Raw genomic sequence first — 55,900 nt, forward strand, 5'->3', positions numbered from 1 at the left:
CCAACTTCCCGTTTGGCCTTGGCGAACAGAATCACGCCTGGTGCGTAAAGCAGGGCGGAGAGCAGCAGGTACTTCACACCACCGGCGTACAGCAGCCAGACGGCGTAGATCAGGGCGATGGCCGCGATGACCAGGTCCTTGTTCCGGTCCGAAGCGTCCTGTTCATAGCCTTCGCCACGCAGGGGCAGCAGAAACGCGTAGGCGGCGGACCAGAGGTAGGGCACCAGGATCATGGAGGTGGCCAGGTAGATCAGCGACAGGTAGGTGCTGGCGCTGAACAGCGTGATGATCAGGAAGATCTGCACCATGGCGTTGGTCAGCCACAGGGCGTTGGCCGGAACCTGGTTGGCGTTCTCCTTGCGGATGAAGGCCGGCATGGTGTGGTCCTTGGCCGCGGCGAAGAGGATCTCGGCGCAGAGCAGCACCCAGGAAAGCAGGGCACCGACCAGGGAGATGACCAGGCCGACGCTGATCAGCACTGCGCCCCAGTGGCCGACCACATGCTCGAGCACGGCCGCCATGGAGGGGTTCTGCAGCTTGGCCAGTTCGGGCTGGGTCATGATGCCGAGGGACAGCACGTTCACCAGTACCAGCAGCAACAGCACGATGATGAAGCCCAGTACGGTGGCCTTGCCCACATCACTGCGCTTCTCGGCGCGGGCGGAGAAGATGCTCGCGCCCTCGATGCCGATGAACACCCAGACGGTGACCAGCATCATGTTGCGCACCTGGTTCATCACGCTGCCCAGCTCGATGTTCTTCGAACCCCAGATGTCAGCGGTGAAGATGTCCAGCTTGAAGGCGAACAGGCAGATGAGGATGAACAGGAACAGCGGCACCACCTTGGCGATGGTGGTCACCAGGTTGATGAAGGCCGCTTCCTTGATCCCGCGCAGCACCAGGAAATGCACGGCCCAGAGGACGATAGAGGCGCCGATGATGGCCGCCAGCGTGTTGCCCTCGCCGAAGATCGGGAAGAAGTACCCAAGGGTACTGAACAACAGCACGAAGTAACCGACGTTGCCCAGCCAGGCACTGATCCAGTAGCCCCAGGCCGAGGAGAAACCCATGTAGTCGCCGAAGCCCGCCTTGGCGTAGGCGTACACGCCGCCGTCGAGGTTCGGTTTGCGGTTGGCCAGGGTCTGGAAGACGAATGCCAAGGTGAGCATGCCCACCGCGGTAATGCCCCAGCCGATAAGGATGGCGCCGACATCGGCACTGGCCGCCATGTTCTGCGGCAGCGAGAAAATACCGCCGCCCACCATAGAGCCGACAACCAGGGCCACTAAGGCGCCTAGTTTAAGTTTGTCGGACGATTCTGACATTTTGCACCTCCATCCGGAGTAGGAACTGTGCTTATTGAGCTCGCAGTCTTTTGACTGCGTTCTGATCCAGATCAATAGCTGGCTAATGTTTCATTTTGACAACTTCCTTTCCGTCGTGGGGGGGGGAGGGGGATCACTGCAGATTTCGGCTCAGGACTAGCGATCTAGAGGGTTTTGCAAGCCATCCAAGGCGGCGCCTAATACAAACTAGTCGGTTTTCAGGAGCCTTCAAGTTGCAACTTGCATGGCATTGATTTCTGCGGAAAAACACCATTTTTCTTGTAGGAAAATGGCGAATTCAATCCGTCTATTTCGCTATAAGCTGGAGTTTTTTAATTAGGAAAGCCGTGAAATTTCGGCAAGGGAAATCATGCTTGCGCGTAGGCGCATTGACATCGGACGATCGTCTTTTGGACGAGGTCCGACTTCTGAAATGACGTTGAATTACGAACTTGAGAAACGCGAGAAACGCCAGTTCGTGAACTTCGAATCGCACGGGTAAGTTGCCGGGAAACCGATGCGCGAGCGGGCGTGGGCTGTGGCTAAGTATCGGCGGCCGCTCGTTCGGAGTGTTCTGCTCTGGTTCATTGCCCGGCGTCATGCGCGCATGAAAAAGCCCGGCGCTGGGCCGGGCTCGTTCGGACACTCGGCGGGTAGCCAGGTGTTGCTGCGGGCCAGTACCCGACGGCGATCATGTGAGGACCCCGTGGCTGGCTTGTGGCCAGGTCGGGGAGAGGTCTGGCACTTGCGGGCCCAGCCTCCTGACCCTGCACCAGGCAGGGATTGTTTCTCGAATGGCAAACCTTGTGCCATTGCGGCGAAACCGCTCTGTCTCGGGTATCCGCACCAGCGTGGATACGCCGGTTGAGCGGATTATTGCCGATCAATCCTGCTCATCGGCGGGATTTCCGCCGCTGAAGATGAGGTTGTGCTTGCGCAGCTTGTCCGAGAGGGTCTTGCGCGGCAGGCCAAGGGCTTCGGCCACGCTGCGCAGCGAGCCATGGGGGCGGGTCAGCTCGGCGGCGATCAGTGCGCGCTCGAAGGCTTCCACCTGTTCGCTGAGGCCACCTTCCACTTTCGGCAGGTCCACCGGCGTGTTGTCCAGGGCCAGGTCCAGGCCGAGGGCAAAGCGTTCCGCGGCGTTCTGCAGCTCGCGCACGTTGCCCGGCCAGGCGTGGGTCAGGAGCAGGGCGCGCTGGCTGCTGTCGAGGCTGCGCGGGGCCATCCCATGGCGGCCGCACGCTGCGTCGGCGAAATGCTGGAACAACGTCAAGGCATCTTCACCGCGTTCGCGCAGTGGCGGAATGCGCAGGCTGGCGACGTTCAGGCGGTAATAAAGGTCGGCGCGGAAGCGGCCCTGGTCGGCGGCCTGGCGCAGATCTTCCTTGGTGGCGGCGATCACGCGGATATCCAGGGGGATCAGCTGGTTGGCACCCAGGCGCTCCACCACTCGCTCCTGCAGCATGCGCAGCAGTTTGACCTGGACGTCCAGGCTCATGCTCTCGATTTCGTCGAGGAATACGGTGCCGCCGTTGGCGAACTCAAACTTGCCGATGCGGCGTTTCTGCGCACCGGTGAACGCCCCCTGCTCGTGGCCGAACAGCTCGCTCTCCACCACAGACTCAGCCAGGGCGCCGGCGTTTATGGCGACGAAGGGGCCATCACGGCGTGCCGACAAGTCGTGCAGGGCGCGCGCCACGACTTCCTTGCCGGCGCCGGTTTCGCCGAGGATGAGCACGTCCGCGTTGGTGGCGGCGAGGGCACCGATTTGCTCGCGCAGGCGATGCATGGCCGGTGACTGACCTACGAGACGGCCGCTGAGCTGTTGGCGATCGGACAGGGCCAGGCGCAGGCTGCGGTTTTCCAGTACCAGGCGGCGCAGATCCAGCGCGCGGCGCACGCTGTCCAGCAACTGGTCGCTGGGGAAGGGCTTTTCCAGGAAGTCGTAGGCGCCCGCACGCATGGCTTGCACCGCCAACGGCACGTCGCCGTGGCCGGTGATCAGCAGGACCGGCAGGTCAGGGTCGCGCTCGCGCAGCTGGCGCAGCAACTCCAGGCCATCGATGCCGGGCATGCGGATATCGGTGACCACCACGCCGGGCCAGTCCTTTTCGATCTTCTCCGCCACACCCTGGGCGTCGCCCAGGGCCTGCACCTTGAGGCCGGCCAGGTCGAGGGTCTGGCTGAGGGCCTGGCGCAGGTGCGGGTCGTCATCGATCAGCAACACCTGGGTACGGGCGTCTAGGGCGTTGGTCATGCAGAGAGGTCCTCGGGGGGCTGTGGGATGACGCCCGGAGCGGCGTTGCGCAGGCGCAGGGTCAGCAGGGCGCCGCCGTCGGGGTGGTTGGCGAGCAGCAACTCGCCGCCGAGGGCGCGCATCAGGCTATCGCAGATGGCCAGGCCCAGGCCCAGTCCCTGGGCGCTGGTCTTGGTCGTGAAGAAGGGCTCGCGGGCATGGCGCAGGGCGTCTTCGGAGAACCCGGGGCCATTGTCGCGCAGGTGCAGCTCGACGCCTTCTGTCGTGGTTTCGGCGCTGAGCCAGATGCGCCGCGGCTGGGGCTTTTCCTTCAAGGCGTCGAGGGCATTGGCGAGCAGGTTGCCGAGCACCTGGCGCAGGCGGGTTTCGCCGGCCTGGACCCAGAGGGGTGCGTCTGGCAGGTCGCGGATCAGTTCCACGTCCATGGCTCGCCGGCGTTTTGCCAGCAGGGCCAGGGCGTCGTCCAGGGCAGGTTGTAGCGCGACACTCTCCGGCGCGTGCCGGTCGCGACGGGCGAAGGCGCGGAGGTGGGCGATGATCGAGGCCATCCGGCCGGTCAGCTCGCTGATCTGGCGCAGGTTGCCGCGGGCGTCGTCGAAGCGTTCGTGGTCCAGCAGCACGCCGGCGTTGTCGGCGTAGCTGCGGATGGCCGCCAGAGGCTGGTTCAGCTCGTGGCTGATACTCGCCGACATGGTGCCGAGCGCGGAGAGCTTGCTGGCCTGCACCAGCTCGTCCTGGGCGCGCACCAGCTCTTGCTGGGCCTGTTCGCGTTCCAGCACTTCGTCCTTAAGCCGACTGTTCAAGGCTTCGAGGTCCTGGGTGCGTTCCTGCACGCGCATCTCCAGTTCGTGGCGGGCGCGGGCGTCGAGGGCGATTCGGTCGAGGTAGTGGCGGCGGCGTTGCATCATCAGGCCGAGCAGCAACAGCAGGGTCAGCAGGGTGGCGCCGCCGATGGCGACGGTGGTCGTCACCTGGCGATCCACCAGTTGGCGCGGGGCGAGGATGCTGGCGGTCAAGCCGGTTTCCTGCAGTTCCCGGCTCTGGGTCATCCAGGCGTTGTCATCGAGCTTGAGCGGCGGCGGTGATTGTGTCGGATAGGGCTGGTTGGCGGCGATGGCAGCCCGCTCGGCATTGTCCAGCGATCGCGTGGCGTGGAAGCGCCAGTCGCTTCGCGAGGAGATGATCACCACGCCGTTGGCGTCAGTCACCATGAGCTGCTCCGGGGTATTGCCCCACAGCGTCTCGGCATCGTCCAGGTCCACCTTCACCACCAGGATGCCGATGATCCGTGCCCCATCGCGCACCGGGCTGGCGAAGAAGTAGCCGCGCTTGCGCGAGGTGGTGCCCAGGCCGAAGAAGCGACCCTGCTTGCCGGACAAGGCTTCGCGGAAGTAGGGGCGGAAGGTGAAGTTTCGGCCGACGAAGCTGTCAGGCTGGTCCCAATTCGAAGATGTCAGCGTGAGGCCGGTGGGGCTCATCAGGTAGATGACGTCGGCCCCAGTATCCTGGCGGACTTCGGCCAGCACGCGATTGGCTTCGGCCTGCAGGGCCGCGCTGTCCGGTGCCGCCAGCAGATCGCGCAGCGGCGGCAGGTCGGCCAGGATGGGCGGCAGTACCTCGTAGCGGTGCAGAGTGCCCAGCAGGTTCGCGACGTAGAGATCCAGGGTCTGGCGATTCTGCTCAGCCAGGGACTCGCTGTAGTAGCGCTCGCTGAAGTGCTGCAGCGGCCACAACAGTGGCGCCAACAGCAGCGCCAGCAGCACCAGGCTGCGCCAACGTGGGCGGTGGGGAGTAGGGAGAGCTGTCATGCGGTCACTGTGCGCCGGTCGATGAGGCGCATTATGGCACCGCGGCAGCGGGCTGTTGCCAGCAAAGTCCCGTGCGTAGAAGGGGGGGAGCGGGCTAGCTGCGAAGATTCGCGAGCAAGCCCGCTCCCAAGGTTGGCGTCAGCTTCGGCGGAGACACTCCGCCAGGGCGACGCGCCAGTCTGGCAGGGCTACCTGCCAGTCCCGCTGCAGCTTGCTGCCGTCGAGTCGCGAATTGAGCGGGCGCTTCGCCGGTGTTGGGTACTCGCTGGAGGGAATAGCCACCAGGCGTGCGCAGGGCTTGCCCGCGGACTTCAACTCCTCGGCGATGGCGCTGGCAAAACCGAACCAGGAGGTCTCGCCCTGATTGGTCAGGTGGTAGACGCCCCAGTGCGGGTTGCCCGCCTGCCACTGCTCGATCAGTTGAACGGTTGCCTGGGCAATGCTGCCCGCCCAAGTGGGTGCGCCAACCTGGTCGTCCACCACGCGCAGCTCTTCGCGCTCCTGCAGCAGGCGCTGCATGGTGAGCAGGAAGTTGCGTCCGTGCAGGGAGTAAACCCAGCTGGTGCGCAGGATCAGGTGCTGGCCGCCGACCGCCTGGATTGCCTGTTCGCCGGCCAGTTTGCTGCTGCCGTAGACACCCAGCGGATGGGTCGGGTCGTCCTCGCTGTAGAGGCCGGCCTTGTCGCCGTCATAGACGTAGTCGGTGGAGTAGTGAATCAGCGGAATGCCTAGAGCGGCTGCTTCTTCCGCAAGCACGCCGGGCGCCGTGGCGTTGATGGCGAAGGCGGCTTCCGGCTCGTTCTCAGCCTGGTCTACGGCGGTATAGGCGGCGGCGTTGATCAATAGGTCTGGCGCCTGGGCTCGCACGTGCTGGCGAACTCGCTCGGGATTGGCGAGGTCGAGCTGCTCGCGCCCAAGGGCAATGACTTCTGCCTTGCCGGCCAGGGCGAGCTGGAGCTCCTGAGCCACCTGGCCGTTGTTGCCTGTAATGAGGATCTTCATTCGAACAGGTCCGCGTCCTTGAAGTTGACGCCAGCCTTGTCCTTGGCGGACAGCTGTGGCGCTTCGGCGAGCGGCCAGTCGATCACCAGGTCCGGGTCATCCCAGCGGATGCAACGCTCGTGTTCGGGGGCGTAGTAGTCCGTGGTCTTGTAGAGGAACTCGGCGTACTCGCTCAGGACCACGAAGCCGTGGGCGAATCCTTCCGGAACCCAGAGTTGGCGCTTGTTCTCGGCGGAGAGATGCACGCCGACCCAGCGACCGAAGGTCGGGGAGCTACGGCGGATGTCTACCGCGACATCGAACACTTCACCCTCGACCACCCGCACCAGCTTCCCTTGGGCCTGTTGCAACTGATAGTGCAGGCCGCGCAGGACGCCGCGCTGGGAACGCGAATGGTTGTCCTGGACGAACTCGCGTTCGACGCCGGTCGCTTCGGCGAAGGTGCGGGCGTTGAAGCTCTCGAAAAAGAAGCCACGTTCATCACCAAACACTCGGGGTTCGAGAATCAGTACATCCTGAAGCGCTGTGGTTATGACGTTCACACATTCTCTCCCGCCAATTTGAACAGATACTGACCGTAACCGGTCTTGCCAAAAGCCTTGGCTTGAATCAACAACCTTTCCTTGTCGATCCAGCCGTTCTGGTAGGCGATCTCTTCGAGGCACGCAACTTTCAGGCCCTGGCGGTGCTCGATGGTCTGCACATACTGGGCTGCTTCGAGCAGGCTGTCGTGAGTGCCGGTATCCAGCCAGGCGAAGCCGCGGCCAAGGCGTTCGACTTTCAGGTCGCCGCGCTTGAGGTAGGCGTTGTTGACATCGGTGATCTCCAGCTCGCCACGCTCCGACGGTTTCACGGCTTTGGCGATCTCGATGACGTCGTTATCGTAGAAGTAGAGTCCGGTGACCGCGTAGCTGGATCGCGGTTGTTTGGGCTTTTCTTCAATCGAGACTGCCCGGCTGTGCTCGTCGAACTCGACGACGCCGAAGCGCTCCGGGTCCTTGACCCAATATCCGAAGACAGTCGCCCCCGACGAATTGCCAGCCGCGCGCTTGAGCTGTTCGGTGAAGTGCTGCCCGTGGAAAATGTTGTCGCCCAGAATCAGGCATACAGAGTCAGTGCCAATGAACTCTTCCCCGATAATGAACGCCTGTGCCAGTCCATCGGGAGAGGGTTGAATGGCGTAGCTGATATGGACGCCAAACTGACTGCCGTCGCCCAGCAGATTGCGGTACTGGGGAAGGTCCTGAGGTGTCGAAATCAGCAGGATCTCGCGAATTCCGGCAAGCATGAGTACCGACAGGGGGTAGTACACCATCGGCTTGTCATAGATGGGCAGCAGCTGCTTGGAAACACCCAGGGTAATCGGATGCAGTCGAGTGCCGGAACCGCCGGCGAGGATTATCCCTTTCATACTGTTGCTCCCAGTCTTTCACGTTGATAGCTGCCGTCTTGCACGCGACGACACCATTGCAGGTTGTTCAGGTACCACTCCACGGTCTTGCGCAGGCCGGTCTCGAAGGTTTCCCGAGGCGTCCAGCCGAGCTCGCGCTCGATCTTTCCGGCATCGATGGCGTAGCGCACGTCGTGGCCCGGGCGATCCTTTACGAAGCTGATCAGCTCGTCGAAGCGAGCGATCCCCGCCGGTTTCTGCGGTGCCAGCTCTTCCAGCAGGTTGCAGATGGCATGGACTACATCGAGGTTCTTCTGCTCGTTGTGTCCGCCGATGTTGTAGGTCTCGCCCACTTCGCCGCGGGTGACGACTTCGAGCAGGGCTCGAGCGTGGTCCTCGACGAACAGCCAGTCACGGATCTGCTGGCCATTGCCGTAAACCGGCAGCGGCTTACCCTCCAGGGCGTTGAGGATCATCAACGGGATCAGCTTCTCGGGGAAATGGTAGGGGCCGTAGTTGTTAGAGCAATTGGTCAGCAGGACCGGCAGCCCGTAGGTGCGATGCCAGGCGCGAACCAGGTGATCGGATGCGGCCTTGCTGGCCGAGTAAGGCGAGCTGGGCGCATAGGGCGTGGTTTCGGTGAACAGGTCGTCCACGCCGTGCAGGTCGCCATAGACCTCGTCCGTGGAAATGTGATGGAAACGAAACGCGGCCTTGCGCTCATCATCCAGACCGAGCCAGTAGGTGCGAACGCTCTCCAGCAGGCTATAGGTGCCGACGATATTGGTCTGGATGAACTCTGCGGGTCCGTCGATGGAGCGATCGACATGGGATTCGGCGGCCAGGTGCATCACGGCATCGGGCTGGAAGCGAGCAAGCGCTTCGCCGACCGTCTGGCTGTCAGCAATGTCGGCCTGGAGGAACTGATAGCGCGGATTATCCGAGACCGAAGTCAGGGATTCGAGGTTGCCGGCGTAGGTGAGTTTGTCGAGGTTGAGCACCTCATGCTGGGTTTCAGCCAGCAGGTGACGAATCAGGGCCGAACCAATGAAACCGGCTCCGCCGGTGACCAGAATTCTCATATACAGATCCACTCTCGGGCCTTATGCCCTGGCTATGTGCATGTCGGCGTTATTGTACGGCTTTGAGATCGCCGGTGATGCCTGTCCGGCATCCTGTTCCATCGATGGACCGGCTTAGCCTTGCTGGTTGGAGATAGCGATGTTCGACTTCAGCATTTCGACCAGCATGTCGACAGAACTGTTGATGTCGTACTGCTGAGTATTGACAGTGAGTGCCGGATCGAGCGGCGGCTCGTAGGGAGAGTTGATTCCGGTGAACTCCTTCACCTCGCCGGAACGTGCCCGCTGGTACAACCCTTTCACATCGCGCTGCTCGCAGACCTCGAGCGGTGTCGCCATATGAACTTCGAGAAAACGGTCCGCGCCTATGATGGTGCGTGCCAGTTCCCGGTCTTCCCTGTAGGGCGAGATGAACGAGGTAACGACAATGAGGCCCGCTTCATTCATCAGCCGAGCAACTTCTGCGACACGTCGAATATTCTCACTCCGGTCTTCCGGTGAGAATCCGAGGTCGCGATTGAGTCCGTGCCGTACGTTGTCGCCATCAAGCACGAAGCACGCGATGCCCATGGAGAGCAGCCGCGATTCTGTCGCAAAGGCAAGGGTGGATTTTCCCGCTCCGCTGAGACCTGTCATCCACAAGGTCGCTGCTGAGTGCCCGAAAAAGTCTTGTCGTGTTTCCCGGGTGATGTGGCCATCTTGCCAGACAATATTCTTTGACTTCATTTTTTCGAGCTCGTTTTTGAATTGTTTGTCGCGTTATAAGGATGTATCGAGTTGAACGTGTTTGGCTTTGCAGTTATTTGAGCCATCCTTGTATGTTTCAACTCGATCAGTACCAGGTTTTAGGTGAATGCATCAGTGCATGAAGTGTCGTTCAAGACGCTGGTCGCCGATGTTTTGGGCAGCGGTACATATTGTAGGTCATGAGCGAAGTGCCTGATCCGCCAGTACTTTCCGATAAAGCTCGACATAGGACTTCGTCATCTGTTCAGCGGTGAACAGTTGCTCGAAGCGTTGCCTGGCGCTTTCCCCCATTTGCTTGGCAAGTTCCGGAGCGTTCCATAGCGTGGCCATCGCGTGACGTAGCGCCAGCGGGTCGCTTGGGGGGATGACGAGTCCGGTTTCCCCGTCGATGTTTATATAGGTCGTGCCGGTGCCAATCTCGCTGGAAATGAGAGGCTTGCCGTACATCGCGCCTTCGAGAAGCGAGATGCCGAATGCTTCTGAACGCAGATGTGACGGAAAGGTCACGGCGTAGCACAGTTGAAAGAGAGCTGCCTTGTCTTCCTCGCTCACCTTTCCGACAAAGTGCAGATTCTTCAAATTCAGGCGCGCGGCATGCTGCTTGAGTTCATCCTCCATCGGGCCTGCTCCGGCAATCACTACGGGGAAGTCCGTTGTGGCCATTGCCTCGAGCAGAATATGCAGGCCCTTGTAGTAGCGAAGTACGCCCAGAAAAAGGAAAAAGCGCTCCCCTACCCTCGACCGCCAACGATCCAGCACGTCGGCATCGGGCTGCGCATAAGTGTTCCGATCCAGGCCATAGGGGATAACGCTTACCTTATCCGGGTATTTCCTTAGAACCGGGCTGCTTCTTATGTAATTGGGCGAAGCCGCAACAATGCAATCGATTTGCGATAGAAACCGGTGCATAAGGGGGCGATAGAGCTGGAGAAGGTACTTCTGCCGAACAATGTCCGAGTGATAACTGAGGACAGTTGGCTTCTTCAATCTCGTGGCGAAATGAACGACATCCATGAACGGCCATGGAAAATGGTAATGCACGAGGTCGACCTGGCTGGCAAGCCTTGAAAAGTCCCTGAATGCCGACACGGAAAAGCCTGTCGACAACGCATGGAAGTCCAACTTGGAGCGGTGGACTACATGATTCGCGACCTGCTGATCCCTGGCTTCCCCTGTGTTGCTCAGGTAGAGCACTTCGGAGTCTACGCCGTATTGAATGCCACCTTCCGCCAATTGGAAGATCGCCTGCTCTATGCCGCCGAAGCTGTCGGGGTAATAGGTCTTGTAGAAGTGTAGGACTCGCATCAATCGCTCATTACGCGTTCGTAAACATCGAGCGTACTGCGCGCGCAGTTCCGCCATGAAAAGGATCCTGCACGATCCAGGCCTGACTCTCGGGCGTAGGACCGCCACGGTTCGTCCTGCAAACCCCTGGCAATATGTGTGCTCAGCGTGTCCACATCTTCAGGTTCGACCATCAGGGCCGCGCCTCCTGCCACTTCGGGTAACGAAGAGCTGTTGGAACAGACAACGGGAACGCCCGAGCTCATGGCTTCCAGGACAGGGAGGCCGAATCCTTCGTAACAGGATGGGAAGCAGAACAGCCGGGCGCCTGCAATGAGGAACGGCAAGTCTAAGGCCGGCACGAAGCCCAGATATCTGGCCCACCCCTGCCGAGTAGCACGCTCGATTGCTGCATGAATCGCCTCACTCTGCCAGCCGTGGTATCCGGCCAGGATCAGTGGATAGCGTCGGCGCAGCGAGAGCGGCAGGCACTCATAAGCGGCCAGAAGGTTCTTCAGGTTCTTGCGCGGCTCGATTGTTCCAACATAGAGGCTGTAGCCTGCCGGCGCCAGGTTGTACTTCGACAGGATAGGCGCGAGTTCGGCCACTGAGCGAGGATGGAACTCTTCACTACTGGCCAGCGGGACGGCGAAGACTTTCGTCAAGGGCAAGCCAAAGTAGGCGGCCAGTTCCCGTCGGTTGAACTCGGAGTCCGTAATGAATGCATCTGCCCGCTTTACGGCCAGCTCCAATTCCTTTTGCATGAAACGTCTGCGCTCCGGGGGGATGCAATCAGGCCAGGTAAAGGGCGACAGGTCGTGAAATGTGGTGAGTCTGCGGCCCGGAAAGGGAGGCAGGTAGAAATTCGGGCTGTGGAACAGGAAGTCCTGGTAGTCACGCAAGGCACGTTGCTTGATTACCGGGGTGATTAGTCGATAGGCCTCAGTGGCAAGTCGGCTTTTCTGAACCCATCCTTTCAGTTGATGAACTTTGCCAGCACTTTCCACTGCCTCCGGGATGGTATCGAGAAACCGGGTTGCACCAAACAGCAGCAACTCGTCCACGCCCTTGTCCGCCGCAAGTGCCTTGGCCAGCTCGAAGGTATAACGCCCAATTCCCGTCAGTGGAAAACGGATGGGTTCGACCGAAAGTATGACCTTGGTCATTCGGCCTCGAGCATCCAGCGAAGCGTTTCCTCAAGTGGCGGGGTTTCCCAGGCACCAATCAAACGACGCAACGTCGACGCATCGCCGCAAAGAGATTTGACCTCGTTAGCCCGCACGAAGGCCGGGTTTACCCGGATCTCCATCTGATGGCCGGTGATCGCTTCGCACATGGCGATTACGTCCCGGAGGGAGTGCGTCACACCAGAGCAGACATTCACGACTTCACCCGCCGGTTTGTGCTCGACCAGGCGGCGATACGCCTCCGTTAGCGCGCGAACGTCAGTAAAGTCCCGATAGACATCAAGGTTACCCAGCTCGATATGGGCGGCTTTTCGCCGGAAGTGGGAAACAATCTTCGGGAGCAGGAAGTTATCCGCCTGGCCCACCCCTGTGTAGTTGAACGGCCGAGTGACCAGGATTGGCAAGCGTTCGGTCCACAACCGAGCGGCAGCCTCCATTGCCATCTTGCTCACGGCATAGTCATTGGCAGGGGCTAGAGGCGAGCTCTCGCCAAGCACCCCGGCTGAGGCATTGCCATAGACGTTGGCGCTACTGGCCAGCAATACGCAATCCGGAGTCTTGCCCATGGCCGAAATGGCTTCGAGGAGGTTTCGGGTCCCGATCAGGTTCACCTGGTAGAACGCATTCGCGTCGCCGTGACCCACGAAGGCCACGGCTGCCAGATGGATGATGATGTCGGGTTGAACCTCAGCCAGGCAGGCCTTGAGCGCCTCAGCATCGGCAAGGTCGGCCTGGTAATAGCCAGGCGAGTTGCCGGGTTGCGAGCCAATGCCGCTAACGCGGTAGCCCTGGTTGCGAAGCTCCGTGGCCATGTAACGGCCGGTAAAACCCTGTGCTCCGGTGATAAGGACCTGCTTGGCTGTGTCGATCATCAGAAAGAAAATCCGCTCTGGTTACGCCGTAGGTCGGCCTCAACCATCATTTGGCACAGCTCCTCCAAATTGGTTCGCGGTTCCCAGCCCAGTTCCTTCTTCGCTTTTTCAGGGTTACCGATAAGCAGTTCAACCTCCGCCGGGCGATAGAACTTCGGATTTACCGCGACCAACACCTTCCCGCTGGAAGCATCGAGTCCTTGTTCGTTTTCGGCTTCGCCACGCCACTCGAGTTCCGTGCCTACAGCCTTGAACGCCATCGTGACAAAGTCGCGAACCGTCTCGGTGCGGTTGGTGGCCAGCACGTAGGTATCAGGGGTGTCGACCTGCAGCATGCGCCACATGCCTTCCACGTATTCCTTGGCGAAGCCCCAGTCGCGTTTGGCGTCCATGTTCCCGAGCTCCAGGCGATCCTGTTTGCCCAACTGGATGCAGGCTACCGCGTCAGTGATCTTGCGGGTGACGAACTCTTTGCCGCGCAGCGGGGATTCGTGATTGAACAGAATCCCGCTGCTGCCAAAGATGTCATAGGACTCCCGATAGTTGATGGTCATCCAGTGTGCATAGAGCTTGGCCACGCCATAGGGACTGCGTGGATAGAACGGTGTGCTTTCGATTTGCGGAATGGCCTGGACCTTGCCGAACATCTCGGATGTGGAGGCCTGGTAGTAGCGGATCTTCGGGTTGACGATGCGGATCGCCTCGAGAAGGTTCACGGCACCGAGGCCGGTAATCTCAGCCGTGGTCAGGGGCTGGTCGAAGGAGACCCCAACAAAGCTCTGCGCGGCGAGGTTGTAGACCTCCGACGGCTGGGCTTTTTCCATCAGGCGGATACTGGCGCTGAGATCGGTCAGGTCATGCTCGACCAGATGGAGATTCGGATCGTTCTTGATCCCAAGCTCTTCAATACGCCAGTAGTTTACTGAGCTGGTGCGACGGAAGGTCCCGTAGACGCTGTAGCCTTTCTCCAGGAGAAGTTGGGCCAAGTAGGCTCCGTCCTGGCCAGTGATACCCGTGATGATGGCTGTCTTGGAAGTCATGTTTAGTCCTTTTGTTCTCTAAAAAATTTCATGTTGATCGCCCGGCATGTGCTTCTAGCCAACTTGATGGACGGCCGCTCTACCAGCCTGAAGAACAGCCAAGATGCCAGTATGGATAGCGCTGCTGCAAATAGCGAAGTGAGAAGCACCACGAATTCGGATTTGCTTTCTATGTGCTTTGAAATGAGCGCTATTGTTGTGATCCCCACTGTTCCATGAAGCAAATAGAGGGAGTAAGAGCTGTCCGCTAGAGATTGCGTAAATGGAGCGACTTTCAGTACCCATCCAGCCGAAGTACTGGATTATACATAATGGAGTAGAGATGAATTCCTGAATTATAGGGGCAGGAAACGCGGCAGACCCAAAATGCCTTAATGGCACAATGCAGAACAGGTGATCATAAACAACCATGAGAGCAGCTATTGCTCGCAATAGAGATATATTTGAGAAGCTCTCCGGTTGGATGCTTTCTGTTTGCTGCATTTTTATGTTCATTGAAGAATTTCAGGTTTTTTGGTGTTCAAGGTTTTTCTCTGCCCAGTCTAGAAGTTCTAGGTCTAGCTGGTTCAGGGATTGCAGGGTACTAGTTGTGTTTTCATCAACTCTTTCTGAGTAGTGTGAAGCGTTAAGCTTTTGTATTCGTCTCGGGCGAAATAGTCCATATTTGAAGCAGAGTATATCTATGGACTCTTCTAGTCTGGAGTTGATTGCGTAGAAGTCAATCCTCTTCAAGTTCTCTATAGCCTGCAGTAGGTGGCCTTCGTGGAGGATGGTTTCCCAGTCATTGGCACCACTAAGCAGTCTGGTCTGAAAATTGTTGAAGTGCTTGCTTATGAAATACTCTTCGGTCGTAATCAAACCTTTCAAGCCAAGGGTTTTGGCGGCCCTTATCCGACTAGCGCCATTTTTGCTCCAAGAGCCTTGGTCGGCATCCAGGCCTCTCCAGAATGAGTATGTTGAAATGCAGCGTTCAATCGGATTTCGCAGCGTCGCGATCTTTTTGTGGTTTCTAGCTGTGGTTGTCTGGTTTATATTTAAATGGCCATGTATGAAGTCATAATGCTCAAGCTCTTCATGGCTGTACTTCAATAGTTGTTTAGGGGCCTTTACGTGTAGTATCCTTTCTGCGCGGCTGGCATTCTCGAAGACGCTTCGGAACGCTACGCCACCTGTCTTCGGGATATGTAAGTAAAGAAACTTATTCATCAAGGCCACTTCAGGTAATCTTGATTGCTGAGAAGGCTACACCGAGAAGGCGATTGTCTAACTCGGCCGGTTTGCAAGGCGCGATAGTTGTGATTTCTATGCATGTATGATTCTTTGCAGAGATCGCCTGTTCTGGGATGTTGTATTTGAGTTCGTTCTCGATCCTTTCGGGGGGGGACAAGAGGTACCCATTGTAGCTGACCTTCATCGAATCAAGGTGCTCGGGAGTAATCGCATGGAAGACGTGGAATGAGATCGTCCTCTGCGGAGCAGCAATTTTTCCGAAGTAAAGGGTCGCGGTTGAATCAGGACCCGTAAATCGCCAGTATGTGGGCGCATCTCCTTCCCTGGTATGCCAGCCGTCGCCGGATAAAGGCTGATCGAAGGTGTAATGGAGTTCTTGCACCAGGGGGAGTTCTTCAAGGTTCTTTATGAACCTGTCCCGAAGCATTTCGCGAAAAGCATCCTCGTATGAGGACAACATCTTCTTTTTCGCATATTCGTAGGTCATATATTCGTATTTGTTTCTTTTGATGAACTCATCTTTGACCTCCTGGGCTATATTGTAACTGGAGCGGTCTGTAGAGTTCCTGATAACGGATTTTGCCGGCAGGCTGTTGGTTTCGAAAGAGAGAAGCTGCAGGCTTTTCTCCATTTCTTCTACTATGCCGACATAGTGAAAGCTGTCCAGATTTTTGCAGGCAGTTTCGTATCTTTGTTCGAGGCTTGGAGATGCGTTGAATACATCTCCGGATAGGTAGAAGAGTTGATTGTTCTGGACCCTTCCGCGTATCCCCCTCTCCTGGGAGAGTAAGTACTCTTCAAGTGTGAGCGACTGAATTTTACCAAGTACTCGAGCCTGCTCTTCGGGAAGCATACTAAGATCGTAGCTTCCTTTTTTTACAAAGTAGTATTCCGATATTGAACGCTCCAGCGGGTCGCGCAGGAAGGTGAATATCTTGTTCTCTGTGCCGGGCAGCCTTTCGGTGAATGAGACATCAAAATGACCGTGGATAAGGTTCGTATTTCGCGCGAGCTGGTTCTCTGGCGAGAACCGATTCGGGTCCTCGACGTGCACAATTTCATTCTTGCCGAATTTCGAGGAAAGGACCTCTCTGACAGCAACGCCGGCGGTTTTTGGAATATGAAGAAAAACCCACATCGTTCTATAACCTATTGGTGCGCTTGAAAACTGGTGTGAATATTCGAGCACCGTGCTTTCTGGATGTCTGCGATTCGCTCTGCAGAGTACTGCTCCTTGATCTGTGCTGCAGCGTTTGAGCCAAGCCGCTTACCCAAGACAGGGTCGCTTTGAAGTGCAGCCATTTTTGCAGCTGCATCATTCAAATCCGGCTCCGCCCAAACCTGGCCTTTCTGATAGGGGCCAATATCCCTTTCGAGCTCTACCAGGGTGTAATGCACCGGCAGCGAGTTCTCTTCGTTCATGAAGTCGACGTTTCCGGACCAGTACGTGGCAATCACGGGCTTACCCAGATACATCGCCTCCGCGATGGGCAGTCCGAAGCCTTCTGCGCGGTGCAGGCTTACGTAGCAATCGCAGGCGTTAACCAGGTTGTTAAGGGTATTTCGGTCCAGGTAGCCGTCGATAAGCTGTATGCGCGGGTCCTGCTCCATGGCTGCGTAAACTTCCGCCGCCAGTTCCGGCTGACGGTCGAGGTTGGACAGCTTGATTACCAGCTTCACGTTCAGGTCCGGTTTGTCACCGAATGCCAGTTGGAAAGCCCTGATCACGCCAAAGGGATTCTTGCGTTCCGGCATGCTGAGCGTGTCGGACATGTGCAGGAATATGAAGGCGTCCTCGTCGAGGTGCAGTTCACTACGCGTCAGCGGTTTCTCGATGTTCACTTCGATAGCCGGCGGAATAAGCGTCACGGGCTTGTGAGTGAACTGGGAAATCGCAGCGCGGTTGTATTCGGTCGACACCCAGATTTCATCCACTTGGTCGTAGGCGAAATGCAGGAAGTCCGGAAACACTGGCATTTCCCAGTACCAGTAGCCAACGGTGTAGCGATCACGGAACAGCTCGTCGCCCAGATGGTCCCGAGCGATCTTGCTCTGGTCCGCATTCACGTGAACCAGGTTGATCGGGTACCGCACTTGATCGCCATTGCCATGCACCGCTTCACCCATGCGGGAAATGTTACCCAGGCGATAGTCGACCAATGAAAATGGCAGGCCGGACTGTCGCAGGGCACGCAGCGAGGCGCGTGCTGCTTCGCCGACTCCGCTTTCGGCATGCAGATAGCCGATGAGGTTAACCCCAGTCTCGCTGCTGCGTTCCGGCGCCGGCAGCAATTCCGGGCGGGGGTATGCACGTCTTAGCGCCCAGCCTGCATAGGGGGCCAGGGCAATACGCATTTTCAGCGGGATGCGACGACGCTGCTGCCATGCAATGCGGCACAGTTTGCTCATCACGGTATCGCTGATTGCCTGGGGTTGCGCCGCAATTGTCGCGCGCGCGCGTTCCAGTTGCTCGCGAACCGGCGCCAGGTAAAGTTCGCTGAAGCCCGCTTCACGGGGGGCCGCATCGAGGAACCACTCGGCGAACCGGATGCTGTCGACGCTCTCCACCGCGGGGAAGGCGTCACGGAGGTCGGCACGCGACTCCCATAGCGCCAGCGCCAGTGCAGTCAGGCTGATACCGCCCTTTTTGGAGTGCACAAGACGATTGAGTACCGCATGGATGTGAGGGCACTGTTTCTGGTCGAAGAAATCAATCCCTGACAGTGCGTCGCTGGTGCGAATCAGGCGTCGGGCGGCGTCGGGCACCTTGGTACCATCCGCGAAGTTACTGAACGCGTAGGGAAGGCTCTTGAAGCGTTCGATTCCATTACGCGTCAGGGCATCTTCATAAAGGGAACATAGCTCCCTCAGCGGAGTCCCGCGTGGTCCCTTGTCGAAGCGACTCTGGTGTTTGCTGAGCGTCGTCGCCTCGATGGAGAAGCCGGAGAAGTGGAAGAAGGTGAGCGGCTTGCCATCAACGTCGAAGCCGCCATCGGCGCGTTGCTCCAGGCGGCGGTGATTCAGGTTCCAGTATGCGATGTTCCAGCTCGGGTCGCGGTTGATATAGACGCCAGCGAACATCGACGGTACCAGGTCCATCCATTTCTGGTCGACGAACAGGTTGCGCGGAAGGTCTACGACGCATTCCTTGTAGAGCTTGGCCTGCCACCATTTGACCAGCTTGCGCGTTTCTTCGCAGTTGCTCAGCGCGATGTAGCCAAGGTTGTACGACCCCGCCTGGAGAATGCTGAGCTCGGTTGGCCACTTGCCGTCGTCCAGCAGGTCGGTGAGGTGCGGGGTCAGCAACACATTGTGCTCGTCCAGCAGCCCAAGCATCGAGTCAAGGCTGTTGAAGATGCGAATGTCAGGGTCGAAATAGATGACCTTCTTGTAGCCGCGATTCATCAGCAGCTCGACCACGTAGGGCTTGATGGCCGTGTTCAGTTCCAGAATTGAATACTGATAGGTGAATGTGCCCAGTTCAGGAATGTCGAGTTCATTGATTTCGACGATTTCAGCTGCAGGGCAATAAGTCTCCGGTGTCTTCCGGTCACAAAGGCCCAGTACAAGGTCAGCTTGGGGACAATGTTCCTGCAGGCTCTCGAAGAGGGTATTTGCATAGTGCAGGTAGTTGTTCGAGACGATTGTGAAAATACAAACGTCGCTGTTCAGATTCTGGGTCATACGATGCTCGTTCAGATTATTGGCAGATGCTTATTGGTCTTTTGATTGTGTTTGTTTGGAGAGCCGGTCGTGCAGCTCTCCCAATTCCCGGATCTTTTCATCGAATTCTTCCTTGAGGACTTGATAGGCCTTGGCAGCGTCGGCCAGCGCGTCGTCTTTGCGCTGCAACTGGGCTGCGAGGGATTCACAGTACAAAGTGGCCTCGCTCAGTGCCTGGTCACTTTCCTTCTGACGGTCATAAGATTCCTGGAGCTGCGCTTGGGCGTTGGCCAGTGTCTGATGCAGTTCAGCGCAGGCGCCTACCGCCTCTTGCACAGCCGACTCCTTCTGAGAGAGGAGATGTTGCGTTCGTGCCAGCTCCGACAGCTTCTCTTCAAACTGGGTTTTCAGCGCTTCATAGGCCGTGCTTGCCTCTTCCAGGCTGCGGGTGCTCGATTGGAACAGCTCCGAGGCATGCAGAGCACCGGTTTGCGCGTCATCGAATGCAGCCTTCAGCACTTCGTATGCCACGCCAGCTTCCTGTATGGCGCTTTCCTTTTCTTGGAGGATTGCTTCGAGTGTCGCGAGCTCGCTGAGCTTGTGCTCGAACTCGGTGCGCAGGCTGGTGTAGGCGTCTGCGGCCTGTTCGTAGCTCGCTTTGGTTGCGCGCAGAAGCTCGCCGATAGTGCTGATTTCCTGCTGAGAGCGGCTGAACTCCGACTTCAAGGCCTCATAGGCTCGAGTCGCATCCCGGAGGGCGGTGTCTTTGTCCTCGAACAACGAATGTGTCGCCCGCAAGACGCGGAGCTGCTGGCTCAGCTCGTCTTGCAGGGCCTGGAACGCCGTTGTCGCGTGCTGAAGTGCGGCATCCTTGTCGTGGAGATGCCCCTGTAACAGCCGCAGCTCGGCTTCCTTGGCCTGGAACTCTATGTGCAAAGCCTCGTAGGCAGAGGACGCCTCGACGAGTGCGGTTTCCTTCTGCTGGACGAAATCCGTCAGTTGCCTGACTTCCTGGAATGACGCTTCAAGCGAGGCTTGCAGCTCGAGGTGTTTTTCCTGGAGCGTTTTGTAGGTCTCGCTGGCATTGGCCAGTGCACTTTCCTTGGCGCGAAGGAATTCCAGGGCGTCCAGGAGATCCTTCTCTTTCGTGCCAAAAGCCGCCTGCAGGGACTCGTATGCCCGTTGGGCCTTGGCAATCTCCGCCTGGTGACCCGAAACAGCTTTGGTAGCCATCTCAAGTTGCTGGTGCAAGTTCTGATCTTCGGACTGCAAGTCAGCGTATGCGTTGCCAGCGTCGTCCAGGGCTTCGTCCTTGCGGCTCAGTTGCGCAAGGCTCATCTGGAGCTGCTTCTTCAGCGCCTGGTTCTCGATGGCGAGGGTTTCGTTTGCCTGCTCTGCCAGTACTTGGGGTAACACCTTGAACCGATCAAAGACATTTGGCGGGGTGCTGAAAGTAGCCTTGTCCAGCGGATATCCCTTACGGGAATAGAAGCGGTTCAGCCCATCGAAGTAGAAAAATTCGTAGTACTCCAGAATCAGGGATTCCCACTGGTCGTAGCAAAGTTCCTGGGAGTTCGGGGTTGTGGCTTCGATGACCAGGATAGTTGGAGCGACCTTGGAAAAGTCGGCACCAGACAGCACGTCCTTTTCAAACCCCTCAACGTCGATCTTCAAGAAGTCGACCTGTCGATCGCCTACGTGCTGGGACCAGATCTGATCCAGGGTGACCAACTCGACCGTCAGCTCCTCGTCGATGTTCAGGTCCCTGCGGTAGTTTTCCGCGATAGATTGGCTCAGCGTGGAAGTACCCACATCGCGCGTGATGTAGAGGGTTTCGCTTCCCTCTCGGGCGCCAACACAAACCTGGAGATTAGTGTCCCGCTCGCGCATCGCCTCAAGCTCGGAGAAAAGCTTTGGCTGCGGCTCGACATTAATGCCACTCCAGCCTTTCAGATAGAAGTGATAGGTAACGGAGTCGTAGACCGGGTGGCACGCCCCTATGTCGACATAGAAGCCAGATTCCTTATCCTTGAATATGCGCTCTAGGATGACGTCCTCGAAGTTCTGGGCGTAACTGATCATGCGGAAGATACGGCCTTTTCTGGTGCGGGAAGGCAGATCATGCCTTTCTCGAATGTAAGGACTGAGTCGGTCCACTTCTTGAGCTTTATGGGCGAGTGGGAGACCAGGACCATGGCGCAACCCTGGTTGACGGCATGCATCACGGCTTTCTCGGACTTTTCCTGAAAGTCTTGGTCGCCCACCGAAAGGACTTCATCGATCAACAGGAGATCGGCTTCCATTGCCAGGGCGACCGCGAAGCCAAGGCGGGCACGCATGCCTGACGAATAGGTTCCGAGCACATCATTCATCTGATCGCCGAGCTCACAGAATTCGTGAATGCCTTTCAGGCGCAGCCTGACTTCCTTGGGGCTCATCCCCATCAGCACGCCGCTCAGCAAGGCGTTGTCCCAGCCGTTCAGGCGAGGGTCGAAGCCGGCCTGCAGAGACAGGAGTGAAACGCGAGCGCCATGATTGGTGACGCGGCCACGGTCAGGCGCGTAGATGCCCGCCATGAGTCTTAGCAGTGTCGACTTGCCGGCGCCGTTGTGTCCCATGATCCCGAGGCGTTGCCCTTGGTGAACCTTCAGGCTGACGCCATTGATGACGGGGTGATAGTCACTGCGAAGCAGGGACTTGCGCAGGCGATAGGCCAGATGCACGTCGTGCATTTCCAACAACAGGCGAGTCATGCTCACTCCTGAATGATTCGGGCGTATTGCCGGTTGAACCGGCCAAACAGCGCAATAACAAGAGTGTTGAAGAGCAAGAGCGCTGCAAGGAGGTTTGCGAGCATGTGCCAGTCGGGCTGTTGTTGCCTGATCAGAATGTCCCTGTAGGCTTCCAGCAAGAGGTACGCGGGGTTGAGGTTCAGTACCCAGTGAAAGCTCTCCGGCACCAGGTCACTGGAGAAGAAAACACCTGATAGAAACATGGCAAGTTGCAGGCAGGCAGGAACTATCACGCGTAGATCCGGGATGAAGGGCATCAACGCTGCAACCAGACCCGCGCACGGGAGTGTCAGGAGAATCTGCAGCAGGAAAATGACCGGATAGATGAGCCAATACGTCGTTGGCAGATATCCCATGATGCTGAGTATCAGCAGCAGGATCACGACAACGATGATCTGCTTGATCAGGTCCCGGAAAATCTCGGCGAGCGGGAAGATTCCCGTATGAAGGGGCAACTGAAGGATCAGGCCTCGCCCCACCAGGATTGATTGGCTGGCGTTCATGATGCTCTTGGAGAACCAGAGCCAATGCACGATTCCAATCAGGAGAAACGCTACGTAATCATCGCCACCATGTTTGAGAAGCACGCCGAAGGCGAGGTAATACACAGCCAGGTGCATCGCCGGTTCGATAATCCACCAGAGATAGCCGAGCCGTGTGCCCCGGGATTCTGATTTCAACCCCATTACTGCTCGTAGCCAAGAAACCTGGAGAACTCGAGAAACGGCTTCTGAGCGAGTTGTTTTCCTATGCATGGACTGCTCGACTGCGGGAAATTTCAAGCGCGACCGTAGTGGTCTTCGAAGCGAACGATGTCGTCTTCTCCCACGTAGTCGCCGGATTGCACTTCAATGATCACTAGATCAATGACCCCAGGATTCTCCAGGCGATGCTTGTGGCCTGCAGGAATGAAGGTCGACTCATTGCTGTTCAGCATCAGCATCTGTTCGCCATTCGTTACCTTTGCCATACCGGTCACGACAACCCAATGCTCGCTGCGGTGGTGGTGCATCTGAAGGGACAGCGAGGCGCCCGGTTTGACGACGATACGCTTGATCTTGAAGCGCTCACCCTCTTCAAGGGTGGTGTAGTTGCCCCAGGGCCTGGAAACCTGGCGGTGGGTCGAGTGCGCATCGTGGTTCCGGCTCTTCAACTGGCCAACGATATGCTTGACGTCCTGGGCATTGTCCTTGTGGGCTACCAGCAGGGCATCGGGGGTATTGACGACGATCAGGTCTTCGACGCCGACCAGGGCGGTCAGTCGATCCTGGCTATGGATGAAGTTGTTCTTCGCTCCATGGTGAAGTACTTCGCCATTGCAGCGGTTGCCGCTTTCGTCCGCTTGGGTGAGTTCGCTGAAAGCGTTCCAGGAGCCAATGTCGCTCCAACCGATGTCGCAGGGGACGGTGGCTACCTTGGTCGAGCGCTCCATCAATGCGTAGTCGATGGAGATGTCCGGCACCGTGTTGAACTGGGCGGGATCGATGTTGGTGCAGTGCTGGCCTTTGCCATCGGACAGGACATTGCCAGTCAGGCTGGCAGACACGCTCTGCATTACGTCGGGGGCGTGCTGTTGCAGTTCATCGAGCAGGGTGCCCAGCCGGAAGCAGAACATGCCCGAGTTCCAGAGATAGTTGCCTGACTCCAGGTAACCCTGCGCAGTAGCAAGATCGGGCTTCTCCACGAACCGGTTGACCTTGAACCCGGAGGTAAGCTTCGCTGATGGATCAAGTTCGATGTAGCCGAATCCGGTCTCCGGATATTCCGGCTTGATGCCGAAAGTGACCAGCCAGCCGTGGGCGGCCAGCTTGGCGGCATTCGCCACGGCAGCCGCGAACTGATCATCCTGGCGTATCAGGTGGTCAGCAGGAAGCACCAGGAGTATCGCGTCCGGCTCTTCACGGGTAGCGAGGTCAAGTGCTGCGGCTGCGATGGCGGCGGCTGTGTTGCGGCCAAAGGGTTCCAGTACGAAGCTGGCGCGGCAGTTCGGGAATCCCGCCTGACGGTACTCGTCGTCGGTTTTGAAGAACAGCTCGCGGTTGGTCACCGTCAGGATTTCGCTTACGCCATCCAGCTTGGCTGCGCGCTGGAAGGTCTTCTGAATCAGATTCCCGCCCTCAGGCAAGGGCATGAAGGGTTTCGGGTGGCAGGTGCGGGAGATCGGCCAAAGACGACTGCCGGCGCCGCCACAGATGATTACGGGAATGAGCTTCATGGGTAGTCCGTTACAGCCAGCGGGAAGGTGGATTGAGGCGTTGCATGACTGGCAGCATGAAGCGTGCCGTTACCGGAAGGCTGGTGGGGATGTTATGCAAGTCAACGATCTCCTGGGAGTGAGATTCTTAGAGTCATTGAAGACCTAGAGTTTCCGACATAGAGCTGCCCCGAGCCTTCAAAGCCTCGTTTTGTGAGCTGTGTCAGGAATTGCAAATCGATCTGTAGGATACGGCAAGGGGCCAATGGGTCACACGTCATGCGTCGGTAAACGTGAACCATGGTGGTGCGCCCAACTGCTGGGCGGCGCCGTTGACAGGCTGGCGGGCGAAGAGGCGGGTAGCGTTTTTTCGGTGTTTTGGGTTGAGCGTCACTGCTCAATGTGAGTGGGCACGATGCCACGGAGCATTTCCTTCGCTGCATTTTCTTGCTCGAAGGGCTGGTAGCTCCCCGCTTTGCAAGCTTTTTTGTCCCTTTTGGTGCTAGTCAAAGGAGCCGCAATTGCGCCCGCTCTGACAGACCAACTTAATCTGAGCTACGGATTTTACTTACAGCGTCACAGATTTTGCCAGTCGAAACGTGCGGCCCCACTGACTGCTGCCGTGCGGGATTTCAGTTCTCGATCAGGTGCAACTCCTTGCGAGCCTGCATGCGCTTGCCGGCGTACTCGGCTTCGGTAAAGGTCATCTGCTTCATCGGGATATTCAGGCAGCGGAATCGGCGTATTTCACCAGAAGCGCGAAGCCTACTTCAGGGTTTCCTAATCTATAGGTAAATACATCGGCATAGGGTTGCCGCCGATGCAGGGTTGAGGGGAGCGTCGCGAACCAGCAGTCCCAGTTCGGGAAGAGATGTTGCGCTGAAAACTGCTGGCAGGGTGCGCACGCAGATTCGAGATTGGAGTGGCGCGTTTCCTGCCTGGTGGCTGCCGGAGCATCAAGAGCGCGTTATCGACCGAAAAATGCAAAAAACTGGATGTTTGGATTTGGAGTCTCATCCTCTTCTTAAGTAGACTTGAGCCCCCTGATCTTATGCGCTTATGAATGTATAGACTGCGAACGAAACGCCCTCGACCGTCGCACTTTGAATCCTGGCTACGAGGTTAAGTGTGATCCCGTATGTTCAGGGCGCAGGTGTGCTCGACTAGGAGGGTGGGGCTGGTCGCCTTGTTGGTTTCGACTGACTTCGTGTATTCAGAGGATTGACATGTGTCAACTTTAGTGTTGCTGGGGTTAGCGTTTGAGAATTTGGTGCTGGCAGGGAAGGGCTCTTAAAAAAGTTGTAATTAATATTAATTCTAACGGAATCGCAGCGTATGCTATTTAGTTCATGGCAGTTTATCGTGGTTTTTCTGCCGATTACGTTTTTTGTGTATTTTATGTTGAATGGGTGGCGCTTGATAGTGGCTGGCAAGGTTTGGCTGGTTGCCACTAGTCTGTTCTTTTACGCATATTGGGATGTAAATTATCTGCCATTAATATTGGCATCAATATTTCTGAATTTTGCCATAGGTACCGGGCTTGCTCAGTCCAATAAGGTGCCTGCTCAAGTCGGTCAAGTCTCTCGTCATCACCTTAACCGAAAGGTTGTATTGGCGACGGGTATTGTGGCAAATCTCTTTCTTCTCGGCTACTTCAAGTATACGGATTTTTTGCTCGGAAATATAAATGCCGTATTTGAGACGGCTTATACGCTTCCGGGGATAGTTCTTCCTCTCGCAATTAGTTTCTTTACGTTTACGCAGATTGTCTATCTGGTTGACAGTTATCGTGGGGAAACTGCTGAGTATGATCTCCTGAACTATGCCCTGTTCGTGACATTCTTCCCGCATCTGATCGCGGGACCCATTGTCCATCATCGTCAGATAATGCCTCAGTTCTCATCTCGATGGACGCTTGCTAGGCGGTATTCGAACATCCTTAGGGGGATGGTTATTTTTTCAATCGGGCTTTTCAAGAAAGTCGTCATTGCAGACAGCTTTGCCGTGTGGGCAGATGCTGGATTCGATGGCGGGCAGCAACTTTCGTTCTTTGCAGCATGGGCCGCCAGCCTTTCTTACACTTTTCAATTGTACTTCGATTTTAGCGGGTACTGTGATATGGCGATTGGGGCGTCGCTATTATTCAATATTTGGCTTCCGATAAATTTTGATTCTCCGTATAAGGCGTTGAGTATTCAGGATTTCTGGCGCCGTTGGCATATTACTCTAAGTAATTTTCTTCGGGATTATCTATATATTCCGCTTGGCGGGAACAGGTGTTCAGAGTACAGAATATATATTAATTTATTTGTCACTTTCCTGCTTGGTGGTTTGTGGCATGGCGCCACCTGGATGTTTGTTATATGGGGGGCGTTGCATGGCCTGGCACTTGCAGTGCATCGCTTCTGGAAAAGCTTTGGGCGGCCATTGCCATCGCTATTGGCCTGGTTGTTGACTTTCTTATTTGTAAACTTCGCATGGGTATTTTTCAGGGCGAAGACTATGGATGATGCGCTGCGCGTACTGAATGGAATGGCCGATATAGATTCAGCCTTTGGACAAATACCGTCTGGGCTCAAAACCTCCGAACTTGCATGGGGGGGATGGCTCTCCGATATCCTCTTGAGGCTTTTGCCGACGGGGCTTGTCGCGCAGGCCGCCACCTACTTGGCCATTGTGATTGCCTTCATAATAGTGTTTCAGAGAAACTCAATGGAGATCGCAAGTGGGAAGTTGAGTTTTAAGTTGACGATGTACGGGGCTGTGCTCTTCTCGGTGGCAATGTACTTCACCTTGGCTGCAACAAGTTCTGTATTTTTGTACTTTAATTTCTGAGTGTGCTTACCGTGAAGAAGAAATTGTTCGGTTTTTTGTTCGCAGTTATGGTGAGCCTGCTTGTCGTTCCAGTCGTAAATGTCTTGTCTGTGCCAGATGGGAAGCCCATCAAGTGGCACGAGAAGGGATTTCTCTACAACGTAGACTTTGTTTCAGCTTTGTCTTCCGCTTTGCTTTATCCACTAGGGATCAGTACTGATCCGGAACAAGTAGTAATCGGTCGTGACGGCTGGCTTTACCTGGGAGATAAATATGAGAACGCCCGATCTGTAGTGCGAAGTGGTGCAAGCCCTGAAGATAAGGACAGCGGTAAGAGGATAGGCGAGGCGGCTGCCGCATGGGAGACATACCTCTCTAGTAGAGGTGTTCGCCTGTACAGGGTTCTGGTTGGGCCAAATAAAGAATCTATTTATCCGGATTACCTGCCAGATTGGGCGAGAGGGGCCTCTCCGAGTGCGGCCGATGTCATTTTGGCCGGGGCGGGGTCGGTGCGCTATGTCGACTTGAGACGTCCGCTGCAGGAAGCGAGAAAGACTTATTCTGCACCGCTCTATTATAAAACTGACACGCATTGGAACCAGTTGGGTGGCGCAGTTGCATTCCAGTATTTCGCTGAGGTCGTTGGTGCGGACGCTCCAGAGCTCGCCTGGCCATCAAAGTCCTCATACCAGGTATCTGGTGTTGCGCCGCGGATAGGCGGAGATCTGGCGAATTTTCTCAGGATTTCCTCGCATCTTTCTGATCTTGAACCTACACCAAACGCTTCCGGATTGCCGGTTACAACTGAGAGGATTGACTTCAATACCAGCGCTGTGATCAGCAGTGGGGGTAATCTTCCAGTTGGTTCGCCATCCAAGCCATTGCTGATAAGAGCAAGCGGGGCTCTCAACAGTAAGCGGGTGCTTTGGCTGCGCGATTCCTTTGGTACGGCAATGTCGCCATTGATGGCGGCCACTTTTAGCGAAGTTCTGCAACTTCATTGGCTTGAGGCGCTCAAGCCGGGAGGTAATTTCGTTCAACTGGTTGAGTCTTGGCGGCCAGATTACGTGTTTATCACGGTGGTAGAGCGTTCTGTAGGTTCTGGCGTTTTTGCTTTCTTTCCGCCACCAGTTGTTGTCCCGCGTGGTGGAGATTTCAAGCCAACACTGGTGGGGACTGTGAATCGAATGAATGACCTGGATAAGGGGCACTCAGCAAACGAGTACAAGATTACTGGCAGAGATCCTTTCGTTGAATTTTCCATTGCTAATGCTAGCGCTCAGTCAGGTCCAGGCCTCCTAAATATCGATCTGACCTGCAATGATGGATCAGTTTCCGCCCCTATTCAGATTTTCTGGCTAGGTAATGATGCTCCCCGCTACGATGAGGAAAATAGCGTAAGGCTCACGTTCTCTGCAGGATCCAATTTGATAGACCTGCGCACGATTAAGAAATTGCACCCTTCAATTGTTGTTAAGCGAATTAGGTTGGATATAGATTCAAAAGATTCGTGTCGCTCCTTTAAGTTGAGGGATATTGTGCTGGGGAATGGATCCGGCACCTAGGATTAGTCTGAACTAGTCCCGACTATTGTTGCCTGGTAGCCCGGTCTCATAACGGGCGTCAGGCTTGGCAAGCGGCGCGGTGATGAATTTCAAGCTCTAACCCGTCTCGGCGCTCGACTTGAGGCACGGAAGCACCTTCACAGCGGCCGCCAGCAATGCTGGTGTGCCATCGACGGGTTCAACAGAGTGGCATTTGTCGCGGTGGTCACCGCACGATGGCAAACTCGACCCACAATGCCGACTACCAGTTGCTGCTTGCGGTCCTGCGGGCCGCCAGGAAGCGGCTGGGCGTCTCCCAGATTGAGTTGGCCGAGCGGCTCGGGAACACGCAGACGTGCGAGCGAGGAGAGCGCCGTGTCGATGCCGTCGAGCTGGTGGAGTTCGCCGAGGCCCTGGGCATCCCTCCGCTTGAGCTCATGGAGGAGTTTCTAGAGAGGCGCAGGGCTGGCCCCTCACCGAAGACGAGGAAGGCCGCTAAGCATCGAAAGCCTTAGCGTGTCGATTTCGTGTTTACCGCAGCCCAGAAACGACTTAGGCCCGCATCGCTGCGGGCCTAAGTCGTTGTTGCATATGGTGCCGGCACCAGGAATCGAACCCGGGACCTACTGATTACAAGTCAGTTGCTCTACCAGCTGAGCTATACCGGCCAGGAGGGGCGGCCATTATAGCGATTGGGCGCTGCGAGTAAACCTCTGTAAGCGAGCTTCAGGCAGCTTTGAGCATCAGCATGGCGTGGCTTATGCACAAAGGTGATCTTTTTTGTACGATCGTGCTCGAAATATGTGCGCTACATCTCGGATTTCGTCAAGTGGTTGTTTTCATTGGCGCTTTATCTGTTGTCCAGAAAATGCTCAACGCCTGCTCGTTGCGCAGGGCGGGGCCTTGCAGTGAGTTGCCCAGATTTCATCAACAAAGTTATCCACAGGTTCTGTGGGTAAGCTCAGCGTTCGGCCAGTAGCAGGACGTTACGTGGTGTGAGTTGGGGCGAGCAGAAGCTACCGAGCTTGACCTGGTAGCCCTGTTCTTCGAGAAACAGGGCGCGGTCCAGCAGCAGCCAGAGCTCCATGGGGCGGCGGAACAGGCTGCGGGGGAGTTCCAGGTTGCGTACCACGGCAAGGCGTTGCCAACCGGAGGCCTCCAGCGCTTTCCAGTCGCGCGGCTGTGGTTGCGGGAGGCTTTTGAGCGCGCAGAGGTCCCGGCAATAGTCGGCGAATGGCTTAGCCAACCAACTCGTGGCGAGGGAGGGCGTCGGCAGGTACCGGTCTTCGCCGCGCAGTTCTCGCTGCAGCAGGTCGAAGGCCAGGCGGCGGGCCATGGATTGGTCGCGTTGGCGCCGCACGCGGGCGCCAGCGGTGACGGTCTCGCTCATTGGCAGGCGCAGGTCGGCGCGGCTGAAGCGCAGTGCGGAGGCGGATGCTGTCGTGGACAGTGGCTGATAGTCCGGTGTTTGGATGCGGTTGTAGCAGCAGGGTGCTACGGCCAGTTGTCGGCAGCCGGTCGCGTTGGCCAGTTGCAGCAGGCGGACATGCAGGTCGCCGCAGGCATGCAGGGCGACCACTGTGTGCTCGGGCGCGAGGTGGCGTGCGGCGTCATCGGCCAGGGCGTCCTGCTGGTGATGATTGGCGGCGAGCCCCAGGCGCTGGCTGAGTTGCTGGCCGCTGGCAACCAGTTGCGGGTCGAGCTCGATGCAAGTCAGCGATGCGCCGTCATGGGCCAGGCGGTGTCCCAGGTGCCCCTTGCCGGCGCACCAGTCCAGCCAGTGGCCTGGTGTCTGGTCAAACCGCAGGCGGCTGGCGAAGGCGTCGATCTGCTGCCATTTGCGCCCGGGGACGTCCACCGTGAAGCTATTGGGCACTGCGGCTATCTGCGCTGCGGGCAGCTCGCCGATGCAACTGAGTTCGGCGCACCGCGCTGCAAGCTGTGGATAAGGCGCCGGTGCCTGCAACTGTTCCGGGTTGTTATGGATGGCTTCTGCTTCTGCCAGAGTGCGGCCGCGTAGCCATGTGGCCAGTTCGGGATGCTGGTGTTCCCAGGGCAGCTCCGGCTCGGTGAAGGGCACGGGACGCCAGATGCCCTGATGCGCGAGGAGGAAGTCGTCGAGGGCGGCGAAGCGTTCCCGCAGGTGCGGGCCTTGGAGGGGCGCAGGATGGGTCATGCTGGCGAGGCGATGGGGAATCGGGGGGCGATTATAGCGTCGCCGGCACCGCTCCTCTCCCGGGGGCGAGGAGCGGTCGCGGGCTTAGCGGCCCTGCAGGGCATCCACCCGCAGTTTTCGTTCGAGCAGGCGGAAGGCTCGCACCAGCACGTAGGCGATCAGCAGGTAGAAGAGGCCGGCGGCGAAGAAGATCTCTACCGGCAGGTAGGTGCGGGCGATGATGGTGCGCGCCATGCCGGTGAGTTCCAGCAGGGTGACGGTGCTGGCCAGGGCGCTCGCCTTGACCATCAGGATCACTTCGTTGCTGTAGGCCGGCAGGCCGATGCGCGCCGCACGCGGCAGGATGATGTACACCAACGCCTGGAAGCGTGACATGCCCAGTGCCCGTGCCGCCTCGATCTCGCCCGGCGGTACGGCTTGGATGGCGCCACGCAGGATCTCGGCGATGTAGGCCGCAGTGTGCAGCGTCATGGTGATTACAGCGCACCAGAAGGGGTCGCGCAGGTATGGCCAGAGCGGGCCCTTGCGCACTGCATCGAACTGCGCCAGGCCGTAGTAGACCAGGAACAGCTGCACCAGCAAGGGCGTGCCGCGGAAGAAGAAAATGTAGCCGTAGGGCAGGGCGCGCACGTACCAATGGCGGGACGCGCGGGCAATGCCCATGGGCAGCGCCAGGATCAGGCCGGCGATCACTGCGATGGCCACCAGCTCCAGGGTGAGGATGGCACCTTGGGCCAGCTGTGGCAGGTATTTGAGGATGACTTCCCAGTTCATGCTGCGCTCCGTTTGAAGCCACGGCCTGCGCGCTTCTCCAGCCAATGCATGCCGATCATCGCGAGGATGGTCAGGCCCAGGTAGATGAAGGCGGCCACCAGGAAGAAGGTGAAGGGCTCCTTGCTTGCGGTCACGGCGATTTGCGAGCGACGCATGATTTCCTCAAGGCCGATCACGGAAACCAGAGCGGTGTCCTTCATCAGAATCATGAACAGGTTGCCCAGGCCCGGGAGGGCGATTCGCCACATTTGCGGCAGGATCACGCGCCAGAGAATACGGTTCTTGGACAGGCCCAGGGCCATGCCGGCTTCGCGGTGTCCCTTGGGGATGGCCAGGATGGCGCCACGGAAGACTTCGGTGGCGTAGGAGCCGAAGCACAGGCCCAGGGCGATGGTGCCCGCGGCGAAGGCGTTCAGTTCCAGTTCGGGGTAGCCGATCCATTCACCCAGGGCGCGCATCAGGTTGACCGTGCCGAAATAGATCAGCAGCACCCAGAGCAGCTCGGGGACGCCGCGCACAAGTGTGGAGTAGGTGCCGCCCAGCCACTGCAGTGGCTTGAGGGGGGAAGTCCTTGCCAGCGCGCCGAGCAGGCCGAGCACCAGGCCCACCGCAAGCGCAGACAGTGCCAGCTTGATGGTCATGAGGGTGCCCGCGGCCAGGGCCGGGCCGAATCCGTAGAGGTCTAGGGTCATGGGAGCTCAGGCGCCGGTGCCGCGCGGGGCGGCACCGGACGTACAGGTCAGTAGATGCTGAAGGGGAAGTACTTGTCGTTGATCTTCTTGTAGGTGCCGTCGGCAACGATTTCCTTCAGCGCGGCGTTCAGCTTCTCGCGCAGCGGGTCGCCCTTGCGTACGGCGATGGCGATCTTGTCGTTGTCGAACACCGGGTCACCCTTGAACTCGAAGTCCTTGCCGGAGTCGCTCTTCAGCCATTCCCAGTTGACGAACTTGTCGGCCAGTACGCCATCGAGGCGGCCGGAAGACAGGTCGAGGTAGGCGTTTTCCTGGGTGTCGTACAGTTTGATGTCGACCACGTCAGCCATGTTGTCTTCCAGCCAGGTGCCGGCGATGGTGGCGCGCTGTGCACCGATTACCTTGCCTTTCAGGCTGGCCTTGTCGGTCTTGAAGTCAGAGCTTTTCGGGGCAATGAACTGCAGTTTGTTGGTGTAATAGGGGTCGGTGAAGTCGACGGCCTGCTTGCGCTCTTCGGTGATGGACATGGAGGCGGCGAGGAAGTCGAACTTCTTGGCGTTCAGGGCGGGAATGATGCCGTCCCAGTCGGAGGTCACCACTTCGCACTCGGCCTTCATCTTGGCGCAGAGGGCCTGGGCGATCTCGACGTCGAAACCGCCGGCCTGGCCGCTGGCATCGATCAGGTTGAAGGGCGGGTAGGCGCCTTCAGTACCGATCTTCAACTTGTCGGCGGCGACGGCGCTGGTGCCGAAAGCGAGGGTGGCGGCCGCAGCCAGCAGAATCTTCTTGTAGTTCTTCATTGCGCTCTTGCTCCGTGTTTTAGCGATTGCTGGACATGAATTGTTTACAGCGCGCCGACAGCGGGTTGTCAAATACCTGCTGTGGCGGTCCCTGCTCTTCTACCAGCCCCTGATGCAGGAAAACCACTTCGCTGGAGACATTCCGGGCGAAGTTCATTTCATGGGTGACCAGCAGCATGGTGCGGCCTTCCTCGGCCAGCGCGCGGATCACGTTAAGCACTTCTTGTACCATTTCCGGGTCAAGCGCCGAGGTGGGTTCATCGAACAGGATCACCTTCGGTTGCATGGCCAGAGTGCGGGCGATGGCAGCCCGTTGCTGCTGGCCGCCGGAGAGCTGGGTCGGATAGACATGGCGCTTGTCAGCGATGCCGACCTTGGCCAGCAGGGCTTCGGCGATTTCGGTGGCCTCGGCCTTGCTCTGGCCGAGTACACGGCGCGGCGCTTCGATGATGTTGTCGAGCACCGTCATGTGCGGCCAGAGGTTGAAGTTCTGAAAGACGAAGCCGATTTCGCTGCGCATGCGATTGATCTGCTTGTTGTCGGCGGCGACCAGTTCGCCGGAGCGGCTCTGCTTGAGCTTGAGTTCTTCTCCGGCCACCAGGATCTGGCCCTGGTGCGGGTTCTCAAGCAGGTTGATGCAGCGCAGGAAGGTGGACTTGCCGGAGCCAGAGGAACCGAGGATGGAGATCACATCACCGTCGTTGGCGGTGAGGGATATGCCCTTGAGCACTTCGAGATCGCCGTAGCGTTTGTGCAAGTTACGGATTTCAAGCGCTGGGGTGGCTTGGGCCATGGGGGGTCCTCTTATTGTTCGGGGGCACTCTGGCGGTGGGGCGGCCTTCCTGGCGAGGGGAAGCTAGCATAGCGCTTTGCCAGGTGAAAGCCGACGGAGAGCCCCTGGAGGGTTCTGTGGGCGAGTTTGTCGCATCGCTGCAGTTGCTTGTCGCGGTAGCAAAAACTTGCGGCGCTCGTGCCGAAATGCCCGGATATCGCGCCTTTGCGCCGATCCTTTGCCTTTTTCCTTTGTGATCAACTGGTTACTCGGTTGGCGCGACGAAAGCGCCAGGATCGGTCGCGGTTTGTTCATCCGGCTGCGGTCTATCTCCAAGCAGTTTGGCGAGGCTGGACTCTGGCAGTGGCCGGGCGAAGTAGTAACCCTGGCCAAAGTCGCAGCCCAGGGACTTGAGAATCATCAGGTGCCGTTCGGTTTCGACACCCTCGGCGACCACTTCGAGCCCCAGGTTGCGTGCCAGGTTGAGAATTGTATGCACGATCTGCAAGCTCTCCTCGCATTGGTCGAGCTGGGTCAGGAAGGAGCGGTCGATCTTCAGGGCGTCCAGGTGGAAACGGTGTAGGTAGCTGAGGGAGGAGTAACCGGTACCGAAGTCATCGATGCTGATTCGTACCCCCAGATCATGAAGTTGCTTTAGCACGGTAATGGTCCGTTCGGAGTCGGCCATGGATACGCTCTCGGTGATTTCCAGGCGTACGCACTCCGGGCGGATGCCGGTCTCGGCGATGATGGCCGCCACCTGGACGACCAGGTCGTGCTGGGCGAACTGCCGGGCAGAGAGGTTGATGCTCACCGTCAGGGGGGGCGGGCTTGGGAACTCCTGGTGCCAGCGGGCCATGCTGCGGCAGGCTTCGCGCAGCACCCACAAGCCGAGGGGCAGGATAAGGCCGGTGTCTTCGGTGACCTGGATGAAGTCGCCTGGGTAGATCAGCGCTCCCCCTGGCTCCTGCCAGCGCACCAGGGCTTCCACGCCCACCAGATGTCCGCTGGCCAGGCTCACGATGGGTTGGTAGTGGAGAACGAACTCGCCATTCTGCAGGGCGTTGCGCAGGCGCGTTTCCAGGGTCAGGCGACCCACCGCCACGTCGTGCAGGCTGTGGTCGAACATCTCGTAGCGGTGCTTGCCCAGCGTCTTCGCGCGGTACATGGCGAGGTCGGCATGGCGCAGGATCTCTTCGGCCGATTCGTAACCCAGGTCGCTGGGGGCGATGCCGATGCTGGCGCTGATGTAGAGCTGCTCGCCGTTGATCAGGAAGGGCGGCTCCAGGGTGTCCAGGATGCGTTCGGCGACCTTTGTTGGTGCGTCGGGGTTGCCGATGCAGTCCAGCAGGATAGTGAACTCGTCGCCCCCCATGCGCGCGAGCGTGTCGGTCTGTCGAAGGCAGCCTCCCAGGCGCGTGGCGACCTGGATGATCAGCAAGTCGCCGGCCAGGTGTCCGAGGCTGTCGTTCACCAGCTTGAAGCGGTCGAGGTCGATGAACAGCACCGCGAAGGCCGCTTCGCGATGGCGGTTGCAGCGGGCGACGGCCCGGGACAGGCGATCGGAGAAGAGGGTGCGATTGGGCAGGCCGGTGAGTGGATCGTGGAAGGCGTCGACCAGTTGCTCTTCGGCGCGCTTGCGTTCCACTACTCGGCCCATCTGCACGCCAATTTGTGCCATCAGGTGCAGCAGCTTTTCATCGGGCTCCAGCACGCTGCCGGCAAAGAACTCCAGCACGCCGACCACCTCGCTGCCCACGAGTACCGGAAATGCGGCTGCAGCCCTGAGGCCTGCTTGCCCGGCGGCGTATACGCGGCAGAAATCCGGGACCTGACTGATGTCGGAGATCCATGCCGGGTCACCGTTGCTGAGCACTCGGCCCGGCAGGCCGTAGCCCGGCGGGAACACCAGGGACTCGGTCACCTGGCGGAAATCCCGGAAGCGTTGCTCGTCAGCGAAGTGCCAGATGGAGGCCGAGCGCAGCCGCGCTTCGCCTTCGACATGCTCGGTCACGTAGGCGTGGCCGATCTGCCAGCCGGTGTACTGGCAGACGCTGGACACTGTGAAGCTGAGGCCGTCGGCTACCGACGCGGCAGCGTTGGCGGCGTCTGCGATGGATTCCAGCAACTGCAATTGCTGCTTCTTTTCATAAAGCTCGCGCAGGCCGTGTTCGGCGATCTGTTCCGCTTCCAGGCGCGCCTGGTGTTCACGCTGCAGGCGACGGCGCAGTTTGTCCGCTTCCGGATTGCGCGGTGCGCCGTCCATGGCCATTCAGCCCCGGCGCTTGCCGTGGAAGGTGATACGGCAGCGGCACTCGACATCGCCCCGGTGCATGCAGGTGAGGTGGTCGACGCCGAGGGTCTCGCCAAAATGCACTGCCGCACCCTCGATGAAGCCATGGGCCAGTGCGCAGAGTCGACGTGGCGAGCGGTAGGTCATAATCAGCGTGCCCTCGGGCTCGTCGCGAAAACCGAAGGTGGGGACATCCGCTCCCGGATAGATCATGCGGACTTCGGGGTGGATGATCTGGTTGACGCTGAGAATGAAGGGACGCGTCGAACTGTGGGCATCGAAGTAGGCTGGGTAGCGATTGGCCAGGGACGGCATGGCCTCGCGGCCGAACCAGCGCAGCACCTCGAAGGGCGCCATGGCGAGCGTCTCGGCGGCGGCTGCCGCCAGGCGGTAGATGTGTTCGTCGGGGTAGCTGCCGAGAGCTGTGTAAACGCCGCTCAGGCCGGTGCTTTCCAGCAGGGCGTCCCAGGCATCCTCACCCTGGTGCCGGGTAACCACTTCTTCGAGCAGGTTGAAGACGATTCCCTTCATACGGTCCCCCCGGTGTCCTCGGGTTGGGCTCCCTTGCAGGCCGCCTCGAGGTGCTTCGCAGTGAGGTTAGCAGCGCCGTTCGCATTGTGCGCGACAGCGGTGTGAGGGGCTGAAAACAAAAAGCCCCAGCACATGGCTGGGGCTTTTTGACGGTATTAGTGGTGCCCAGGGACGGAATCGAACCGCCGACACGGGGATTTTCAATCCCCTGCTCTACCGACTGAGCTACCTGGGCAACGGGGCGCTATTAAACGGATTAAGCGGCCCCTCGTCAACACCCTTCTGAAAAAATTTTAGTTATTACGGGTGCTTACGCGCTCGGGGGGACATAACCTTCGGCTTGGGCGTAGTCCTCGCCCGAGAAAAACTTGTCCATTTCGGCCTGGAGGAACTTGCGGTCCTCGGCGTTCATCATGTTCAGGCGGCGCTCGTTGATCAGCATGGTCTGATGCGCCTGCCACTCATCCCAGGCCTTCTTCGAGATGTTGTTGAAGATGTCCTCGCCCTTGGCGCCCGGATATGGCGGACGCTCCAGGCCCGGCAGTTCCTCTTTGTACTTGCGGCACATGATGGTGCGGGTCATCGCGGTTCTCCTGCATTCAATACATCGGCCGCGCGCTTGAGCAGCTTTTTCACCGGGGCGGCGAGCCCCAGGCGCGGCGGGGTGGCGAGGTTATACCAGAGCCAGTCGCCCTCGGCCACGACGGGGACGCTGCCCTCCACGGCCACCAGCCAGGGTTCGATGGCCAGTTGGAAATGACTGAAGGTGTGGGTCAGGCCGGGCAGTTCGCGGCGCTCGCCGAGCTGCAACGAATGCTGGTTGGCCAGCGGGGCGAGGGCGTCGAGATCGTCCAGTTCCGGAAGACTCCAGAGTCCGCCCCAGAGCCCGCTTGATGGCCGGCGGTAAAGCAGGATGGAGCCATCGCGGTTGGCCAGTAGGGGCATCAGCGTGCGCTTTTGCGGCAGGGCCTTGCGCGGTTTTGGTACGGGGTAGTCGGTCTCCCGGCCTAGCTGATGTGCGCGGCAGCCGCTTTGCAGTGGGCAGAGCAGGCAGCTGGGCTTGCTGCGGGTGCAGAGGGTGGCACCCAGATCCATCATCGCCTGGGTGTAGTTGTTGACCCGTGCGTGTGGAGTGAAGCGCTCGGCCACGTCCCAGAGCTGCTTTGCCACTTTCGGCTCGCCCGGGTAGCCGTCCTGCGCAACATAGCGGGCCAGGACGCGCTTGACGTTGCCGTCGAGGATCGGTGCTCGCAGGCCCATGGACAGGCTGGCGATGGCGCCGGCGGTGGAGCGACCAATGCCAGGCAGCTCCGCCAGTTGATCGACGTCGCAGGGGAAGTGGCCGCCGTAATCGGCCACTACCTGCTTCGCGGTCTTCTGCAGGTTGCGGGCGCGAGTGTAGTAGCCGAGGCCGGTCCAGAGGTGCAGTACTTCGTCTTCCGGTGCGGCTGCCAGCGCCTGCACGGTAGGCAGGGCCTCCATGAAGCGATCGAAGTAGCCCAGGACGGTGCTGACCTGGGTCTGTTGCAGCATGATTTCGGACACCCAGACGCGGTAGGGGGTGATGCCCTGCTGCCAGGGCAGGTCCTTGCGGCCGTGGCTGTCGTACCAGTCGAGCACGGCGCCGGAGAACTGCTCGGGGGTCATTGCTTGAACAACCCCTTGAGCGCGTCTTTCAGCTCCGGGCTGACCTTGTCGCCCAGCTTCTCTTCGAGCTTCTCGTTGAGTTTGTCGCCGGTCAGCCTGGCGGCCACCTTGCCCATACCGTCCTTGTCCAGGCGGCAGGCTTTGGCGCCCAGTTCCAGCGGGCCACGGCAGCGCAGTGGCCACTCGATGCCGACATAGCGTTCGTTGACCTGGCAGGCCGGGTCCGGCATCGCGCTCTTGTCGCCTTCGATGACTACACCGATTCGGTAATCCAGACCGAGCACGCGCAAGTCGACGGCGCCATCACCCTTGACGTTGAGACCGGGAATGCTGGCGCGCAGGTCAGGGTTGTTGGCTACGCCATTATTGAAGGTGAGCGAGCCCTTGAGCTCGCGGAAGGGGGTCTCGCTGCCGCTGCGCGTGCTGCTCAGCGTTTTGCGGTTGAGGGTGGCGATGCCTTGGCAGAGTTGCTGTTCGAGGTTGGCGTCGAGCAGTGCGCCGTCGTTCAGGGCGAAGCTGGCGGTGCCATTGAGGCCGTCAATCCAGGCCTTCTGGCTGTTGCCGCTGCTGGTGATGTCAGCGGTCATGTCCAGCAGGCCACGCACCGGTGGCTTCTGCTCCTGTGCCTGGAGGAGCTTCTCCACCGGCACGTTGCTGATGCGTTTGTGGGCCTTGAGCAGCGGTACTGCCGGACGCGCGTCGATTTGCGCGTTGGCCTGGAAGTTGCCGCCGAGCAGGCCGCCACGCAGGTCTTCAAGGATTAGCAGGCCTCCCTTGCCGCTGGCCTTGAGGCTGACATCATCCAGAGGCAGTTTGTTGACGGTGAACTGGCCGAGGTTCAGCGTGGCTTGCAGATCGACCTTGCGCAATTGGTCCACTGGCAGTACCGGCGCTTCACTCCAGGCAGCCTGGGTTGGCGCGTTTGGTAGCGGCGTGGTGCCTTGGCTCGCGGCAGCTACAGCAGGCTTTACTTCAGCCTGGCGGGCGGTCTGGGCTTCCTGCTTGGCCTTGGACTTGGGTGGCAGGTAGCGGTCGAGGTCGAGCTTGTCGCCCTTGAGCTGGATGCGCACGGCCTTTTGGGCGAAGTCGGCCACGGCCAGGCGGCCGCTGAAGCTGCTGTCGTCCAGTTTCAGGTTGAGGCCTTCGAGGGCGAGGCTGTTGGGGCTGCCGCCCAGTTTGGTGACCAGCTCGAATTTCTGCAGCGTGGTGGCGTCGCTCATCGGCGGCAACTCGACGCCGATGCCGGTCAGGAACTCCCGCAGGTTGAGCGGGGCGATGGACAACCCGCCCTCCAGGCGTGCGCCCTTGTTCAGGTCATGCACCTTGAGTTCACCGAGTGCGCGCAGTTGGTTGGCGGAGAGCTTGAGGCTGTTCCACTCGGCGATATTGGCGGCGAGATCGGCCAGCAGTTGGCCCTGGGCGTTGAAGGTCAGGGTCTTGCCCTTGAAGGGTTCTCCAGACGCTTCGCCGTTCAGCTTCAGGTCCTCGAGCTGGTAGCGTTTGAGCGCGCGCTCGAAGCGCAAGTTGGTAGTGAGTTCGGTCTTGGCGCGCAGCACCGGCTGGTTGGTGCCAAAGAAGGCACTGAGTTTGACCGGAATGCTGGCCCCCTCGCGGATGGCACCGGTGACCAGTTCGATGCCTTCGGCGTTGAACTGCTGACCGCTCTTGGCATCGCTGTAGTCGATGCGCGCATTGCGCACGGTGAGGCTGTCGATATCCAGCTTGACCGGGCGCGCTGGTTCTTCGCTAGCGGGCGCCTGCTGGGCGCCGTCGGTCGGAGCGGGGCTGGTCGGCGTGCCGGCGTGGGCAGTTTCCGGAGCCTTCGCCGGGCGGCCGATATCCTCCCAATTGCCGTGGCCCTTGTCGTCGCGCTGCAGGTCGAGATTGAGGCCTTCGACGCGGATGTCGCTCATCTGCACCTCGCGACGCAGCAGCGGCAGTACGCGCACCGACAGGCCGATCATGTCGAGGTTGGCGAAGGGCTTTTCCGGGCTGGCGGCGCTGGCCAGGGTCGCCTGGTGCAGTTCGAGGCCGAGCCAGGGGAACAGGCTCCAGCCGATGTCGCCGTTTAGGGTCAGTTCGAGGTTGGCCTTGTCGCGGGCCAGTTGTTGAATCTCGTCCTTGTAATCGTTCGGGTCGAACAGGTGGGTCAGGGCGAAGCCCAGGGCCACTATGATCAGCAACAGCCCGAGGAAGATGAGGCCCAGGATTTTTCCGAAGGCTTTCATTGGCCAGTCCTTGTGATGGATCGTGTGAATTGAAGGTGCCGAGTATAGCGCCGGGCCATCAGTCATGGCGTGCAGCGGCGTGGGGGTTCGGCGCCCTGGTCAGGGACTTTTGATGGTGATTTGCGCTGTCGGTTCAGCTCAGGCGTCAGAGCCTTTCCAGCGGCAGGTGCAAGCGCGCAGCGAGGGCCTGGCTTTCCAGATGGCCCTCTGGAGCGGCCAGGGCCAGCGATCTGCCTGCTTCCCGCGCCAGGCGAGCGCTTTCCTCAACCAGGCGACGGGCGACGCCGCGATGGCGGGTGACCTTGCGTACGCAGAGGTGGGACAACCGCCAGTGCTGCTCCCCGCGCTCGATCAGCGCTGCGCCGAGCAGGCGATCGTTGAAACGCCCGGCCACCAGCAGGCCGTCGGCCAGGCCGCGTTCCACCAGTTCCGTCGCATTGGCGTAGGGCGCCAGCAGCCAGTCCGGAGCATCGGCGTAAATTTTTGCCAGGTCGCCGCGATCCAGCTCGGACGGGCAATTCAGGGTCTCTACGATCACGGGCATGGGGGTTCCTGGAGGGCATTGCGGACGCGGCTCGGCAGTGTAAACCCCGCCGACCGTCGTCGGTAGCCGCGCCAGCGGCCGGCGGCCTATAATGGCGCTCTTTTTTGTGAGCCTTTTGTGGAGCTGGTGATGGCCGAACGTACGGCATCCGTCGAACGAAATACCCTGGAAACCCAGATCAAGGTCTCGATCAATCTTGATGGCACTGGCAAGGCGCGCTTCGATATCGGCGTACCTTTCCTTGAGCACATGCTCGACCAGATTGCCCGTCACGGCCTGATCGACCTGGACATCGAGTGCAAGGGCGATCTGCATATCGACGACCACCACACCGTGGAAGACGTCGGCATTACCCTCGGCCAGGCCTTCACGCAGGCCATTGGCGACAAGAAGGGTATCGTCCGCTACGGCCATTCCTATGTGCCGCTGGATGAAGCCCTGTCCCGCGTGGTCATCGACTTCTCCGGTCGCCCCGGCCTGCAGATGCACGTGCCTTTCACCCGCGCCGTGGTCGGTGGCTTCGATGTCGACCTGTTCCAGGAGTTCTTCCAGGGCTTCGTCAACCACGCCCTGGTGAGCCTGCACATCGACAACCTGCGTGGCCATAACACCCATCACCAGATCGAAACCGTGTTCAAGGCCTTCGGCCGCGCCCTGCGCATGGCCGTCGAGCGGGACCCGCGCATGGCTGGCCAGATGCCCTCCACCAAGGGCGTGCTCTGATGCAGACGGTTGCAGTCATCGACTACGGCATGGGCAACCTGCACTCGGTTGCCAAGGCCCTGGAACACGTCGGTGCCGGCCGCGTGCTGGTCAGCAGTGATGCCAGCGTGATCCGTGAAGCCGACCGGGTAGTGTTTCCTGGCGTGGGCGCCATCCGCGATTGCATGGCGGAGATCCGTCGCCTGGGCTTCGACGAGCTGGTGCGCGAGGTCAGTCGCGATCGTCCGTTCCTCGGCATCTGCGTCGGCATGCAGGCACTGCTGGAACGCAGCGAGGAGAACGACGGGGTCGACTGCATTGGCCTGTTCCCTGGCCAGGTGCGCTTCTTCGGCAAGGACCTGGTGGAAAATGGCGAGCACCTGAAAGTGCCGCACATGGGCTGGAACGAGGTGGAACAGACTGTCGCCCACCCGCTTTGGCACAACATCCCTGACCGGGCGCGCTTCTACTTCGTGCACAGCTACTACATCGAGGCCGGCAACCCTGCCCAGGTAGTCGGCCGCGGTCACTACGGTAAGGACTTCGCTGCCGCGCTGGCCGAAGGCTCGCGCTTCGCCGTGCAGTTCCATCCGGAAAAAAGCCACACCCACGGCCTGCAGCTGCTGCAGAACTTCGCCGCCTGGGATGGTCGCTGGTAAACCGATGAGCCGCGCGAAGAAGACCCCGAGCCTGCAACTCGACGCCGCCCAGGCCCAGGGCGCGGTGCTGGCGATCAAGCGTTTCATGGCCGATCGCTTCGAGCTGGAGCTTGGTTCCTTCGAGGCCGAGGAAGTACTTGACTTCTTCGCCCGGGAATTCGCACCACATTTCTACAACAAGGCGATCTCCGATGTGCAAGCGCACCTGACGGACAGGTTCGAAAGCATCGAGAGTGACTTGTGGGCGCTTGAGAAAAGCTGAGCGCCAAGCCGATTCCACTGACTTCGAACAGGTTGAACCGATGCTGATTATCCCCGCTATCGATCTGAAGGACGGCGCCTGCGTGCGTCTGCGCCAAGGCCGCATGGAAGACTCCACCGTGTTCTCCGACGACCCGGTAAGCATGGCCGCCAAGTGGGTAGAAGGCGGCTGCCGTCGCCTGCACCTGGTGGATCTGAACGGCGCCTTCGAAGGCAAGCCGGTGAACGGTGAAGTGGTCACCGCCATCGCCAAGCGCTACCCGAACCTGCCGATCCAGATCGGCGGCGGCATTCGCTCCCTGGAAACCATCGAGCACTACGTCAAGGCTGGCGTCAGCTACGTGATCATTGGCACCAAGGCAGTGAAAGAACCCGAGTTCGTCACCGAGGCCTGCAAGGCCTTCCCTGGCAAGGTCATCGTGGGCCTGGATGCCAAGGACGGATTCGTCGCCACCGACGGTTGGGCCGAGGTCAGCAGCGTGCAGGCCGTGGACCTGGCCAGGCGCTTCGAGGCCGATGGCGTCTCCGCCATCGTCTACACCGACATCGCCAAGGACGGGATGATGCAGGGCTGTAACGTCGAGGCCACTGCGGCCCTGGCCGCTGCCAGCCGCATCCCGGTGATCGCGTCGGGCGGTATCCACAACCTCGGCGACATCGAGAAGCTGCTGGTCGCCAAGGCCCCCGGCATCATCGGCGCCATTACTGGCCGTGCCATCTACGAAGGCACCCTGGACGTCGCCGAGGCCCAGGCCTTCTGCGACAGCTACAAGGGCTGATCATTACGCTGAAGCCCTCGCTGGCCGAGAGCCGTAGGATGGGTTAGCCGCGCAGCGGCGCAACCCATCAACTACTGACAGATCGATGGGTATCGCTGCGCTCCGCGGAACGCCGTCCGACCCATCCTACGAGAGCAATGTTATGGCACTGGCAAAACGCATCATCCCCTGCCTCGACGTGGACAACGGCCGCGTGGTCAAGGGCGTCAAGTTCGAGAACATCCGCGACGCCGGCGACCCGGTGGAAATCGCCCGTCGCTACGATGAGCAGGGCGCCGACGAGATCACCTTCCTCGACATCACTGCTAGCGTCGACGGCCGCGATACCACCTTGCACACGGTGGAGCGCATGGCCAGCCAGGTGTTCATCCCGCTGACCGTGGGAGGCGGCGTGCGCACCGTGCAGGACATCCGCAACCTGCTCAATGCCGGTGCCGACAAGGTGTCGATCAACACCGCTGCTGTCTTCACGCCGGAGTTCGTCGGCGAGGCCGCCTCCCGTTTCGGCTCCCAGTGCATCGTGGTTGCCATCGACGCCAAGAAAGTCTCCGGCCCCGGGGAAACGCCGCGCTGGGAAATTTTCACCCATGGCGGACGCAAGCCCACCGGCCTCGACGCTGTGGCCTGGGCGAAGAAAATGGAAGATCTGGGGGCCGGTGAGATCCTTCTCACCAGCATGGACCAGGATGGCGTGAAGAGCGGTTATGACCTGGGCGTCACTCGCGCCATCAGCGAAACCGTCGGCATTCCGGTGATTGCCTCCGGCGGTGTCGGCAATCTTGAGCACCTGGCTGCTGGCATCCTCGAGGGCAAGGCCGACGCCGTTCTGGCGGCGAGCATCTTCCACTTCGGTGAATACACCGTACCCGAGGCCAAGGCCTATCTCGCCAGCCGCGGAATCCTGGTGCGCTGAGCACGATTCTTGCCTAGCATTCGCCCCAGGCTGCTCGCGTGACGGACTTCGCAGCCTGGGCTGCTGATGCCCGAGCCCCGTTCCCACGGGGTTAAGCTCAGCGCATTTCCCATCTCTCCTGGAAGGTAATCGCTAATGTCGAAACGCCTGCTGCTGGCGCTGGCCGGTACCCTCATGGTGTTTGCCGGTGCAGCTCGTGCCGAAATGGATGAGAACTACAGCGTCGTTCTCCTGACCGAAAACTTCCCGCCCTACAACATGTCGATCAACGGGAAGAACTTCGCCCAGGAAGACAATATCGATGGCATCGCCGTCGACATCGTCCGTGAAATGTTCAAGCGTGCCGGGGTCAAGTACAGCCTGACCTTGCGCTTCCCCTGGGATCGCATCTACAAGCTGGCGCTGGAGAAGCCGGGCTATGGCGTCTTCGTCACTGCGCGCCTGCCAGAGCGCGAGCAGTCGTTCAAATGGGTCGGCCCGATCGGTCCCGACGACTGGATCATGCTGGCTCGCACCGACAGCTCGATCGCCCTGGGTAGCCTGGACGATGCGCGCAAGTACAAGGTGGGCGCCTACAAGGGCGATGCCATCGCCGAGTACCTGACTCAACAGAAGCTCGAACCGATCACCGCCCTGCGTGACCAGGAAAACGCCAAAAAGCTGGAGAAGGGCCAGATCGACCTCTGGGCCACCGGCGACCCCGCTGGCCGCTATCTGGCCAAGCAGGAAGGCGTGGGCGGCCTGAAAACCGTGCTGCGTTTCAACCAGGCCGAGCTGTTCCTGGCGCTGAACAAAGAAGTGCCCGACGAGGTGGTGAACAGGCTGCAGGCCGCGCTGGACCAGCTGCGGGCTGAAGGCTTCGTCGACGAGATACTGAACAGCTACCTCTAACAGGTAGTGCTTCAACCCTAGCAACGAGACCTCAGCGACCGGCCACAAGCTGGTCGCTTGCCATGGAAGGCAGGACGGGTCGTGCCGTACGTCCGTGGGTGGGGAGCCCACGCAAGGAAGCCGCTTAGCCACAACCACAACTCAAGCGAGCGGTATGACAATGCAGAAGCTGATTCAACGCGCCCTGACCCTGGGCCTGATGTTCCTCGCCTTCACGGCGCGCGCCGAAATATCGGCAGATTACAAGGTGGTATTGCTCACCGAGAATTTCCCGCCCTTCAACATGGCGGTGGATGACAAGAACTTTGCCCGCGACGACGGCATCGATGGCATCAGCACCGATATCGTGCGTGAGATGTTCAAGCGCGCCGGCATCAACTACAGCCTGACCTTGCGCTTCCCCTGGGATCGCTTGTATCGGCTGACTCTGGACAAGCCCAGCTATGGCCTGTTCTCCACCACCTTCACCGCTGAACGCCAGCCGCTGTTCAAATGGGTCGGCCCGATCGCCAAGACCGAGTGGGTGCTGCTCGCCGCGCCGGGTAACAACCTGAGCGTAAAGGACCTGAAGAGTGCGTCCCAGTACCGCATTGGCGCGTACAAGAACGATGCCGTCAGCCAGCACCTGGAAAGCCAGGGCATGGCGCCGCAGAACGCCCTGCGTGACCAGGAGAACGTGAAGAAACTGCTCAAGGGCCAGATTGACCTCTGGGCCACGACTGATCCCGTTGGTCGTTACCTGGCCAAGCAGGAAGGCGTGACCGGCCTGCAGACCGTGCTGCGCTTCAACAGCGCCGAGCTCTACCTGGCCTTCAACAAGGACACCCCGGACGAGGTCATCGAGCGTCTGCAGAAGGCCCTCGACCAGATGCGCAGCGACGGCTACGTCGACGAGATCACCCAGAACTATCTGTAACAATGCTGCAGGTTCGCCTTTCTCTGTGGGGGCGAATTCATTCGCTGATCAGGCCCGTAGGCCTGACCGTCGAGATCATGGGGCCGCTTCGCGGCCCACAGCGAATGAATTCGCCCCCCACAAGGTGTCATCGGGGAGTTAGCGGTAAACCCCCGCCTTGCCATGGGCCGCCATGGCGCGGTTGCCGCGCAGGGCGATCAGCATTTCCACATCGATCAGTTCGAAGCCCCGTTCCTTCAGGCGCGGCAGCTCGCGTTCTAGCAGCGCCAGGGTCGCCGGGTGAGGGTGGCCGATCATCAGGGCTGAGCCCTGCTTGCGCGCCAAGCCCAGCGCCGCGTCGAATTGCTTGGCTACCGCGGCCGGACTCTGGTCATCATCGAGAAAGACATCCCGCGAGAGGCTGGCCAGCCCGGCCTTCTGCGCCTCGGCGGCGGCCACCGTGGCGGCGCTGGTGCGGCTATCGATAAAGAAGCGGTGTTCCTGTTGCAAGCGATGCATCAGCCAGGTCATGGCGGGACGTTGAGCGGTCATGCGGCTGCCCATGTGGTTGTTCAGGCCGCGGGCGTAAGGCACTTGGCGCAGGGCCGCGTCCAGGCGTTTCTCCAGCTCGGCTGTGGATAACTCGGGGCGCCAGGCATAGGGGCCGGCGGCCGGGTCCATGGGCAGGTGCAGCATCACCGTCTTGCCGGCGGCATGGGCGGCTTCGGCGAGTTCACGGGAGTGAGGGGCATCTGGAAGGATGGAAAGCGCCACCGGGCCGGGTAGGGCGAGAACACGGCGGTCGCGGGCGGGGGTTTGACCAAGGTCGTCGATCACCAGGGCCAGGTGCGCCGTTGGCGCGGCCCAGGCACCGGTTGCCGTTGCGCCCAACCACAACGCGAGCAACCAGGTGCCCCACCTCATGTCACTTTCCGCGGGTGACGTTCAGGCCTTTCAGCAGATTGAGGGCCTGGCTCAGTTGGAAGTCGTCATCCTGCGGGCGCGGCTCCGCCGATTTTTTGCTCGAACTTGGACGGTCGGCACCGCCGTTGCCATTGCCGAGGTGGCCGGCGAGATCGGCTTCCTTGAAGGATTCGCCGTCCTGCTCGCGGGTGACCTTGGCTCGCGCCACTTCGATGTCCGGAACGATTCCCTGGGCCTGGATCGAGCGGCCGTTGGGGGTGTAGTAGAGCGCGGTGGTGAGTTTCAGGGCGCGGTCGTTGTTCAGCGGCAGCACAGTCTGCACCGAGCCCTTGCCGAAACTGTCGGTGCCCATCAGCACGCCACGTTTGTGGTCCTGCAGGGCACCGGCGACGATCTCGGCCGCCGAGGCACTGCCGCCATTGATCAGCACTACCAGCGGTACGCCTTCGCTGGCGTCGGCCGGGTCGGCGGAGAAGCGCAGCTCGGAGTTGGCAATACGGCCCTTGGTGTAGACGATCAGGCCTTTCTTCAGAAAGTGGTCCGAAACCTCCACCGCCGCCTGCAGTACGCCGCCAGGGTTGTTGCGCAGATCCAGGACCAGTCCGCTCAGGCGGCCGCCGTTGTCCTTGCGCATCTTGGCCAGGGCTTTGCCGACTTCTTCGCCGGTGTTGACCTGGAACTGGGTGATGCGCAAGTAGCCGTAGCTCTTGTCCAGCAGTTGGCTCTTCACGCTCTTGACCTTGATTGCCGCGCGCACCAGTTCCACGTCGAAGGGCTGGCCGCCATCGCGAACCAGGGTGAGGGTGATCTTGCTGCCGGCCTTGCCGCGCATCTTGTCCACCGCTTCCATCAGCGAAATGCCCTTGGTCGGCTGGCCGTCGATCTTGACGATCAGATCGCCTGGCTGGATGCCAGCCTTGGAGGCCGGGGTGTCGTCGATGGGCGAGACCACTTTGACGAAGCCATCCTCGGCGCCGACTTCGATGCCGAGGCCGCCGAACTCGCCGCTGGTGCTTTCCTGCAGCTCCTGGAAGTCTTCCGGTTCCAGGTAGGCCGAGTGCGGGTCGAGGTTGCTGAGCATGCCCTTGATGGCGTTCTCCAGCAGCGTCTTATCGTCCACCGGCTCGACGTAGGCGGACTTGATACGATCCAGCACCTCGGCGAAGGTGCGCAGCTCGTCCAGCGGCAGCGGCGCCTTGCCGTTCACCGCCGTGGCGGGGAGATTTGCCGGCTCCTCGGCGGCCAGCAGCTGCGGGGCGCCGCCAAGCAGCGCCAGTGCCATGGCCAGGGAGGTGAGGCGGGACAGATGCGGCATGCGAACTAACTCCTGCTAGATGAGACCTATCCTTGCGCGCGGCACCACTGTGCCGGGTCGGTCGGTCGGCCTTGCTGGCGTATGGCGAAGTACAGCGCGGGCGTGTCCTGCCCGCCACTGGTGCCGACGGTGGCGATGGATTCGCCTGCTTTGACGATATCGCCGGCATTTTTCAGCAGGCGCTGATTGTGGCCGTAGAGGCTCAGATAACCGTTGCCATGGTCGAGAATGACCAGAAGCCCGGCGCCGCGCAACCAATCCGCGAAAACCACACGGCCGCCATGCACGGCGCGTACGGAGCTGCCTTCAGGGGCGCCGATCAGCACGCCGTCCCACTTGGCGCGGGAGTCGCCGCCCCGGGCCGAACCGAAGCGGGCGACCAGGCGGCCGTCCACCGGCCAGGGCAGTTGGCCACGGGCTTTGACGAAGGGGCCGCCGAAGTTGCCGCCGGTGCTGGATACCATCGGACCGTTGCTAGCCTTGGCGGGGCTGCCGGCCGGGTGTTCGCGTAGCTCGCGCTGCTGTTCGGCGAGCGCGCGCTTGCGGGCTTCCTCGGCCTCACGGGCCTCACGCTCCTGACGGGCCAGGGTTTCTTCGATGGTCTTGAGCACCTTGCCCAGTTCGGCCTGGTCCTGCTGGCGGGCCTTGAGCTTCTTGTCCCGGTCGCTGACGTCCCGGTTGAGCTTGGCCAGAGCCTGCTGGCGCTCCTTGCGTGTGGCGGCGAGTTGCTCGCGACGGCCATCGAGGGCGGCCTTTTGCTCGTTGAGCTGGTTTTGCTGGGCAGTGATTTCCTGCTCGATGTTGGCCAGCTGGCGCAGGGTCTCGTTGAACGCGGCAAGCTGTTCCAGGCGGGCCTTGCTCAGATAGTCGTAGTAGGTGAGGGTGCGGGCGAACTTCTCGGGATGCTGCTGGTTCAGCAGCAGCTTGAGGTATTCCTGCTGACCGCTCTGGTAGGCGGCGCGGGCCTGGATGCCGATCAGCCGCTGTTGTTCAGCGCGCGCGCCCTGGAGTTTTTTTTTCTCTTCGTCCAGGCGCTGGATTTCGCCTTCGCTCTTCTCGAGTTCCTGTTGCAGCTCCTTGACCTGCTGCTCGAGGCCGCCCATTTCGGTTTCGGTTTTCTTCAGGTCGGCCTGGACGCCGGATTTCTCCTGCTGCAGTTGCTGCAGGAGTTTCTTCAGTTCGGTCACGTCCTTTGCGGCCCGGTCCAGCTGCTGCTGGGTTTCGGCGCGCTGGTCGGCCATGACCGGGGTGATCAGGCTGGCAAGGATTGCGAGGGCGAGGGCGCGAAACATGGAGGTGGGGCACCAGGGGAAAGGACCGGCCTAGTATGCCCGTGGCGCGGGGCAAAAAAAACGCCCGGAACCGGTGGTTCGGGGCGTTTCCTGATAAGGCGCGCAGATATTCACGCCTGGGCCGCGCCGGGGCGGCGACCCGCGTCGATCATTGCAGCTCGACGATGGTCTTGCCAGTCATCTCGGCCGGTACCGGCAGGCCCATCAGGGTCAGCAGGGTCGGGGCCACATCGGCCAGCACGCCGCCTTCGCGGATCGTTGCCGGACGCTTGCCGACGTAGATGAAGGGCACCGGCTCGCAAGTGTGCGCGGTGTGCGCCTGGCCGGTCATTTCATCTTCCATCTGCTCGACGTTGCCATGATCGGCGGTGATCAGTGCTTCGCCGCCGACCTTGTCCAAGGCTTCGACGATACGGCCGACGCAACTGTCCAGGCATTCCACGGCCTTGACCGCGGCTTCGAACACGCCGGTGTGGCCAACCATGTCGCCGTTGGCGTAGTTCACCACGATCACGTCGTAGCGTTGGTTTTCGATGGCGTCGACGATCTTGTCGGTGACCTCGGGGGCGCTCATTTCCGGCTGCAGGTCATAGGTGGCGACCTTGGGCGACGGAATCAGAATGCGCTCTTCGCCTTCGAAGGGCTCTTCGCGGCCGCCGGAGAAGAAGAAGGTCACGTGGGCGTACTTCTCGGTCTCAGCGATGCGCAGTTGGGTCTTGCCGTTCTTCGCCAGGTACTCGCCCAGCACGTTGTTCAGGGATTCCGGCTTGAAGGCGCTGGGGGCGGGGATGCTGGCCGCGTACTGGGTCAGCATCACGTAGCCGGCCAGGTTCAATTCACGCTGGCGGGGGAATTCCTTGAAGCCCGGCTCGACGAAGGCGCGGGACAGTTCACGGGCGCGGTCGGCACGGAAGTTCATGAAGATCACGGCATCGCCGTCTTCCACCTTCACAGGCTCGCCGATGCAGGTGGCCTTGACGAACTCGTCGCTCTCTCCGCGTTCGTAGGCGGCGGCCAGGCCCTCGACGGCGCTGGCGGCGGAGAACTCGGCCTGGCCCTCGGTGATCAGGTTGTAGGCGGCTTCGACGCGGTCCCAGCGGTTGTCGCGGTCCATGGCGAAGTAGCGGCCGATCAGGCTGGCAATGCGGCCCTTGCCGAGGCGGGCGAAGGCGTCGTCCAGCAGCTTGATGGAGGGCTCGGCGCTCTTCGGCGGGGTGTCGCGGCCGTCGAGGAAGGCGTGCAGGTAGATTTTCTCGGCGCCTCGCTGGGCGGCCAGCTCGGCCATGGCGACCAGGTGGTCCTGGTGGCTATGCACGCCGCCGTCGGAGAGCAAACCCATGAAGTGCACGGCCTTGCCGGCGGCCACGGCCTTGTCCACCGCTGCGGTGATTTCCGGATTGCTGAAGAAGTCGCCGTCGCGGATCGCCTTGGTCACACGGGTGAAGTCCTGGTACACCACGCGGCCGGCACCCAGGTTCATGTGGCCGACCTCGGAGTTGCCCATCTGGCCGTCCGGCAGGCCGACATCCATGCCGCTGCCCGAGATCAGGCCATGGGGCTGGGTGGCGCGCAGACGGTCGTAAACCGGTGTCTTGGCGGCATAGATGGCGTTGTATTCGGGGCTGTCACTGTGACCGAAACCGTCCAGGATGATCAGGACCAGGGGTTTGGGCATGGCTGTCATAGTGTCGGACTCGTCTGCGGCAATGGGTGGAAAGTTGCGGGCAAGGCCCCGGAAAAAAGAGGCGGCATTCTACGGTCTGGTTCCGTTGGCGTCACCGCCAGACGGGTTTTGGCCGACCTGTGGGCCTGTGTATACTGGCCGGCATTTTACCGTCCCGGAAGCCGACGATGCTCGCTAAGCTGATTGAATTTGCCACTAACCACTATGTACTGAGTGGATCGTTCGTGGTGCTGCTGGCCCTGCTGCTGGCCCATGAACTGCGCCGCAGTGGCCGCGCCATTTCCTCCCGCGAGCTGACCTCGATGGTCAACGGCGGCCAGGCTGTGGTCCTGGACGTGCGCGCCACCAAGGATTTCTCCGGTGGCCACATCGTTGACGCCCTGAACATCCCGTACGAGAAGCTCGCCAGCCGCATCGCCGAACTGGAGAAGCACAAGGACAAGGCCATCATCGTGGTCGACGCCATGGGCCAGCATGCCGGCACCGTCTGCCGTGACCTGAAGAAGGCCGGTTTCAACGCCATCAAGCTGTCTGGCGGCATCGGCACCTGGCGTGGCGACAACCTGCCGCTGGTGAAGTGAGATGGCTGAGATCGTCGTCTATTCGAGCGCCTGGTGTCCCTTCTGCGTCCGCGCCAAGCACCTGCTGGACAGCAAGGGCGTGCGCTACGAAGAGATCAGCGTCGATGGCAACCCCGCAATTCGCGCCGAGATGACCCGCAAGGCCGGGCGCACCTCGGTGCCGCAGATCTGGATCGGCCAGACCCATGTTGGCGGCTGTGACGACCTGTACGCGCTGGAGCGCGCCGGCAAGCTCGATGCGCTGCTCCAAGCCCGCCCGCAAACGGAAACGCACTAGAACAAGGCAGAATCATGACCGAACAAGCAAGCAACGCCGAAAACCAGAACCCCCAGTTCTCCCTGCAGCGCATCTACGTACGCGATCTGTCTTTCGAAGCGCCGAAGAGCCCCGAGATCTTCCGTCAGGAGTGGGCGCCGAACGTTTCCCTGGACCTGAACACCCGTCAGAAGCAGTTGGATGGCGACTTCCATGAAGTGGTGCTGACCCTGTCCGTGACCGTGAAGAACGGTGAAGAAACCGCCTTCATCGCCGAAGTGCAGCAGGCCGGTATCTTCCTGATCAAGGGTCTCGACGCGGCCTCCATGAGCCACACCCTCGGTGCCTTCTGCCCGAACATTCTGTTCCCCTACGCCCGTGAAACCCTGGACAGCCTGGTTGTCCGCGGCTCCTTCCCGGCGCTGATGCTCTCCCCGGTGAACTTCGACGCCCTGTACGCCCAGGAACTGGCGCGCCTGCAGACTGCTGGCGAAGCCCAGGCCTGATTATCAGGCTCCATGAAAAAGCGCCCTTCGGGGCGCTTTTTCTTTGGCCGGTGAACTTGGCCCGTAGGGTGGCCTAAAGCCCAACCTACCCAAAGAGCCGGACAGCATTCACTCCAGACTGAAATCGTGCTGCCGCCAGGCCTCGTAAACTGCAACGGCCACGGTGTTCGACAGGTTCAGGCTGCGGCAGTTGGGGCGCATCGGTAAGCGAAGGCGTTGTTCCGGGGGCAGGCTTTCACGGACCTCTTGGGGCAGCCCACGGCTTTCCGGGCCGAAGAGGAAGGCGTCGCCCTTCTCGAAGGCCACCTCATGGAACAGCTTGGTACCCTTGGTGGTGAAGGCAAATACCCGGGGGTGGCCGAGGGCTTCCAGGCAGCTTTCCAAGTCGTCGTAGCGCTTGAGTGTGGCGTACTCGTGGTAGTCAAGGCCGGCACGTCGCAGACGCTTGTCGTCCAGTTCGAAGCCGAGCGGTTCGATCAGGTGAAGGTGGCAGCCAGAATTGGCGCACAGCCTGATAATGTTGCCGGTATTCGGCGGAATTTCCGGTTGAAACAGGATGACGTGAAACATGGGTGGCCCCGAGCCCGAAGACGGGCGGCATTCTACTCCCGATGATGACCCGCGACCGAGCCTGTGGCCGCGCTTTTTGTTCGCCCTTGCCCTGATCGGCGTGCTGGTGGGAATGATGCTTGGCCGCCTGACGGCGCCGGACCCCGTGCATCTGCAGCGCATCGAAGTGCGCGAGGGTGGTTTGACGCTCTGGTTCGACCATGAGCCCGAGGTACGGGCCGAAGCGTTGGAGGGCGCCTATGCGCTGATGCTGGGGGCGGACGGGCAGAACGCCAAGGGACAGCTGACCCTGGGCACCGCACCAGTGAGCTGGAAGGTGCTGCGATCGACCCATGGTGTGATGGTGCGATTCGTCGCGGCGCGGCCCTTGCACGGTGATTGGCACGGTGCCGCGGAGGATGGGCGCTGGCGGTTGGAAGTCAGCCTTCGCGCCGAATAAGAAAGGGGGAATCCTCGGCCTGCCTGTACCAAGGCCCCCTGAAGGGTGGTCGCCTGCCGTAGCGAGCGACGCGATCCTGTACCGGGCCCTTGCGTGGCCCTTGGCGGCTGGGAGACCAGCGCGCCTTTGCATAAAAGAGGGGATTCCCCGGCCTGCCTGTACCAAGGCCCCCTGAAGGGTGGTCGCCCGCCGTGGCGTGCGACGTGGTCCTGCACTGGGCCCCGTAGGGCCCGGGCGGCTGACTGAGCAGCACACCTGTCGAATAAAAGAGGGGATTCCCCGGCCTGCCTGTACCAAGGCCCCCTGAAACCTGGTCGCCCGATGGCGACGCTGAAACGCTTTCGGCTCTTCTGGAGCCGTGGCGGCTGGAGGTCAGCCTGCCTGTCATAAGAGTGGGGATTCCCTGGCCTGCCTGTACCAGGGGCCCCAAAACCGCTGTTGTCTGGTGTATTGCAGGGGGCGTGCCAGTTTCTTGATAACCTTCGTGAGAATTTCGTCGGATCGTCTAGAGGCCGCGTCATTAGTGGCTTTGAGCGAAGTGAGATTCAACATGGAGGGACGGTGGCGGCGGTTCTTCGGCATCACGAGTGCCCAGGCGTAAAGCACTTTTTTGAGGCGGGGAGGTGATTCAGGCACCAGGGATGGTCCTTTTCGCTGGTCGAATGCACGGTGAACGTCTGAGGGGAGTGACCCCGCCGAAGCGGGGTCCAGGGCCAGATCAGTGGTTATCCGGGGCCAGGTAGGCTGCGGTGGACTTGCAGTCCCGCAACCGCTCCACCTTGAGCGAAAGGCCCCTTGGTAAACGAACGCCGATGCGAGAGCGGCCATCTTCCATCGGCCCCACCACGATTTCGATGCCTTTCGTTCGCAGTATTTGCCCCAGCTCTGCGTCGCTACAGCCTTCCAAGGCCTTGAGCCTGAGCACGTCTCCTTCCTTTCGAACACCCATATGTAACTGCATGGTTTTCACCCTGTCTCTGGTTCAGGTCAGGGCAGCATCCCGCCCTGATTCACTGCGGTCCACGACCTCTAGGAAAACCAGACATTTCTTACGGGGTGGATGACATTGGAGAGCGGGCGTGATGGCGGCAGACGGCTGGTGCGATAGGGCGATTGCGCGCTGTGCCGCAGGCGCGAGGGCAGGAGGCGGGGCGCAGGGCACCCCGCCGGAGGGGGATCAGGCGTCGTCGCCGTCGTCGTCGTCTCCGCCGTCCACTTTCATGCCCAGTTCCTTGATCTTCCGGGTCAGAGTGTTGCGGCCCCAGCCCAGCAGCACGGCGGCGTCGCGACGGCGGCCAGCGGTGTGCTTGAGGGCGGTTTCGATCATGATCCGCTCGAAGGCCGGCACGGCCGAGTCAAGCAGGCCGGACTGGCCGCGAGCCAGCGCCTGGTCGGCCCATTGGCGCAGCGCCTGTTCCCAGTTGGTTACCGGTGCGGCGTCCTGGGGCTGGGTGAGCAGTTCCGGCGGCAGGTCGTCGACGTGGACTTCGCGACCGGAGGCCATCACGGTGATCCAGCGGCAGGTGTTCTCCAGCTGGCGCACGTTGCCCGGCCAGGGCAGGTGCTTGAGGTAGTCCTCGGTTTCGTTCTTTAGCAGTTTGGGCTCTACCGCCAGCTCCTGGGCTGCACGGGCGAGGAAGTGCCGGGCCAGGGCCGGAATATCCTCGCGGCGGTCGGACAGGCGCGGGATGTGGATGCGAATGACGTTGAGGCGGTGGAACAGGTCCTCGCGGAACTTGCCGGCCTGCACCAGGTTTTCCAGGTTCTGGTGAGTCGCGGCGATGATGCGCACATCCACCTTCACCGGGGTGTGGCCGCCCACGCGGTAGAACTCGCCGTCGGCCAGTACTCTCAGCAGGCGGGTCTGGGTGTCGGCCGGCATGTCGCCGATTTCGTCGAGGAACAGGGTGCCACCGTCAGCCTGCTCGAAGCGTCCGCGACGCTGGTTGGCCGCGCCGGTAAAAGCACCTTTTTCATGGCCGAACAGCTCGGATTCCATCAGGTCCTTGGGGATCGCCGCCATGTTCAGGGCAATGAAGGGCGAGGCGGCGCGAGGGCTGTGTCGGTGCAGTGCGTGGGCCACCAGTTCCTTGCCGGTACCGGACTCGCCGTTGATCAGCACCGTGATGTTGGAGTGGCTGAGGCGGCCAATGGCGCGGAAAACCTCCTGCATGGCCGGCGCTTCGCCGATGATTTCCGGGGTGCGGGCCTGGGGCGCCGGAGCTTCCAGGCCCTGCTGCTCCTGGGCGTGCTGGAAGGCGCGCTTGACCAGGGACACCGCTTCATCCACATCGAAGGGCTTGGGCAGATACTCGAACGCGCCGCCCTGATAGGACGCCACCGCACTGTCCAGGTCGGAATGAGCGGTCATGATGATCACCGGCAGGCGCGGGTACAGTTCGCGAATGCGTGCCAGCAGGTCCAGGCCACTGGCGCCGGGCATGCGGATGTCGGAGATGATCACATCTGGCTGTTGCCGGGAGAGGCGCCCAAGCAGGCTGTCGGCACTCTCGAAGCTCTGGGTATTCATGCCATCCTGCTGCAG

General features: G+C 60.2%; 51 protein-coding genes and 2 tRNA genes (2 of these 53 cut by a window edge). 14 read left to right on the forward strand and 39 right to left on the reverse strand.

What is annotated here, in order from left to right; all coding sequences use genetic code 11:
• The 19 genes from arcD to E8F20_RS20565 form a co-directional block, all read right to left on the reverse strand.
• On the reverse strand, window positions 1–1,325 hold the 5' portion of the coding sequence (gene arcD, locus E8F20_RS20475; protein WP_280285367.1) for an arginine-ornithine antiporter. The gene continues 103 nt to the left of window position 1, outside the view; 1,325 of the gene's 1,428 nt are visible here — the first part of the coding sequence; its start codon is at window positions 1,323–1,325; its stop codon lies beyond the left edge, outside the window.
• Between the two features lie 883 nt (window positions 1,326–2,208).
• On the reverse strand, window positions 2,209–3,582 hold the full coding sequence (locus tag E8F20_RS20480) for a sigma-54 dependent transcriptional regulator (protein WP_280285368.1): 1,374 nt from the start codon (window positions 3,580–3,582) through the stop codon (window positions 2,209–2,211).
• Complete coding sequence (locus tag E8F20_RS20485) at window positions 3,579–5,390, reverse strand: ATP-binding protein (RefSeq protein WP_280285369.1); 1,812 nt, start codon at window positions 5,388–5,390, stop codon at window positions 3,579–3,581. The genes E8F20_RS20480 and E8F20_RS20485 overlap by 4 nt, the downstream gene beginning before the upstream one ends.
• 138 nt (window positions 5,391–5,528) lie before the next feature.
• The gene (gene rfbD / locus E8F20_RS20490; protein ID WP_280285371.1) at window positions 5,529–6,392 is read right to left on the reverse strand and encodes a dTDP-4-dehydrorhamnose reductase; all 864 of its coding nucleotides are present in this window, start codon (window positions 6,390–6,392) and stop codon (window positions 5,529–5,531) included.
• Window positions 6,389–6,934: a dTDP-4-dehydrorhamnose 3,5-epimerase gene (gene rfbC / locus E8F20_RS20495; RefSeq protein ID WP_280285372.1), complete on the reverse strand. Its 546-nt coding sequence runs from the start codon at window positions 6,932–6,934 to the stop codon at window positions 6,389–6,391. Before rfbC ends, rfbD begins: the two co-directional genes overlap by 4 nt.
• Window positions 6,931–7,803 (reverse strand): glucose-1-phosphate thymidylyltransferase RfbA, encoded by an 873-nt coding sequence (rfbA, locus tag E8F20_RS20500; RefSeq protein WP_280285373.1) that lies wholly within the window; start codon window positions 7,801–7,803, stop codon window positions 6,931–6,933. The genes rfbC and rfbA overlap by 4 nt, the downstream gene beginning before the upstream one ends.
• Window positions 7,800–8,864 carry a dTDP-glucose 4,6-dehydratase gene (rfbB, locus tag E8F20_RS20505; RefSeq protein ID WP_280285374.1) on the reverse strand — a complete coding sequence of 355 codons (1,065 nt, stop codon included), beginning with the start codon at window positions 8,862–8,864 and terminating at the stop codon, window positions 7,800–7,802. Before rfbB ends, rfbA begins: the two co-directional genes overlap by 4 nt.
• A gap of 114 nt (window positions 8,865–8,978) precedes the next feature.
• The gene (cysC, locus tag E8F20_RS20510) at window positions 8,979–9,590 is read right to left on the reverse strand and encodes an adenylyl-sulfate kinase (protein WP_280285375.1); all 612 of its coding nucleotides are present in this window, start codon (window positions 9,588–9,590) and stop codon (window positions 8,979–8,981) included.
• Window positions 9,591–9,788: 198 nt separating this feature from the next.
• Window positions 9,789–10,916: a glycosyltransferase family 4 protein gene (locus tag E8F20_RS20515; protein WP_280285440.1), complete on the reverse strand. Its 1,128-nt coding sequence runs from the start codon at window positions 10,914–10,916 to the stop codon at window positions 9,789–9,791.
• Window positions 10,916–12,061, reverse strand: coding sequence for a glycosyltransferase family 1 protein (locus tag E8F20_RS20520; RefSeq protein ID WP_280285376.1), 1,146 nt, complete (start codon window positions 12,059–12,061; stop codon window positions 10,916–10,918). The genes E8F20_RS20515 and E8F20_RS20520 overlap by 1 nt, the downstream gene beginning before the upstream one ends.
• Window positions 12,058–12,954 carry a GDP-mannose 4,6-dehydratase gene (locus E8F20_RS20525; RefSeq protein ID WP_280285377.1) on the reverse strand — a complete coding sequence of 299 codons (897 nt, stop codon included), beginning with the start codon at window positions 12,952–12,954 and terminating at the stop codon, window positions 12,058–12,060. The genes E8F20_RS20520 and E8F20_RS20525 overlap by 4 nt, the downstream gene beginning before the upstream one ends.
• The gene (gene gmd, locus E8F20_RS20530) at window positions 12,954–13,994 is read right to left on the reverse strand and encodes a GDP-mannose 4,6-dehydratase (RefSeq protein ID WP_280285378.1); all 1,041 of its coding nucleotides are present in this window, start codon (window positions 13,992–13,994) and stop codon (window positions 12,954–12,956) included. Before gmd ends, E8F20_RS20525 begins: the two co-directional genes overlap by 1 nt.
• A 504-nt stretch (window positions 13,995–14,498) precedes the next feature.
• Window positions 14,499–15,200 (reverse strand): sulfotransferase family 2 domain-containing protein, encoded by a 702-nt coding sequence (locus E8F20_RS20535; protein ID WP_280285379.1) that lies wholly within the window; start codon window positions 15,198–15,200, stop codon window positions 14,499–14,501.
• 10 nt (window positions 15,201–15,210) lie between these two features.
• Window positions 15,211–16,413, reverse strand: a complete 1,203-nt coding sequence (locus tag E8F20_RS20540; RefSeq protein WP_280285380.1) for a sulfotransferase family 2 domain-containing protein — start codon at window positions 16,411–16,413, stop codon at window positions 15,211–15,213.
• Window positions 16,374–18,908 (reverse strand): glycosyltransferase family 4 protein, encoded by a 2,535-nt coding sequence (locus tag E8F20_RS20545; RefSeq protein WP_280285381.1) that lies wholly within the window; start codon window positions 18,906–18,908, stop codon window positions 16,374–16,376. Before E8F20_RS20545 ends, E8F20_RS20540 begins: the two co-directional genes overlap by 40 nt.
• A 30-nt stretch (window positions 18,909–18,938) precedes the next feature.
• On the reverse strand, window positions 18,939–20,969 hold the full coding sequence (locus tag E8F20_RS20550) for an FkbM family methyltransferase (protein ID WP_280285382.1): 2,031 nt from the start codon (window positions 20,967–20,969) through the stop codon (window positions 18,939–18,941).
• Window positions 20,966–21,640, reverse strand: coding sequence for an ABC transporter ATP-binding protein (locus E8F20_RS20555; RefSeq protein WP_051246367.1), 675 nt, complete (start codon window positions 21,638–21,640; stop codon window positions 20,966–20,968). The genes E8F20_RS20550 and E8F20_RS20555 overlap by 4 nt, the downstream gene beginning before the upstream one ends.
• Before the next feature lie 2 nt (window positions 21,641–21,642).
• The gene (locus E8F20_RS20560; RefSeq protein WP_280285383.1) at window positions 21,643–22,365 is read right to left on the reverse strand and encodes an ABC transporter permease; all 723 of its coding nucleotides are present in this window, start codon (window positions 22,363–22,365) and stop codon (window positions 21,643–21,645) included.
• A gap of 92 nt (window positions 22,366–22,457) precedes the next feature.
• Window positions 22,458–23,894 (reverse strand): mannose-1-phosphate guanylyltransferase/mannose-6-phosphate isomerase, encoded by a 1,437-nt coding sequence (locus tag E8F20_RS20565; RefSeq protein WP_280285384.1) that lies wholly within the window; start codon window positions 23,892–23,894, stop codon window positions 22,458–22,460.
• Between the two features lie 1,314 nt (window positions 23,895–25,208).
• On the opposite strand from E8F20_RS20565, the gene E8F20_RS20570 reads away from it, so the two are divergent.
• The 3 genes from E8F20_RS20570 to E8F20_RS20580 all read left to right on the forward strand — a co-directional run bounded on the left by E8F20_RS20570 (window position 25,209) and on the right by E8F20_RS20580 (window position 28,746).
• The gene (locus tag E8F20_RS20570; protein WP_280285385.1) at window positions 25,209–26,708 is read left to right on the forward strand and encodes an MBOAT family protein; all 1,500 of its coding nucleotides are present in this window, start codon (window positions 25,209–25,211) and stop codon (window positions 26,706–26,708) included.
• 11 nt (window positions 26,709–26,719) lie between these two features.
• Window positions 26,720–28,252, forward strand: a complete 1,533-nt coding sequence (locus tag E8F20_RS20575) for a hypothetical protein (RefSeq protein ID WP_280285386.1) — start codon at window positions 26,720–26,722, stop codon at window positions 28,250–28,252.
• A 215-nt stretch (window positions 28,253–28,467) separates the two neighbouring features.
• The gene (locus tag E8F20_RS20580) at window positions 28,468–28,746 is read left to right on the forward strand and encodes a helix-turn-helix transcriptional regulator (RefSeq protein ID WP_280285387.1); all 279 of its coding nucleotides are present in this window, start codon (window positions 28,468–28,470) and stop codon (window positions 28,744–28,746) included.
• 77 nt (window positions 28,747–28,823) lie between these two features.
• On the opposite strand, the gene E8F20_RS20585 is transcribed toward E8F20_RS20580, so the two are convergent.
• From E8F20_RS20585 to E8F20_RS20645, 13 genes are all read right to left on the reverse strand, one after another.
• Window positions 28,824–28,899 (reverse strand) — tRNA-Thr (locus E8F20_RS20585).
• A 293-nt stretch (window positions 28,900–29,192) separates the two neighbouring features.
• Window positions 29,193–30,407, reverse strand: a complete 1,215-nt coding sequence (locus E8F20_RS20590) for a methyltransferase (RefSeq protein ID WP_280285388.1) — start codon at window positions 30,405–30,407, stop codon at window positions 29,193–29,195.
• Window positions 30,408–30,491: 84 nt separating this feature from the next.
• Window positions 30,492–31,181 carry an ABC transporter permease gene (locus E8F20_RS20595; protein WP_028629891.1) on the reverse strand — a complete coding sequence of 230 codons (690 nt, stop codon included), beginning with the start codon at window positions 31,179–31,181 and terminating at the stop codon, window positions 30,492–30,494.
• Entirely contained in the window at window positions 31,178–31,873 is a 696-nt protein-coding gene (locus E8F20_RS20600) for an ABC transporter permease (RefSeq protein WP_274802287.1), read from the reverse strand. The genes E8F20_RS20595 and E8F20_RS20600 overlap by 4 nt, the downstream gene beginning before the upstream one ends.
• A 47-nt stretch (window positions 31,874–31,920) precedes the next feature.
• Window positions 31,921–32,673, reverse strand: coding sequence for an ABC transporter substrate-binding protein (locus E8F20_RS20605; RefSeq protein WP_028629889.1), 753 nt, complete (start codon window positions 32,671–32,673; stop codon window positions 31,921–31,923).
• Between the two features lie 19 nt (window positions 32,674–32,692).
• On the reverse strand, window positions 32,693–33,466 hold the full coding sequence (locus E8F20_RS20610) for an ABC transporter ATP-binding protein (protein ID WP_028629888.1): 774 nt from the start codon (window positions 33,464–33,466) through the stop codon (window positions 32,693–32,695).
• 244 nt (window positions 33,467–33,710) lie between these two features.
• Window positions 33,711–35,711 (reverse strand): EAL domain-containing protein, encoded by a 2,001-nt coding sequence (locus E8F20_RS20615; RefSeq protein WP_280285390.1) that lies wholly within the window; start codon window positions 35,709–35,711, stop codon window positions 33,711–33,713.
• Window positions 35,712–35,717: 6 nt separating this feature from the next.
• Entirely contained in the window at window positions 35,718–36,269 is a 552-nt protein-coding gene (locus tag E8F20_RS20620) for a heme NO-binding domain-containing protein (protein WP_280285391.1), read from the reverse strand.
• Between the two features lie 159 nt (window positions 36,270–36,428).
• Window positions 36,429–36,504: transfer RNA gene (locus tag E8F20_RS20625), tRNA-Phe, on the reverse strand.
• A gap of 75 nt (window positions 36,505–36,579) precedes the next feature.
• Window positions 36,580–36,852, reverse strand: a complete 273-nt coding sequence (locus tag E8F20_RS20630; protein WP_028629886.1) for an oxidative damage protection protein — start codon at window positions 36,850–36,852, stop codon at window positions 36,580–36,582.
• The gene (mutY, locus tag E8F20_RS20635) at window positions 36,849–37,916 is read right to left on the reverse strand and encodes an A/G-specific adenine glycosylase (RefSeq protein WP_280285392.1); all 1,068 of its coding nucleotides are present in this window, start codon (window positions 37,914–37,916) and stop codon (window positions 36,849–36,851) included. Before mutY ends, E8F20_RS20630 begins: the two co-directional genes overlap by 4 nt.
• Entirely contained in the window at window positions 37,913–40,144 is a 2,232-nt protein-coding gene (locus E8F20_RS20640) for an AsmA family protein (protein WP_280285393.1), read from the reverse strand. The genes mutY and E8F20_RS20640 overlap by 4 nt, the downstream gene beginning before the upstream one ends.
• 145 nt (window positions 40,145–40,289) lie before the next feature.
• Window positions 40,290–40,688 (reverse strand): acetyl-CoA sensor PanZ family protein, encoded by a 399-nt coding sequence (locus tag E8F20_RS20645; protein WP_280285394.1) that lies wholly within the window; start codon window positions 40,686–40,688, stop codon window positions 40,290–40,292.
• 129 nt (window positions 40,689–40,817) lie between these two features.
• On the opposite strand from E8F20_RS20645, the gene hisB reads away from it, so the two are divergent.
• The 7 genes from hisB (at window position 40,818) to E8F20_RS20680 (ending at window position 45,809) form a co-directional block, all read left to right on the forward strand.
• Window positions 40,818–41,411, forward strand: coding sequence for an imidazoleglycerol-phosphate dehydratase HisB (gene hisB, locus E8F20_RS20650; RefSeq protein WP_028629882.1), 594 nt, complete (start codon window positions 40,818–40,820; stop codon window positions 41,409–41,411).
• Complete coding sequence (gene hisH / locus E8F20_RS20655) at window positions 41,411–42,049, forward strand: imidazole glycerol phosphate synthase subunit HisH (RefSeq protein ID WP_280285395.1); 639 nt, start codon at window positions 41,411–41,413, stop codon at window positions 42,047–42,049. Before hisB ends, hisH begins: the two co-directional genes overlap by 1 nt.
• Window positions 42,050–42,053: 4 nt before the next feature.
• A complete protein-coding gene (locus tag E8F20_RS20660; RefSeq protein ID WP_280285396.1) occupies window positions 42,054–42,311 on the forward strand; it encodes a DUF2164 domain-containing protein in 258 nt (85 codons plus the stop codon).
• 40 nt (window positions 42,312–42,351) lie between these two features.
• Entirely contained in the window at window positions 42,352–43,089 is a 738-nt protein-coding gene (gene hisA / locus E8F20_RS20665; protein ID WP_280285397.1) for a 1-(5-phosphoribosyl)-5-[(5-phosphoribosylamino)methylideneamino]imidazole-4-carboxamide isomerase, read from the forward strand.
• A 142-nt stretch (window positions 43,090–43,231) separates the two neighbouring features.
• The gene (hisF, locus tag E8F20_RS20670; RefSeq protein WP_028629879.1) at window positions 43,232–44,002 is read left to right on the forward strand and encodes an imidazole glycerol phosphate synthase subunit HisF; all 771 of its coding nucleotides are present in this window, start codon (window positions 43,232–43,234) and stop codon (window positions 44,000–44,002) included.
• A 135-nt stretch (window positions 44,003–44,137) separates the two neighbouring features.
• On the forward strand, window positions 44,138–44,893 hold the full coding sequence (locus tag E8F20_RS20675; protein WP_280285399.1) for an ABC transporter substrate-binding protein: 756 nt from the start codon (window positions 44,138–44,140) through the stop codon (window positions 44,891–44,893).
• 160 nt (window positions 44,894–45,053) lie between these two features.
• Window positions 45,054–45,809 (forward strand): ABC transporter substrate-binding protein, encoded by a 756-nt coding sequence (locus tag E8F20_RS20680; protein WP_280285400.1) that lies wholly within the window; start codon window positions 45,054–45,056, stop codon window positions 45,807–45,809.
• Window positions 45,810–45,947: 138 nt separating this feature from the next.
• Here E8F20_RS20680 and E8F20_RS20685 read toward each other — a convergent pair whose 3' ends face one another.
• The 4 genes from E8F20_RS20685 to gpmI form a co-directional block, all read right to left on the reverse strand.
• Complete coding sequence (locus tag E8F20_RS20685) at window positions 45,948–46,712, reverse strand: divergent polysaccharide deacetylase family protein (protein WP_280285401.1); 765 nt, start codon at window positions 46,710–46,712, stop codon at window positions 45,948–45,950.
• A gap of 1 nt (window position 46,713) precedes the next feature.
• Complete coding sequence (locus E8F20_RS20690) at window positions 46,714–48,027, reverse strand: S41 family peptidase (RefSeq protein WP_280285402.1); 1,314 nt, start codon at window positions 48,025–48,027, stop codon at window positions 46,714–46,716.
• Between the two features lie 26 nt (window positions 48,028–48,053).
• Entirely contained in the window at window positions 48,054–49,319 is a 1,266-nt protein-coding gene (locus E8F20_RS20695) for a murein hydrolase activator EnvC (protein WP_280285403.1), read from the reverse strand.
• 148 nt (window positions 49,320–49,467) lie between these two features.
• Window positions 49,468–51,003 carry a 2,3-bisphosphoglycerate-independent phosphoglycerate mutase gene (gene gpmI, locus E8F20_RS20700; protein ID WP_280285404.1) on the reverse strand — a complete coding sequence of 512 codons (1,536 nt, stop codon included), beginning with the start codon at window positions 51,001–51,003 and terminating at the stop codon, window positions 49,468–49,470.
• Between the two features lie 167 nt (window positions 51,004–51,170).
• Here gpmI and E8F20_RS20705 point away from each other — a divergent pair, with 167 nt between their 5' ends.
• The 3 genes from E8F20_RS20705 to secB are packed head-to-tail and all read left to right on the forward strand — an operon-like array spanning window position 51,171 to window position 52,346.
• Window positions 51,171–51,584 carry a rhodanese-like domain-containing protein gene (locus E8F20_RS20705; RefSeq protein ID WP_280285405.1) on the forward strand — a complete coding sequence of 138 codons (414 nt, stop codon included), beginning with the start codon at window positions 51,171–51,173 and terminating at the stop codon, window positions 51,582–51,584.
• A gap of 1 nt (window position 51,585) precedes the next feature.
• Window positions 51,586–51,861 (forward strand): glutaredoxin 3, encoded by a 276-nt coding sequence (gene grxC / locus E8F20_RS20710; RefSeq protein WP_028629871.1) that lies wholly within the window; start codon window positions 51,586–51,588, stop codon window positions 51,859–51,861.
• Between the two features lie 14 nt (window positions 51,862–51,875).
• Complete coding sequence (gene secB, locus E8F20_RS20715; protein ID WP_280285406.1) at window positions 51,876–52,346, forward strand: protein-export chaperone SecB; 471 nt, start codon at window positions 51,876–51,878, stop codon at window positions 52,344–52,346.
• Between the two features lie 108 nt (window positions 52,347–52,454).
• Here the strand turns inward: secB and trmL are convergent, their stop codons facing one another.
• On the reverse strand, window positions 52,455–52,916 hold the full coding sequence (gene trmL, locus E8F20_RS20720) for a tRNA (uridine(34)/cytosine(34)/5-carboxymethylaminomethyluridine(34)-2'-O)-methyltransferase TrmL (RefSeq protein WP_280285407.1): 462 nt from the start codon (window positions 52,914–52,916) through the stop codon (window positions 52,455–52,457).
• Between trmL and E8F20_RS20725 the strand changes: the two genes are divergently transcribed.
• Window positions 52,915–53,355: a hypothetical protein gene (locus E8F20_RS20725; RefSeq protein ID WP_028629868.1), complete on the forward strand. Its 441-nt coding sequence runs from the start codon at window positions 52,915–52,917 to the stop codon at window positions 53,353–53,355. The genes trmL and E8F20_RS20725 overlap by 2 nt on opposite strands.
• A gap of 718 nt (window positions 53,356–54,073) precedes the next feature.
• Here the strand turns inward: E8F20_RS20725 and E8F20_RS20730 are convergent.
• Window positions 54,074–54,316: a hypothetical protein gene (locus E8F20_RS20730; protein ID WP_280285441.1), complete on the reverse strand. Its 243-nt coding sequence runs from the start codon at window positions 54,314–54,316 to the stop codon at window positions 54,074–54,076.
• Window positions 54,317–54,532: 216 nt separating this feature from the next.
• A protein-coding gene (gene ntrC, locus E8F20_RS20735) for a nitrogen regulation protein NR(I) (protein WP_028629866.1) crosses the window boundary here: on the reverse strand, window positions 54,533–55,900 show its 3' portion. 69 nt of this gene lie beyond the right edge of the window; 1,368 of the gene's 1,437 nt are visible here — the last part of the coding sequence; its start codon lies off the right edge, out of view; its stop codon occupies window positions 54,533–54,535.

It is taken from the genome of Pseudomonas sp. BN415 (genome assembly GCF_029871195.1).
GTDB classification, from domain to species: domain Bacteria; phylum Pseudomonadota; class Gammaproteobacteria; order Pseudomonadales; family Pseudomonadaceae; genus Metapseudomonas; species Metapseudomonas resinovorans.

Excerpts from the sequence above, each read along its gene's own strand:
- E8F20_RS20725 (WP_028629868.1), top strand. The coding sequence starts at position 52,915 with ATGGGTGGCCCCGAGCCCGAAGACGGGCGGCATTCTACTCCCGATGAT.
- E8F20_RS20680 (WP_280285400.1), top strand. The coding sequence starts at position 45,054 with ATGCAGAAGCTGATTCAACGCGCCCTGACCCTGGGCCTGATGTTCCTC.
- E8F20_RS20545 (WP_280285381.1), bottom strand. The coding sequence starts at position 18,908 with ATGACCCAGAATCTGAACAGCGACGTTTGTATTTTCACAATCGTCTCG.
- E8F20_RS20520 (WP_280285376.1), bottom strand. The coding sequence starts at position 12,061 with ATGACCAAGGTCATACTTTCGGTCGAACCCATCCGTTTTCCACTGACG.
- mutY (WP_280285392.1), bottom strand. The coding sequence starts at position 37,916 with ATGACCCCCGAGCAGTTCTCCGGCGCCGTGCTCGACTGGTACGACAGC.
- E8F20_RS20660 (WP_280285396.1), top strand. The coding sequence starts at position 42,054 with ATGAGCCGCGCGAAGAAGACCCCGAGCCTGCAACTCGACGCCGCCCAG.
- E8F20_RS20685 (WP_280285401.1), bottom strand. The coding sequence starts at position 46,712 with ATGAGGTGGGGCACCTGGTTGCTCGCGTTGTGGTTGGGCGCAACGGCA.
- E8F20_RS20620 (WP_280285391.1), bottom strand. The coding sequence starts at position 36,269 with ATGAAGGGAATCGTCTTCAACCTGCTCGAAGAAGTGGTTACCCGGCAC.
- E8F20_RS20550 (WP_280285382.1), bottom strand. The coding sequence starts at position 20,969 with ATGATCAGTTACGCCCAGAACTTCGAGGACGTCATCCTAGAGCGCATA.
- E8F20_RS20565 (WP_280285384.1), bottom strand. The coding sequence starts at position 23,894 with ATGAAGCTCATTCCCGTAATCATCTGTGGCGGCGCCGGCAGTCGTCTT.
- E8F20_RS20695 (WP_280285403.1), bottom strand. The coding sequence starts at position 49,319 with ATGTTTCGCGCCCTCGCCCTCGCAATCCTTGCCAGCCTGATCACCCCG.
- rfbD (WP_280285371.1), bottom strand. The coding sequence starts at position 6,392 with ATGAAGATCCTCATTACAGGCAACAACGGCCAGGTGGCTCAGGAGCTC.
- E8F20_RS20485 (WP_280285369.1), bottom strand. The coding sequence starts at position 5,390 with ATGACAGCTCTCCCTACTCCCCACCGCCCACGTTGGCGCAGCCTGGTG.
- E8F20_RS20690 (WP_280285402.1), bottom strand. The coding sequence starts at position 48,027 with ATGCCGCATCTGTCCCGCCTCACCTCCCTGGCCATGGCACTGGCGCTG.
- E8F20_RS20570 (WP_280285385.1), top strand. The coding sequence starts at position 25,209 with ATGCTATTTAGTTCATGGCAGTTTATCGTGGTTTTTCTGCCGATTACG.
- E8F20_RS20580 (WP_280285387.1), top strand. The coding sequence starts at position 28,468 with ATGGCAAACTCGACCCACAATGCCGACTACCAGTTGCTGCTTGCGGTC.
- E8F20_RS20515 (WP_280285440.1), bottom strand. The coding sequence starts at position 10,916 with ATGCGAGTCCTACACTTCTACAAGACCTATTACCCCGACAGCTTCGGC.
- E8F20_RS20525 (WP_280285377.1), bottom strand. The coding sequence starts at position 12,954 with ATGATCGACACAGCCAAGCAGGTCCTTATCACCGGAGCACAGGGTTTT.
- hisA (WP_280285397.1), top strand. The coding sequence starts at position 42,352 with ATGCTGATTATCCCCGCTATCGATCTGAAGGACGGCGCCTGCGTGCGT.
- E8F20_RS20645 (WP_280285394.1), bottom strand. The coding sequence starts at position 40,688 with ATGCCCGTGATCGTAGAGACCCTGAATTGCCCGTCCGAGCTGGATCGC.
- gpmI (WP_280285404.1), bottom strand. The coding sequence starts at position 51,003 with ATGACAGCCATGCCCAAACCCCTGGTCCTGATCATCCTGGACGGTTTC.
- E8F20_RS20590 (WP_280285388.1), bottom strand. The coding sequence starts at position 30,407 with ATGACCCATCCTGCGCCCCTCCAAGGCCCGCACCTGCGGGAACGCTTC.
- E8F20_RS20555 (WP_051246367.1), bottom strand. The coding sequence starts at position 21,640 with ATGACTCGCCTGTTGTTGGAAATGCACGACGTGCATCTGGCCTATCGC.
- hisH (WP_280285395.1), top strand. The coding sequence starts at position 41,411 with ATGCAGACGGTTGCAGTCATCGACTACGGCATGGGCAACCTGCACTCG.
- secB (WP_280285406.1), top strand. The coding sequence starts at position 51,876 with ATGACCGAACAAGCAAGCAACGCCGAAAACCAGAACCCCCAGTTCTCC.
- E8F20_RS20600 (WP_274802287.1), bottom strand. The coding sequence starts at position 31,873 with ATGACCCTAGACCTCTACGGATTCGGCCCGGCCCTGGCCGCGGGCACC.
- cysC (WP_280285375.1), bottom strand. The coding sequence starts at position 9,590 with ATGAAGTCAAAGAATATTGTCTGGCAAGATGGCCACATCACCCGGGAA.
- E8F20_RS20535 (WP_280285379.1), bottom strand. The coding sequence starts at position 15,200 with ATGAATAAGTTTCTTTACTTACATATCCCGAAGACAGGTGGCGTAGCG.
- gmd (WP_280285378.1), bottom strand. The coding sequence starts at position 13,994 with ATGACTTCCAAGACAGCCATCATCACGGGTATCACTGGCCAGGACGGA.
- E8F20_RS20610 (WP_028629888.1), bottom strand. The coding sequence starts at position 33,466 with ATGGCCCAAGCCACCCCAGCGCTTGAAATCCGTAACTTGCACAAACGC.
- rfbB (WP_280285374.1), bottom strand. The coding sequence starts at position 8,864 with ATGAGAATTCTGGTCACCGGCGGAGCCGGTTTCATTGGTTCGGCCCTG.
- E8F20_RS20730 (WP_280285441.1), bottom strand. The coding sequence starts at position 54,316 with ATGCAGTTACATATGGGTGTTCGAAAGGAAGGAGACGTGCTCAGGCTC.
- E8F20_RS20615 (WP_280285390.1), bottom strand. The coding sequence starts at position 35,711 with ATGGACGGCGCACCGCGCAATCCGGAAGCGGACAAACTGCGCCGTCGC.
- grxC (WP_028629871.1), top strand. The coding sequence starts at position 51,586 with ATGGCTGAGATCGTCGTCTATTCGAGCGCCTGGTGTCCCTTCTGCGTC.
- E8F20_RS20630 (WP_028629886.1), bottom strand. The coding sequence starts at position 36,852 with ATGACCCGCACCATCATGTGCCGCAAGTACAAAGAGGAACTGCCGGGC.
- E8F20_RS20560 (WP_280285383.1), bottom strand. The coding sequence starts at position 22,365 with ATGGGGTTGAAATCAGAATCCCGGGGCACACGGCTCGGCTATCTCTGG.
- rfbA (WP_280285373.1), bottom strand. The coding sequence starts at position 7,803 with ATGAAAGGGATAATCCTCGCCGGCGGTTCCGGCACTCGACTGCATCCG.
- E8F20_RS20595 (WP_028629891.1), bottom strand. The coding sequence starts at position 31,181 with ATGAACTGGGAAGTCATCCTCAAATACCTGCCACAGCTGGCCCAAGGT.
- hisF (WP_028629879.1), top strand. The coding sequence starts at position 43,232 with ATGGCACTGGCAAAACGCATCATCCCCTGCCTCGACGTGGACAACGGC.
- E8F20_RS20675 (WP_280285399.1), top strand. The coding sequence starts at position 44,138 with ATGTCGAAACGCCTGCTGCTGGCGCTGGCCGGTACCCTCATGGTGTTT.
- E8F20_RS20605 (WP_028629889.1), bottom strand. The coding sequence starts at position 32,673 with ATGAAGAACTACAAGAAGATTCTGCTGGCTGCGGCCGCCACCCTCGCT.
- E8F20_RS20705 (WP_280285405.1), top strand. The coding sequence starts at position 51,171 with ATGCTCGCTAAGCTGATTGAATTTGCCACTAACCACTATGTACTGAGT.
- E8F20_RS20640 (WP_280285393.1), bottom strand. The coding sequence starts at position 40,144 with ATGAAAGCCTTCGGAAAAATCCTGGGCCTCATCTTCCTCGGGCTGTTG.
- trmL (WP_280285407.1), bottom strand. The coding sequence starts at position 52,916 with ATGTTTCACGTCATCCTGTTTCAACCGGAAATTCCGCCGAATACCGGC.
- hisB (WP_028629882.1), top strand. The coding sequence starts at position 40,818 with ATGGCCGAACGTACGGCATCCGTCGAACGAAATACCCTGGAAACCCAG.
- E8F20_RS20480 (WP_280285368.1), bottom strand. The coding sequence starts at position 3,582 with ATGACCAACGCCCTAGACGCCCGTACCCAGGTGTTGCTGATCGATGAC.